We start from the raw sequence: 57671 nt of genomic DNA on the forward strand, positions 1-57671 counted from the left end.
ATAAGCTTCACAACTTTGTCTATCCAATGCATGCTTGTGAACGTGCATATGCTTTATGCCGCTTTCTGTCTTGATTTCATCAATTATCTTGATTCCATCATGGGAATGTGAATGCTCGCCATCATTGTGGAAATGATAATGGCTGTGTTCCACATTTTCAGTATCTATCTTCTTTATTGAATCGTCGAATTTTCTGTCATAGAGCAATGCAGCATTCAATACGACAAGACATGAACCTGCATTATGAACAATAGCACCGGTTACCGGATTCAAGAGCCCCAATACGGAACAGACAATGGCCGCTGCATTGATTGCCATTGAAATTATGATGTTTGCCTTGATTGTAAACAAGGTTGAATTTGAAAGTTTCTTAAGATATGGAATCTTGCCTATGTCATCCCCTAAAAGTGCAATGTCCGCCGCTTCTATTGCAACATCACTTCCAACTGAACCCATTGCAACGCTTACATCAGCAGTCTTAAGTGCAGGAGCATCGTTTACCCCATCTCCAATCATACAGACTTTCTTGCCTTCCGCTTTAAGCCTTTCAATCCAATCAAGCTTTTCTTGAGGGAGCAGATTACCATATACCTTTCCGATTCCAACCTGAGAAGCGAAATAATTAGCAGTTTCAGTATTATCTCCAGTGAGTAATATAGTCTCAGTTCCTAAATCATGCAAGTTTTTAATCATATCTTTAGAATCTTCACGTATTACATCAGATAATCCGATTAAACCTATTACTTCATCATTTAATGCGACAACAATTGAAGCTTTTCCTTCATGTTTCAACTGATTCAATATGGAATCAACATTTACATCAATATTGTTTTCTGATAGAAATTTGGAGTTTCCTGCATATACCTGACCATAAGAATTTTTACAGCTTACCCCTTTTCCAGGATACATATTAAAGTCTTGTGGTTCTTCAATATCAATTTTAGCTTCTTTTGCCTTTTCAACAATAGCCTTAGCCAATGGATGCTCGCTTAATTTCTCACAGGAGGCAACTATGTTCAAAACATCCATTTCATCCAAATCATCTTTTAGGGATATAATATCTGAAACCGCTAAATTACCGTAAGTCAAAGTACCTGTCTTATCGAAGACCAGGGTATTCAATCCGCCTAATGTTTCAAGGGCCTCACCAGACTTAATCAATACTCCATATTTTGTTGCCTGGCCGATGGCTGCCATAATCGCTGTTGGAGTTGCAAGTATCAATGCGCATGGACAGAATACAACAAGCACTGTAACTCCCCTTTCAACATTTCCGGTTATTAGCCATGCGGCAATTGCAATGAACAATGCTACAGGAACAAGCCAAGTTGCCCATTTGTCTGCAATCCTTTGGGTTGGAGCCTGCTTCTCATCAGCGGCCTTCACAAGGTCAATCAGTTTTTGGAGTGAGGAATTTTCTCCTAAACTGGTAGCCTTAATGTCGATTGCACCATACATATTCATGGTACCGCAGAAGACTTCGTCCCCCACTTCCTTATCAATCGGCAAGGATTCACCAGTCATGATTGACTGATCAAGAGAGGTGGTACCATTTATAATTTCTCCATCAACAGGTACGCTTTCACCAGGAAGAATTCTTAAGATATCTCCGATTTTAATGTCATCAACAGAAATCATCTCTTCCTTGCCGTCTACAATTCTTCTACCTGTCTCTGGAGTTAGATTAATAAGATTTCTCAATCCTTTTTTTGCCCTTTCAACTGTCCAGTCTTCCAAAAGGGCACCTAAAGCCATAATCCATGCGACTTCTCCTGCAGCGAATATCTCACCAATGAGTAGTGATGCAACCATGGCTATTGCAATGAGGAGTGCAGATGAAACCCATTTTTCACGAATCAATCTGGTCATAGCCAAGAGGAGCATTGGAATACCGCTTATTATCACAGCACCCCATGCAGGGTTCAGGTAAATTGGAACATCAATTCCAAATATCATGAATATGATAGCAATCAAGAGAAAAATACCTGAAATTATGGTCATCTTCAAACCAAACAGGTAATCGGTTATTTCATCAATCATAAAGACACCTTCTTTGAAAATAATTTTTTAGAATTTTAATTGCAAATTTTACCTTTACCAAAATTTATTAAAAATTAAAAAGTATTACTTTTTTATAGTTTTTTATACTTTTAGTATTACTAATTATAATTTTATGCAATTAAATATATAAAAGTTATTACTTTTTTTAGGTTTATTTATATACTAAGTATTACTTTTTGAAAAATCAGTGAAAAATTTAATCAAAAATAGCTTAAAAAAAATAGAGAAAATAAAAGTAAAAAAATTTAAAAAATTATGAGAATTATGAAAAATATAAAAAATTAATAAAAAATATAAGAATTATAAAAAATTTAAAAAAAATTAAAAAAGAGAAGTAAGAATTAAAATTAATTAATTCCATTTAAACAATTTTTCTAATTAGAACAGAAGTATTGTTTGTTTTTCCTCTTGGGAGCAACATGACTTCCTGATGGAATCCTCTTGTGTCCTTATCAGTTACCGGAGAGTAAAGAATGGCTCTCATACCAGTATAGGTCCTGTAAAGAACAGGAGTCTTTTCATCAACAACATCCCAAACATTGGCAAACACTCTGTCTTTAGGTTCAGCAAAGGCTGCAATCATCAGGATATCATAATCCAAATCTGCAATGGTCTTTTCAGTGCCAGTTACAATTTCAATACCCTCATCAAGTTCTAAGCGTTTTAAAACTTTTCTTGACAATTCTGCAACCTCTGGGTCTTGTTCAATGCCTATGCATTTGCACCCAGTCACCATATTGAACATAATTATGGTTAATGGCAATGGTCCACTGCCTAGGAATACAAATGTCTTGTTTTCATTGAAATTAGCCAATTGCCTTTCATTATCTATAAGGCCAATGTACCTGTCATAGAAATGGAAGGAATCCAAAGCTTCCTTAGGATTTTCAGACTCCAATATTGTCAAAGCGTTTTCCCTTTCCAATCTTGCACCGATATAGACATAAAACTTACGGATCAATTGCAACGCCTTGCTCATCTTCTCATCATCAAGAATGTGCTTTGCTGAGTCAAAGTCTATCTCCTTATCGTGAGCAATCACTTCAATCTCATCTAATACCTTTTTAATCTCTTCAATGTCAGTTCCATCCAAAGCGGATATGCCTTCATTATCCAGATCACCGAAACTGGAAAGTTTATTGGCAATTTCTTCAATTTTGCCCCAGTATTTATAACAACTCATTTAATCACAACACAAAAATTTAGAATAAAGCTCTTAAATCTATCTGAAATTTCTAAATTTAATACTTTATATTTAATAATTATTAATATAATGCATAAAAATATTTCTAAAAAAAGTAATACTAAATTGCTTATTTTAAGTTAAAAAGTATTAATTATTATAAAAATCAGTTTTTATTTTAATACGAATGAAGAATAATTGATTTTAAAAAGTAATGCTATTTGCATTAAAAAATAAAGAAAAATTATAAAAATAATAAGAATAATGGAAAAAAAGAAAAAAGAAAATAGCTAAAATAACTATTATAATTAAAGTACTAAGAATAAATACTAAATTTATTCAATACCAAAGGATTTCTTAAGCAAGTCAGCGTTAACGAATCCTTCTTTGTATAATTTGCCGGTGGTCAAGTCGTTGATGACAACTTCAGCTGGTGCAAACATTCCTTTGTCGATTTGGTAGAAGTCAAATCCTGCGTCTTTAAATACGTCAAAGAATGGTTTACCGTATCCGTCAGCTGCGGAAGATGGTAATTGTGCTGCAACTGCTGCAATGTCGTCTCCTTCTTCAGATTTGACATAGTAGTAGGTTCTTCCACCGAATAAAACTGCATCGTTGGTCTTGCCCATAGCTTTTAATCCATCTGGGTCGATAGGAGCGATTGGTGCAATACCTGCTGCATGTACAACTTTCTTAACATCGAACTTTAAGAATTCCAACATCTTGTAGGTACCGTTTTCTACAACTCTTCCTGCAATTTGGATGGATCCAACCAATGAAGCGGTAGGAGCTACAAGCAAGAATACGTTTGCTACATCTACACCACATTCATCTGCAATATATTGTGCTACATCTTCACCAGGCAATACGTCAGCTTCTAAAGTTAAGATTGCGAGGTCAGCTTCATCTTTATAATCGATTTCTTCATAGGTTTCAGCTGGTTTTAAGGACAATGCTCTAGCTGGACCGGAACCTAATGCAAAGAACTCACCTACAGAAACGGACCAACCTGCTTTTTGAGCACCTAAAGTGGAAATAGCTGGGAAATCGGTTTTTATTTTTACAGAAGGCAAAGCGAATTTTTCAGATAAGTCTCCAGGAATTGAAATGCCTACGTCAGCTAATCCTCCAAGACATACTTTAGTATATAATTCACCTGCTTTAAAACTACCAGCAACATTCACACCGCAGTCAATGACAGTTGCACCATTTCCTAATTTGGAAACAGCAATGTTAAGGTCGTCAGCTTTTTCAATCATTACATCTACAGTTTTTTTAGCTTCTAAATTGACACTAACCATAGTTTAACCTCAATTAAAATATATTTTAATTTATAATTAGTTTATTCAAATAAAAATAATTAAATTGATTTAAAAATATTGATTTAAATTGAATTTACTTATTGATAATGAATAAAATATTATAATGATATCTTTAATTAACTAACTATTTAAAATTTTATAAAATTATTCCAGTTTAAAATGTTTCATTACACCTTATATTTAAGCCAGCTCCCACTTCAAAACTAACTAAAAAGATCAATCATCCTTAAGGTCTTTTATCAGATTTTCAAGATTCTCGAATTTTTCATCATAACGATTTAGTTTACGATTGAAGTGAGCGATTAGAATTGCAGCACTTAAAGTGGCTGTAGCTGCTCCGGATATGATATAACCGCTCCATACCAGAAAAATACTGATGATTTTTCCTACGACACTTTCACCTGTAATCGCATACCCATTACTGGTAAATGCATTAGACACCATGACCAAAGCGTTTAACGGATCCTCATTCTCGACAAAGAGAGTTAGGATAAAAGTGATAAAGATTATTGAAAAGAGCAGAAATATTGATTTTCCAAGATTATGTTTTGTTGTGAATGTCTTGAATTTATCATATAACATTTTCATAATGTATAATAATGCAGGAATACGTATAAAATCCCAGTATTCAATTACGGACTCTCCAAACAGTAAAAATGCAATTGATGCAAGAGGGATTAAAAACACGATTAATATTTTGCTTTTTTTAGAGCCATCATAAATGTTTATTCCAATATACATTGAACATATTATATCTATCACTGAATTAAACACATAAAACTCAGGACTGTTATGCATGATTATATCATTATCAAAAAAGAAGTTTACGATTGTTACAAACAGAATCAGAATTAAAAGCAGATAATAAAACTGCTTTAATGTTTTTATTTGTTCATCCGGCAGATACTCGTGAGGATTTAAAAAGAAATTTACCTTATGAAGGATTCTGTCCTTTAAAGTATATCCCATCAGAAAAATGATTCCAAAAATTAATAATGAAACTATTATCTGAAAAACTAAATAATTATTATTCATATGACCACAGTTTTTATTTTCTTTTTTTATTTTGTTTTTTATTCTCTTATTTTTACTTTCTTATTTTTATTTTAAATAGTTATTTATGATTTAGAATTTAGTATTAAGAAATGTGGAATTAAAAATAACAATAGTTAAATTAAATAAACAATAAAAAAATAACACAACTAATGAATTTTTTTTTACAAATTTTAAAAGGAGATGAAATGGTTAAAAAAATAATAGCTGTTAATGCAGGACCAAGAAAAGGATGGAACACTGACACATTAATCGATGAGGCAATAAGAGGGGCGGAATCTGCAGGAGCAGAAGTTCAAAAGTTCAACTTGTTCCGTTTGGAAAAATACACAGGTTGCGTTTCATGCTTCGGATGCAAGAAAGAGAAATATAAAGGAAAATGCATACGCAAAGACGGCTTGACAGAAGTATTGGATGCTATTCGTGAAGCTGACGGCTTGATTATCGGATCTCCAAACTATTTAAGTGAAATGACCGCATCATTTAGAGCACTTTATGAAAGATTGGTATTCCAGAACCTGACATACAATGCTGAAACTCCATGCTGCAATGAAAATCCAATTCCAACATTGCTCATCATGACAAGCAATGCCCCTGATACAATGTATGTGGAATTGCTTGAGAAATATCAAAACATATTCAACGGCTTTGTAGGGCCTACTGAAGTCTTTGTATCTGGAGAAACACTTCAGCTTAAGGATTACAGCAAAACAGATTGGCCATGGTTCTTCAATGCTGAAGAAAGATATGAAAGACATGAAAAGATTTTCCCAAAAGAAAGAGAAGCTGCTTTCGAAAAAGGAAAAGAATTAGTTAAATAATTGATGAAATCGAAGAAGCTTTCAAGCTTATGGATGAAAAACCAAAAGACTTAATCAAACATATCACTTACACAGATGACTTATAGATTGGTCTTTTATATTTTCTTTTTTTATTTTTAATTTCTTTATTTTTATTTTTTTCTATTTTTTATTTAAACTACTATTTTCTTATTTTAAAATAAATTAATATTCTCTTATTTTAAAATAAAATTAATATTTTCTTAAAATTCCAATTGTTCTGCAATGCACATTTTACAGACTGCATTAGGAGAATCAGCATTTGCCTCCTTTACAGGGCAATAATACTTCCCATCTATTTCCTCTACATACAATGAACCTGGAAATGGAGTTCCCACAGGATGTATTGGCTCTTCAAGAATAAAAGTAGTGTATAGTGATATGATAGCATAAACCAAAGGAAATTTTGTTTTATGGCTTAATGACTCAGAATCCTCATAGGATTGCAATGTAGCCACTGCATCTATAAACTCATCCTTATCGATTTTATGAGTATAATGATTATTATTGGCCCTTACTTCATTTAAGCGAGCTAAAAAGTATTTTGCATATATTCCATGACTTTTCTTTTTATAGCTGTCTTGAACATACTTGCTTTCCTCAATCAGTTCTGCATTGATTTCCATCAAGTCAAAGACAGATACTGTTCCTGCATAATCCTTTAATACCTGTAAAAGAGCATCATTGGATATGCTATCCTCTCCGATAACAACATTTGAAAACTCCTTATACATTTCCTCATTTATAGTCATGAAATCACTCCAATCAATTTAAAATAAATACGTCATCCCCAGTGTCAATCAAATAGTTTTGAAGGCTAGCGCGATATTTGACTGATGGATCAAAACTTTCCATTCCTTCTTCGCCACCAAATGCAAAAGGCTGTAGCATAAATCCGTTTTCGTATGTTTTTATAGCAATGATTTAATGTTAAAACCTCCTTGTTTTTTAATTTTATTTAAGGAGTATTTAATTATATGCTTGGTTTTGGTCGTTAATTAATAACTGTGTCAAGTAATTCTGTTTGCCAATCATCTTGCATAATTATCATTAATCTATTTTTTATAGTATATGTTGTTTTTTCATTTCCATAAAACTTTATGGCTAATTTTCTTCCAATGCATTTTTTGTAATTCTAACTGCCCCTTTGGAGTGAATTCTAACCACTGGATGCTCATCATTTTCGCCAATCCATTCCAATTTATCCAAATAAGGTTCAACATAATGATGTTTCCTTTTTCCTATCACCCTAAACATTTCAGGAACTTCCATTCGAACCTTTTCATTTGAATCGCTGATCATTTCATAAAAGATGTCCAATTTTTCACAAAACAATTCAGGAGCATTTGTCCCTATATTCTCACATGCCCAGATGAATGAAAGTCTAACTGCAGCATCTTCATCTTCCCTTGCTTTCATAAGCTTATCCAAATATGGAATTGCAAGCTCTTTATCCGCTCTGCCGATTCTTCCCAATGCATTTATAGACCTTTCCCTAAACTTTGGATTCTCATTTTCCAAGTATCCTGAAATCTCCTCAATGTGGATTTTAACTAAATCCGGATATTGAAGTCCCATCTCCCCAAGCATCCATAATGCCTTTGCCCTGACATTATCTGAATAATTATCATTCAACTTAAGAGCAATTTCATCAATGTGACCTTTCCAATTTTCCTTATCCTTTTGAATGTCTCTTAATTCCTTCAATATCTCTTTTTCATCTTTTTTAAGCATTATTTAACCCTATATTCTTTGTAAATAAAGATTGAAAGAACAGTTAACTCAACTCTTTCTTCTATTTAAACTATTTAAAAATACTAATATATGCTTTTTATCAAAGCTTCTGAATATAATTTCTGAATAAAAATTCTAAAAATAATTATGATAAAAATCTAATAATAATAAAAATTTTAAAAAAAGTATTACTAAAAATGGAAAAATATGCAAAAACTTAATAATCAATGATTATAAAAATAACTTTACTAAAAAAAGCTCTTTAAAAAATCAATTTTATTAAATGACATATTTAATAAAATTCACTTTTTCAATTAAAATTAATAATTAAATCTAAAAAATGAATAAATTCAAATTATAGATTTAATTATGAGCTAAATTAATTTTAATTGAGATATAAGAAGATTTGGCATATTTAAATTAAATTTGATAAATATTACTGGGGAGTAATACTAAATTGATTTGATTTGTAAATTAATTTAAATATTATTGATTTGATTGTCAAATCTTCTTTTTTTTCGTCTGAATTTCGAGAATAAAAACTTTTTTTGTTTTGTTGTTTTGGAATTAGAAAAAAACAATATGGTTTTTACTTTTTTTACACTAAACTTCTTTTAAAGTATATGAAGTTTTTTTAATTCTTGAAATAACTATCCATTATTTCAAACAGGATTTACAATTAAAAAAATCTTTTTTTAAAATTCAAATAATTGTTTTATTATTGTTCAACAGTCTAAATTACTTATTTCTTGGTCCAAGTTGACTAACCGTATTATAGAACTCTTTCATGGTCCTTTGGAATTTTTCACCTTCAGAAGCTGAAATCCATTCAAATCTGAATCGCTCCTTGTCAATTCCAAATTCCTCTATGATGTCTTTAGTCATCAATGCCCTTCTATTCCATTTGTAATTACCTGCATCATAGTGACAATCACCTATATGGCAACCGCCTACGAATACTCCATCGGCACCTTCTTTAAATGCCTTAAAGATCATAGAAGGATTGATTCTTCCAGAACACATAACTCTTATAATACGCACATTAGGAGGATATTGCATACGTGCAGTACCTGCAGTATCAGCACCGCCATAACAACACCAATTACAACAAAAACCTACTATTTTAACATCTTCTGCCATAATATTCAACTCCTATTAAAAGTCTTCTTTCATTGGACTGTATAATGGAGGCTTTTCATCCCCAATACCTGCAAGATATCCAGTTTGGCTTTCGTATTTCTTTTGCAATTTATGGAATAGCTTAGATACTGGAATTTCCATTGGACATACGTCATCACATTGACCGCAATTTATGCAGCTTGGACTCATATGAGATAATCTTACACCATGGAATCCTAATGGATCAGGAGGTGATTGCGGGTCATCCTTAAAGTAAGGCTTTTCAAGTTCACATTCATGACACCAGCAGATAGGACAAACGTCACGGCAAGCAAAGCATTTTATGCATTTGTTCCATTGGGCTTCCCATTCCTCAAGGGATAGGCCATCATCCAATTGTTTGCCAACATTTCTATTACCCATCTTAATCATGATGTTTTCAACTTTGTCCCTCATTTCTAAAGCCTTTTCAGAAGGTGCCTTGGTTTCAATGAATCCTTCTGCAATAGCTCCATCAATTATTTCCTGACCTTTTTCAGTGTTGATTTCAACAAATGTCCAACCAGGTTCGCTACCCCAGTTACCACATGCAATGTCAGCATTACGAGGAACTTTAAGTTCACATCTTTGACAGTTGTCACGACGTCCGTAACCTTCCTCTTCCAAGTCATCAATCTTGATTCCGATTTCTTCACCATCATCAAGCTCAATGATGAATTTACCTTTGTCAATTTCTTCCTTAACGACTTTAGAAGGGTCAACCTTATAGAATTTTTCGATCATTTCCTGTGCCATTTCTGGCCTTACTGTACCACCACAGTTCAAACCGACAGTGATGATCTTATCACCATCAATTCTGTGTCTTTTAACCAATTCATTAATAGCCTTTGCATCACATGGCTTAACTGCAACAGCTATTCTTTCATCAGCTAAAAAATCAGAAATCAAGTCACTTACCATTGTAGGTGCACAATGCAAGGAACCGCATGTTTCAATGACTTCTTCTGCACTGGTTAAAAGTCTTGGAACACCATCATAGACATCAATGCCCTTATTAAGAGTCAATACTCCATCAACCAGTTCATTAGCTAATAAATATTGAAAAATAGAACTTACTGCTCCTCCACATGCTCCACTATCAGTTATTTCATTAGCCTTACTTTTAGCAAGAATTAATTTTTCACTCATTTTATCACCGATATCAAGCAAGCTCATTGAATATTTCCATTTCGCTTATATTATCATTTTCACATTCAACAGATATGTCAAAGCATTGTTCCAGACCTTCACAGTTAGTGAAAGTACCACATTTTTCCGCCCAGGATTTTCCAGGGAGAATGACATCTGAGAGTTGAGCAAAACGATTGTTTTCACTGGAAATATTTACAATGAAACCTTTTCCTTTAATGTCATCTTCAGATATGTAATCCAATGGATTATCTTTAACGACAATAAGTACTTTAGAGTCATCAATAATGTTCTTTATCTCTCCTTCGTCCCATGAATCCAATCTGTTCATTGCACCTTTCATGTTAGGTGCATTGAAAACAGGCAATAGCTTTGCACCGGTATCGGCAGACAATGATTCCAATAATGCAAAGTCATCCTTGCAACAGATCTTGTTTGCAATGATTATTGAATTTTCATCCAAATTGCCTTTTACAGCATCTATCTTATCTTCAAGATGACCGTCAAATTGAATGAATTCATCTGCATTCAAAGAAGTGATGGATTTTTCCACATCATCTAAATTAACGAGGCATGCGCCATTTTCTTTAGATATGACTATTCTTCTAGCCAATAAAGGATTTTCCCTATAAATGTCCCCAATAGCCAATATGGTGTTTGCACTTGCTATATCATCATAGCTTGCTACATCAGCTGAGAAATTAGGGAAGTTATATCCATAAAATCCTATTTTTTCACAACCAAAGCCATCAGCAAATTCTTTAATCTTATCAAGCTCTTCATTAGTGCTGTTACCGGAACAGATAATGGCTAACTCACTTTTATCTATGGAAGCTAACTGGTCTTTAACAAGGTTTAAGACAGTTTCACAGTCAGATCCCTCAAGTTCGCCATTTTTCACTATTGAAGGTTCCTCAATTTGATTATCAAATTGCAGGATGGAATTTCGACCGTTTAAACAATTTTTTCCTTCATTGATAGGATGTCTCTTATATGGATAGGTTCCAACTACTGCTCCATCTTTTGAAACAATATTCAAACCGCATCCTACAGAACATGAAGGACATATTGTATGTTTTATGTCTAACATAAAATTCTATCTCCAAAATTTTATCAACCAGATATAAAAATATATCTTAATTAAAAATTATTCTCTTATTACTTAATTATCAAAATAATACGTTTTAGTAATACAATTTTCAAAAAAAGGAATGTAAAACCTTTTAAAATGAATATTATACCATAAACACTTAAATTTTAATAAATAAGCGAGTGTGATTAAAATAAAAAAATCACACTTTTTATATATTTAGTAATACTTATTTAAACATTTTGAAAAAATAGCTAAAATTTAAATCGATTAAAACGGATATTTTTAAAAAATAATTCCATATTTAAGTTAAAATTAGAATAAAAGATAAAATTGACAATAAAAGTTAATTTAATCCTTTAAAAATTCTCAATTTTAAAAAAGTAATAATTTTATTAAAAATAATTTTTCATTATATAAAATTTAATCACTAAAAATAAATTTAAAGACTTTATTTATTAAAATTAAGATTAAATTAATCTATTTTAAGGAAATAATAAATTTTTAATTGTTTTTTTAGAAATAAAGCCAATTTTATTGGATATAAAAATTAGTAATACTTTTTTTAAAATTTGTATTAAGTAATACTTTTTTTACAATTCGTATTATTGAAATAAGTGTGAAAAATAAGTGTAAAAATAAGTGTAAAAAATTAAAAAAAATGAAAAACTAAAAGGAGAAAATAGAATAAAAAAGTGAAAAGTGAAAAATAATCTAAAAAGAGTTAATTAAACTCTTTAGCCAAATCAGAAATTATTTTTAGCTTTTCTTTTGCAATTGGAATATCCACTTTTCTAAGTCCACAATCAGGATCAAGAAGCATATTTTCCTTGCCAACTGCTGCAATTCCCCTTTCGACCAAAGCTTTAACTTCCTCTTTGTCATCAACAGCATTTACAGCAGAATCAACACAACCAAATCCTAATTTCTTGCCTTTAAGCAAATCAGCATTTCCTTCTAGAATGCCAATATTCACATTGTTTCCTGCAAATTCACAATCTAAAATATCAATAGGAAACTTAGCAATATCCTTAAAGCATCCATCAAGATTACCGCAAACGTGCATTCCCATAGGCATTTCAATGCCATCGGTAAGGATTCCTATCGCTTCTTTTGCAACCTTCAAATCAACCATACCAGTAGATAAGAATGGCTCATCTATTTGAACATATTTTGCTCCAGCCTTCTCTGCTGACTCCACTTCACGTCTTAATGCATAAGCGCAATCAATGATAGCAGGATTTCGCTCCTTGTAAAATGATTCAACTCTTGAAGAGTGGACAATTGTGGAAGGTCCTGTCAACATAAGCTTGACTCCCTTTTTGCTTGCCTCATCCTCACTCATGTTCCTATCCTTAATCTCTTTTTTAAGGACATTTAGAGCAAATTTCAAGTCCTTGATCATTATATCAACTTGAGGGGCCCTTATCTTGGATACAATGACAGAGGAATTCATTTCATATGAGAATCCTGGAATATGCTTTACAAAGGAACCTACCATATCCCCTCTTGGCTGACCGTCCCCTATAATGTCTATTCCACAGTCCAATTGCAGTTTGACTGCCTCTTCAATAGCTATCTTATATGGATCATACAATCCAATTGAAGACTTTATCTTTTCACCAAGAGTTTCAGGTTCCTTCAAATCAATCCCAAAACTACCTACAACAGTTGTAATCAAATAATCACCATCAATAAACTAAAATAATTAATTTAAATCGTTAATATTAATTAAACACCAATATCCATTGCTCTGACATCTGCAATTTCTTCTGGACTAATTGGAATTTTAATAGCTGCAGTTCCATGGCAAGGCTTGGTATAGGTAATCAATATTGTTCCTTCATCCTCATTGATTCCCACAGGTATTGGAGGAAGACCTATCAATCTTGCGCCTAAGACCTTATCACCCGGATTTACATGAATGATTTCCTTTGCATTCTCTTCAATGAGCTTATAGCATTGCTTGACTCCTGAACGTTGAACGAGTATTTCATAATCATCATTTTGTTGCAAATAAGTTTCTAAACAGAAAGACATCTAATCACCATCCTTTCTTTAATAAATAGTTAAGTATAATTTATCTCCAATTAAAATTTTTCCTTATTCCTCTAAAGTTTTTAAATATTTGTCAAATCTTACCTTAATTGGATTTGGATTATGGAAAGCTCTTACAGCAATGATATCTGCATCAGTAGAGGATTCAACCATATCTGCAAATTCAGCCACTTCTTCTGCATCCCTTGAGAATACAAGAGCCAATGACTTGCATTTCAATATATGGTAATATGTTATGAAGAAAGTAGCTGCTGCATCCTTGTGAACGCAACCCACCAATAAGTCATAATCTCCTTCCTCAATCTCATCCAAACATTTTTCAATATCAACTCTTTTTTTAACGTAAACCCCTTCAGGATCTGAAATATCCAATATCTTTCCTGCTGCTGGATTGCTTGATACAGTAACATCATAGCCCATCTGATTTAATTTATATGAAGCATACAATCCAATAGGAGTTTGTGAAGGAGCTTCAGGACATCCAAGTAAAACTAATGCTTTCATTTTATCACTTTAATAATTTTTAATTTTAATATTATTTCTTAAAATAATTAATCACTTTATATTTCTGTCAATAGTTATAAATAAAATTAATTAATATAAACAGCCAATATAATTTTATAAAAATAGAAAAATGGAATCTTAAAAAAGAAAAATCTATAAAAATAACGATTAATATGACAACTAAAAAATTTAAAAGAAATGACTTATGCTTATCCTTATGCGGATTGAACTGCAGTTTATGCCCTATGCTTATTAGAGGCGGATGCACCGGTTGCCGTGAAGGCAGTTCATGTTATAAGATTTGCGGTTTTGCACCTTGCAGCATTGAACATGGGAATATTGATTACTGCTTTGAATGTGAAGAGTACCCTTGTGAAAAGTATGATGGAGTTGACTTGCATGATTCTCTAATTTCACATAGAAATCAAAAGAAGGATATGGAAAAAGCAAAAAGGATAGGAATAGAGAATTACAGAAAAGAACAGATGCTAAAAAAAGAAATTCTTAATAAACTTTTAGCAGAGTATGATACAGGCCGTAGAGATGTATTCTTTTGCTTAGCAGTTAATTTGCTTGAATTGGATGATTTAGAAATCATACTAAAAGAAGCAGATGAAAAGACTGTAAACATGAACTTAAATGATAAATCTGACTTTATGAAAAAAGCTTTAAATGAGTGTGGTGAAAAACGAAACATTGAACTGAAATTACGTAGATAATTAAATAAAAATAGAAATAAAGTAAAAATAAACTAAAAATGAAATAAAAATAAAGTGAGAATAGAAATAAAATAAATTGTTAATTAGTCATCACTACTGCCACCATTATAAACAGAACCTGGTGCAAAAGGATCCAATGGATGAGTTCTCATCCAATATCCACAGTTCCAGCAACGACCATCACTATCCAATGGATAACCGCAAATCGGACAAATAAGCATAATAATCACCTAAATAAATGAGCCTCTTCAAGGCAAGTATTCATCATTAAAATCATCATAGTCATAATCATCTCCACTGCCAAAATGAGCCATATATCCACATACCCAGCAGTTTCCTTCGTCGTCTAATTCACTTCCGCAAGCAGGACATAAACCATACATAAAATTCCCCCTATTTTATAACTTGAATATTTTATTTAATAATTATAATGATTATAGTTACATTTAAAGTTTTCTATATTTGTTTAAGAGGAAATAATACAAGAGACAATGAGATATAATAATCCATTAATCAATACTTGCGAATAGAATAAAGCTCATCCCTATAGAACACATGATTATAATCCAATTCACAGTCAAGATTAGACAATTTATAAGGCATATCCCCCCTCTGATAAATCAACAGATCAGTAGCGCTGAAATCGCTTAACTCATAAATGACACCGTCGATAATCATCTGTTCTTCTTTAGTAAAATTAAACAATGGAATCTCTCTTAAGTAATATCTTTTGATTAGGTAATAATAGTAGGCCTCTTGCCTATAATACAAATTATGAGACCTTATCAGCTGATTCATAGTGTCATTGAAATGCTTTGGGACTATCCCGATCCTTGATTTTAAATAAACTTCATTAGTCAATGATTCGCCGTATAATTCATAATAATTGAAGTCAATGAAATAGAGCAAAATTGAAATGATCGTTTTTCCAAGATTTTCCTTATGTGTGCAACGTGATATAATGTATAGTATAATTTTTATGTACTTTTCTTTTTTAAAATCCATATTAAACACCAATCATTAATTCAATAATCAAATAAACCAAATAAAATGATTCAAATTTAATATTGTAAATTAAAAAAGAGTAACCATATGAACACTATAATATTAGTTTCAACTTGCTATTAAAAGAAAAGAAAGAGCATATGAAAATTAATGGAAAACAATTAAAAATATTTATATAATATAAAATTAAAAGGTACCTATAGAAAAATAATTTAAAGGTACCTTTAAAAAAAATTATGGAAATAAAATTATGGATTTTAAAAAAACACTGAAAACTATAGGAAAGCTTCTTAGCCCTTTAAAAAAGAGCATAATTCCACTTATTCTTATCGTTGCATTCCTACTCATTGATGTTTACTGTAACCTTACTCTACCTAAATACACTGCAGACATTGTAGATGTGGGTATACAGAACACAGATTTCAATTATATAATAAGCGTAGGAACAATGATGCTGGCTATGGTCTTGATAGGAGTATTTGCTACAATAGGCCTTTCATACTTCTCAAGCAAGGTATCAGCAGCATATGGAAGAGACTTAAGAAAGCTAAGCTATGAGAAGATTCTGAAATTCTCAAATTTTGAATTGAACCAGATATCAAGAGCATCACTCATCACACGTAATACAAACGATGTATACCAAATACAGATCTTTTTAGGACTGTTCTTTACAACAATACTGTTCTCACCGATATTAGGTATAGGAAGCATACTCAAGGCAATGGAACTTGGAACCAACCTTTTATGGATCATTGCAGTGACATTCGCTGCGGCAATGATTCCTTTCATCCTAATATTCATAAAAACCGTTCCTTACTTTAAGGTAATGCAGGAACTGACTGATAAGATCAATCAGATATCAAGGGAGATATTGATAGGAATACCAGTAATCAAGGCATTCGTAAGACAGGATTATGAAGAGGAAAGATTCAACCAAACCAATGAGGAATTCAAAGCAGTAAACTTAAGCGTATTCAGAATCCTCCTGGTCCTATTGCCTGCAATGAATCTGTTATTAAACCTAATGATAGTTCTCATTTTATACTTCGGAGCATATGATGCAATCCAAGGAGAGATATTGACCGGAACAATCATAGCCTTCATCCAATATGCCACACAGATTGTAATGGCATTCTTAATGATGGGCGGATTCCTTGTCATGATTCCAAGAATCTTAGTCTCAGGAAGACGTGTAGCTGAAGTCATAAATACGGAAATATCAATCAGTGATGGGCCGATTGATGAAATTGATGATAATCCTACTATTGAATTCAAGAATGTAAGCTACGCATATCCTGGAAGCGAGAAGGAAACATTGAAAAACATTAGTTTCAAATTGGAAAAGGGAAAGACAACTGCAATAATCGGAGGTACAGGAAGCGGAAAATCCACAATCCTAAACCTTATTCCACGTCTTCAGGATGTTACTGGTGGAGAAATATTGGTCAATGACAAGAACATCAAGGACTATAAATTGACAACACTAAGAGAAAGAATCTCCTACGCTCCTCAAAAGGCAATTCTCTTCGAAGGAACTATAAGGTCAAACATGCTGATAGGAAAGGAAGAAGCAAGTGATGCTGAAATCTGGAAAGCATTGGAAATGGCAGAAGTGGACTTCATAGACAGTTTGGATGATGGAGTTTCACAGGGCGCCTCCAATTACTCAGGAGGACAGAAGCAACGTCTCCAATTGGCAAGGTCCATCCTATCCAATCGTGACTTCTACCTCTTTGATGACTGCTTCTCAGCACTTGACATGAATACTGAAGCTAAAGTGAAGGAAAACCTGAAAGGATTGAAGGAAAACTCATCAATGCTCATCATCTCACAAAGGATTTCAACAATCATGGATGCCGATGAGATAATCGTGATCGATGAAGGAGAGATAATCGACAAGGGCACTCACGATTACCTGAATGAGAACTGCAATATCTATAGGGAAATCGTATCCTCACAAATAGAACGTTCCAAAGAGCTATTGTATGATGATGAGGAATCCTCTAAGTTCCTCATAGATACAAGCTACATTAAAAAGACAGCAGGAGGTAAATGATATGGCAAGAAAACCAAGAAGACAGCCCCCTGAAAAACCTGCAGATGCAAAGCAATCCATCAAGAACATATTCTCACTCCTGATAGGATATAAACTGAAATTAGGATTGACAGTCATTTGCGGAATCATATCTACAGTATTCTCAGTTATAAGTCCTCTTTTAATAGGATTTGCCACAACAGCAATTTTCGATGGGATAAACTCCGGCAAGATGAATATGGAATACATAATAAACCTGCTCATAATAATAGTGGTCTTATATGTTGTAAGTGCGGTCTTCTCATATCTTCAAAGCTATCTCCTGCTTGACATAACAGCAGACATAAGCTACAAGCTAAGAAAGGACCTGGTTGAAAAGATCACCCATCTCTCAATGGGAGACTTGGACAAGAATACAAGAGGGGATATCCTATCAAGAATCACCAACGATGTGGACTCCCTGCAAACAGGAATCGTTCAGACATTCAACCAATTGCTCACTGGTGTAATCACAATAGTCGGCGTTACAGTGATGATGCTCTCCATCAACCTATGGCTGACACTCACTACAATAGTCTTGGTTCCGGTTGCCTTCCTGATCATAACCTATGTGACCAAATACTCACAGGACTACTATCTAAAGCAATTGAGATACAGAGGTAACCTGAACGGACAGATTGAAGAGTCATTCACAGGCCATGAGATCATCCGCTCATTCAACCAGGAAGAGGAATCCATGAGAATCTTTGATGAGGAAAATGAAAGATGGTATGAACAGGAATGGAAATCCAAGTTCTTCTCAAGCCTCTCCGGTCCTTTGGTGCATTTCATCTCCAACCTGCAATATGTGATCATATCAGTTCTCGGAGCGGTCCTTGTGCTTCAAAGGGCAATAAGCGTCGGGGACATTTTGGCATTCATCCAATACTCCAAAAACTTCACAACCCCAATCGAACAGATCACAAGAATCATGAACATGATACAGACTGCAATGGCAGCAAGCGAAAGGATATTCGAATTCCTGGAAATAGACGTTGAGGAAAACCCATCTCAAGAGCAAATAACTGGAATGAATGATGAAATCAGCTTTGAAAATGTCTGCTTCGGTTACAGCGAAGACGAAATGGTCATAAAAGACTTGTCATTCAAGGTTAAGAAAGGAGAGAAGATAGCCATTGTAGGTGAAACTGGAGCAGGAAAGACCACAATAGTGAAACTGCTCATGAGATTCTATGACCTAAATAGTGGCGAGATAAAGATCGATGGTGTAAACATCAATCAATATGACAAGCACAGCATCAGATCCCTTGTGGGAATGGTGCTTCAGGACACTTGGCTCTTCAATGACACAATATACAACAACATCCGCTACGGCAAATTGGATGCGACAAGGGAGGAAGTGATAAACGCTTCTAAAGAGGCACATGCAGACAATTTCATCATGCAAATACCTGAAGGATACGAAAGGGAATTGAACGAGGATGCAGACAACATCTCACATGGACAGAAACAATTATTGACAATTGCAAGGACAATCCTTTCAAACAAGCAGATACTGATTCTGGATGAGGCGACATCTTCAGTCGATACAAGAACCGAAAAGATAATTCAGGAAGCAATGGATAAGCTGATGAAAGACAGGACAAGCTTCATCATTGCCCACAGGCTTTCAACAGTCAGAAATGCAGACAAGATAATTGTGATTGATGATGGGCATATAATAGAGCAAGGGTCACATGAAGAGCTATTGGAGCAAAAAGGATACTATTACAATACCTTGAATGCACAAAGAAGGGAGGATGCCATATGAACAAGGAAAATATCATTGAAGAGAGGATCAATGGATTTGATCAGTTAGACAATCGATTATTGTTCCATAAGTTCATCATGATAAATGAGATTCTGGATAAAAGAAACAAAAAGCAGAATCCGGCAATGAAAAGCGTTACAAAAGGACAAGGCAGACTGATCATTTTCTTAAAGAGAAAGGACAAGCTATCCACTAAAGCATTGTCTGAAATATTGAATGTCAGTGTCACTTCCCTTAATGAAACCTTAAACAAACTGGAGCAGCAGAATTTCATTAGAAAGGTTCCATCAGAGCAAGACAAAAGAGTTTTGCTTGTTGAATTGACAGAAGAGGGAAGAGCCCTTGAATTCAAGAACCATGAGGACATCGACATCTTTGACTCCCTAAGTGAAAAGGAAAAGGAAAATCTCAATGAATACTTGAATCGATTAACTGCATCCCTTCATAATAAATTCAAGGAAGAGAATCCTGAAAGATATGAGAAAATTATTAAAAACAGAAATGAAATCTTTGAAAAGTACTTTAAGGACAACAATCATAATGAATGGTTGGAACTGATTGATTGTAAAAAATAGATAAAACTGATAAAAATAGCAAAAAATAAAAATTTAAAAAAATAATGGAAAAAAAGAAAAATAGTAAATGAAACTATTTTTTAGAATTTCCCAATTCATAAGTCTTTTTTATGATCAATTCAAACAGATTATCTGTTTTGAGTTCAATAGGTTCATGTGGATTAACAATGAAATTCAAAGCCTGTTGAGTGATTTCATCCAAGTCAGTGGTCCTATACATCAATCCATTGTTTACATAGAACTGATCTACAGATAATGTGTCTCCAGGATAACATGAGATTACAGGAGTCTGTAGAATTGCCGCTTCCCTGTTCATTGTACCACCAGCACCGATTACAAGATCACATGCCTTGATAATGCTTGAAGTGTCAACAGGAGGCTTAAGTATTGTCACATTCTTGATTCCTTCAAAGATATCCGCCTGTTCCTTGAATCTAGGAAGAATGAGAATGTTCGCATACTCCTTCAATACATCAACAACAGGAGACAAGACTGATTTTCTGCAATCTGTATTCAAATAGGAAGCAAGGGATGGTTCAGGCCTCATGAGTATAGTCCTTTGAAGTGGCAAGTCAAGTCCCAAATCATCAAAGATATTTTCATTGAACACAAAGTTGTTGAAGTGCATAAGCTCTGAAGTTCCATTATATTTTATGATGTCATTTGGATTTGCACCATATTGCATCAGTTTCCACTCATCGATAATGCTTGGAACAATGATCTTGCTGCATAATGGAAGTGTCAACTTATTTGCAGCCATCGCATGCTCATTATCCAAAACAAAGAGGCTTGGAATTCCAAGGCCAAATGCCACTCTTGGAAGTTCGATTGAATGCTTTGAAAGGGCTACATCAAAGTTCTCACCAGCAACCAAATCCGCCAAATCCACTACACGCTGTGCACTTTCCTTAAGCTTTTCCTCTAATGTGACTCCATGCTTGCCTACTGATATGAAATCTATGTCATACATATCCATCAATTTATGAATGTCACCGAATCTGCGAGCTGTGACTAGAACATCTTCTCCCTCATCTTCAAAATACTTGATGACATCCTTGAAAAATCTTACATGGGGCGCATTTGATATATCAATCCAAATCTTCATGAAATCACCTCTTAATCTCAATTTTAGTACAATTAATAATTAATATTATAGTAATACTTAATAAATTTTAGTAAAATAGAGATAAAAAAATAAGATTCGGGGAAAATAAAACTCAAAAAAGATTAATTGAAAATAAAATATGAAAAAAAAGATTGATTAAAAAAATATTAAAAAAAAGATTGATTAAAAAAATATTAAAAAAAAGAAATAAAAAAGAAAAAGATTAGTGAGAATGCTCATGACTGTGTCCATGTCCATGGTCATGTTCATGACTGTGTTCGTGGTCATGGTCATGGTCGTGGTCATGATGATGGTGATGATGTTCAGCTCCGTGAGCCTTAGCCTCTTTAATGGCTTCAATCACTTCATCCAATCCTTTGCCTTCTTTCAAGCTGGTAGTAATGACCTTGACATCCGGATTGAGTTTTTTGGCATCAGCCACCATCTTGTCAGTGCTTGCACCGACAGCATCAGCCAAATCAATCTTATTGATGATGATCAAGTCAGAATCCTTGAAAATGTAAGGGTGTTTCTCTACAGTGTCGTCACCTTCGGTAACGCTTACAACAACAACTCTCATATGGGAACCTAATTGGAAGTCAACAGGACAAATCAAGTTTCCAACATTTTCAATGAATAAGTAATCGATATCATCAAGTGGAAGGTCGCCTAAACCATGGCTTACCAAGTGAGCATCCAAGTGACATTCGGTACCTGTGTTCAATCCTACAACAGGTGCATTGTGGGATTTGATCCTTTCAGCATCGAAATCACTGATTATATCACCTGCAAGCACACCTACCTTTTCATCAAGGTTATCTATCAAATCTTCAATAAGAGCGGTTTTACCAGACCCGATTGCTCCTACAAAGTCTACACAAAATATATCGTGGTCTTCCAATAAATGTAAGTTCTTATGTGCTAATTTGTCATTAGCAGCCATAATATTTTTAGCTATTTCTACATCTGCAATCTTATGCATGTATATGATCCTCCGTATAAATATATGATTTCATAATAAGTTTAATAATTTTAAAAATTTGGACAATATTATCAATGACCTATGAAAAAACTATCAAAATGATAAAAAGAAATTTTAATTATATTAATAGAATTTCTTGTTGAGAATTTTGACTAATTTTCATCATCATCTTTTTCAATGCTGATGCTTCTGACAGTAATTTCTTTACCATTTGTCACTTCGACCCTATGGCTTTCACATTTAGGGCATAAGACCATAGGTGCATAATGGTCACTGTCGTCAACATTACCTTCACCTTCAAAGCCACAATTGTGACATTTGATTTCAACATCAATAGTATTAATGATCATCTCGACGTTTTTTGTCAGTTCTTCTCCTTCACACATAACGCCAAGCATAAACTTCAATTGTTCCGGATTCAACATAGCCAATCTTCCAATTTCAATAACCATTTCAGTTACTTCAATCGCATCATTAGCTTCTGCAGTGTCCATAACTGTGCTGAAAATACCTTGAGCCATAGCAAATTCGTGCATTCTACATCTCCAAATATAAATTAATTAAATTACAATAATATAATATTTTAATTAATATAATATAAAACTATTGTTATTAATAAAAACAATTATTATTGCAATGAATTACCAGTAATACTTTTTTAAAAAATTTTAAAATAATGATGATAGAATAAATGAAAAAATAAACTAATCAAAAATAGAAAAATAAGAAAAAATAAAAAATGAAAAATATTTTTTAAAATAAAGTTTATCTTAATGCATCTGCAATCAATTTTGCTACAGAAATGCTGCTTACATCGGATTTCAAGGTATCTGTACTTGACAAGTCACGAGCTCCAGCAGCCATAATCTTCAAGACAGCATCGTTTACAAGCACTGGGTGAACACAGCATACGTCAACTGACTTTGCGCCATGTTCCTTTAAGATGCCTATTGCATTAACGATTGTTCCACCTGTAGCTATGATGTCATCAATGATGATTGCTTCCTTTCCTTCCACAGAGTCAATGTTGACCTTGGAACCCTTTTTGACCTTATCAAGATCTTCGCTGTCAAAATCACATTGAACATCGACGATTCTGGTTTCCACCTTATCAGGACCTAATCTGACTTTGCTCATATATGTGCAGTTGCAGCCAAGGATTTCAGCTATTTCCTCTGCAAAGTCCATTGCCCCCTTATCCGGAGCTATGATGATAGGGTTTTCCACTTTGTCTGCAAGGTATTCTGCAATTGGAGGCATGGCGGAAAGGTTCGCAGTTGGAATATTGAAGAAGTCCCTGACACTGTCTTCGTGCAGGTTGATTGAAATGAATTCGTCTGCGCCGGATTCTTCAATCAAGTTAGCTACCAATTGTGCAGAGATGGCTTCACCATCCTTAAATCTTAATTCCTGTCTTCCATAACCTAAATATGGGACAACCACTTTAATGTGCTCTGCACCTAAGTCCTTGAGGGTTCTGAGTATGAAGAGTAATTCAATTAGATTTTCATCTTGAGGAAATCCGGTTGATTGAATGACTGTTGCGTTCTTTTCAACTTCCCCTTTGATCCTCACATATCTTTCACCATCTGGGAACTTTTTAGTTTCAAGAGGACATAAGGTTTCTCCTAATTCCTTTGCAACATTTGCTGCCAATTTTTGTGATGCTGAACCACCAATTATCAAAATAATCACCAAAAATATTGTCGTTAATCTTAAAGTTTCAATTAATTAAATAAATTAATTTTTATGATAATATCTTTATTGATATTTATAATTAAATATTACTATTTTTAAAAAAATTGGGAAAAATGAAAAATAAATTTAATGAAAAACAATCAAAAAAAATATGAAATATCTTAAAATAAAAAAGTAAAGAATAAGTAAAAAAATTAGTAAAAAAAGTAAAAAATAATTAAAAAGTTTCAAAATGAAACTTAATAATAACTATCTGCTCACAGCCTCATTGCTGTCTCTTCTAATGGTAACCGTATGGGCCAATACCAAAGATCCCAAGAAGAGGAAAGTCAATAAAGCCATACCGTTTACAGTCCTGTTGAATAGGAAAAGACCGATAATCGCTTGAGAGACAAAACCGGTAAGGGAACCTATTAAAAGAACCTCTTTACCTAAGTACTTTCTGTTCTTGCTTTCTCTCTTATGTCTATATTCTCTTAAGATTACCAATCCTACAATGATGGTTCCTAAAACTATCAAGAGCAATACAAGGAATGTAAGATATCCGAAGTCATAGGCATAACCGAAAATACCTGGAAGCATATAGTCGATTGTATCCTTTCTGGTTACCAAAAGACCGAAGAAAAGAGGGAACGGCAAACCAAACAATAGAATGAATTGCATTGGCAAGCTAATGTAACCATCTGCAAATCCGGAACTGTTGGACCAGTAAGAGGATGAAGGGTCATGCCCAATCAACCAAGTATTTCCAACTACAAGCTTTAGACTTGACAATGAATTTGTTGCAAGCCTTGAAATCCTAAGTACAGGTGAGAAAATCTCCATACCACTGATTCTTGCAACTATTTCCAATATTCCAAAAGCGACCAATGCCGCTCCGATAAACATTCCAATTCTTCTGACTGTGAGAATGGATTTTTGTCTGAATGATTTTGAAATAATGGTGTATCCTATAAATAAACCTACAAACCATAATAATAAGAAAGATCTGTGCATTGCTCCCCCAAAGACAGTGATACATCCAAGAAGTATATAGACTATCCTTTTCAGCCTTGCCACATTAACTCCCGACTCTTCCATCACCTTCAGCGAAGCTAATGCAGTTATAATAGCTAAAAGAGCAATCGGACCGAACGGGTGAGTATACTCATGCTGACCAAATGACAATACCAAGAATATCAAATCTGTTCCGAATAGAATTGCAAATCCTGCAGATAAAAACAATGACAGGAAAGTCACTACACTTAATGATAGCGGAACGAGATTCAAAATGAATATCATGGTAGCAAGTAAGATCAAACCCACTTCGACTATAAGTTGAAAATGATTTTGAGCTATTAATAACATGAAATCACACAATAAATAATTTTAATATTTTAAATTTTTTTAATTAATAAATTGAATCATAAATAATCTTTAAAATGTCTATAATTATCTTTTAAGATTAGATATACATCATTATTTTTATTTAATTAAGTATTTAAATATTAGTAAAATTAGGATAAATTAATGAAAAATAGAAAAAATAAAAAAAAGAAAATGGTTAATTCTAACCATTGAAAAGATTTTGGTCAAGGTTTTTAAGGTCGAAGACCTTAAAAAACTGGGTTAAACTATAAAGAATTTAATATTACCTAACAGGATATCCGGAATGATAGGCAATGGATTCACATGAGTAATACTCATAGCAACAGCATCTCCACGGGAGTTCCCTTCACCCCAGTCATGCTGACGGATTGTGTCTAATATATTGTCACCGAAAATATGTGCCGCAGCCTGATCGTTTATAAGAATTATGAAATGAGGGCTAACACCATAAGTATATTCCATTATCTCCTTAGCATCCTGATAAGGGTTATCGATCATGTAGATATTGTGAAGGGTATGACCGTTTGCATTATGTGAACTTCCCGGATAGATCCAAGTAAAGCCGCCATGTATACTCCATAAGGCAGCCATATCCACTCCAGGAATTCCTCCTTCAGTATCATCTTCAGCTAAAATCAATACTCCGGTAAATGCTGAAAACACTAAGAAAAAAACTATAACAGCCACCAGAATACCTAAAGCTCTTTTTAATGTAGTTGCCATTTTATCACCACCATACACTAATCAATAATTGATTAAAATGAATAATTAATAACAAGATGTTTTTTTACATCTAATTATTATTATAATTCATTTTAGATATATAAACTTTTTGTATATAGAGTAGTAAAAATTAGTTAAAATGGCAATTTAAAGAAGAAAATAATGATAAAAAAAGTTAAAAAATAATAGAAAATCAATTCTAAAATTAAAAATTAATAAAAATAAAAAAAGTTAAAAAATAATAGAAAATCAATTCTAAAATTAAAAATTAATAAAAATAAAAAAAGTTAAAAAAAAGAAAAAGAATAAAAAATAAAGAATTAAGAGATTAGTTATGACTTGGTTGGGATAAAGTCATTGAATCAGTGGATACCTTACTGGTTACTGCACCACTTATCTCTCTCATTTTCTTAATTAGTCTTTCCTTTTTGCTTCCGTTAATCAAGATATTCTGCAAGACATCTTCAATTGTTTCAATAGGAACAATCTCAATCATGTCTTCATACTTCTTCTCAAGCATTACATCATCCATGTTGGATTTTGGCAAGAGAACTTTCTTAATACCTGCTTCCGCTGCCGCTTCGATTTTGGCGGTAGCTCCACCAATAGGCATTACATCTCCACGAACGCTTAATGAACCGGTGAGTGCAACTGATTGATCGATAGGAATTCCTTCAACAGCAGAAATTACAGCTGCAGTTATTGAAACGCTTGCACTGTCACCTTCCACTCCATCATAGCTTTGGAGGAACTGGACGTGAATGTCATGATTGGAAATGTCAACTTGAGTGTATTTCTTAATGATTGCACTTACATTCTGAACAGAGTCCAATGCAATTTCACCAAGCTTACCGGTTACGATGATCTTACCTTCGTTTTTGCTGTTTGCAGGAGCCATTTCAGCAGCAATTGGCATTACGATACCGCTTCTGTCACCCATGACCGCCAAACCATTGACCATACCGATTTTTCCACCAGAGGAATGGAATACACTATATTCCTTTCTTTGGATGATTGACCTATCAACGATTTGCTGTTCCAAGGTTCTTGCGAATTTTTTGGCAGTTACAACATGCTCTGCAGTTACCAAATCGGCACCCTCTTCAATGGCTACATCTCCAGATGAACGTACCAATCCACCTAACTCTCTTAGTCTAAGGGTTAAAGCATTCTTTCTGCCTGCTCTACGTTTAGCTTCCAAGATGATCTCATCAAGGGCATCGGTTGCAAAGTGTGGGATTCTTCCATCATTCTTGACTTCCTGAGCCACAAACTGAACGAGCTTTCTTCTGTTCTCTTCGGTATCTTCCATATAGTCTTTCATAAAGACTTCATAACCATAACCTCTAATTCTTGAACGCATAGCAATGTGCATTCCTTCAAGAACTTGAATGTTTCCGGAAGCTACAAGAACAAAATCACAAGGAACAGCTTGAGAGCGAACCATTGCACCACTGCTGTTTTCACTTTGACCAGTGATAGCATACTTCTTCTCTTGCATAGCGGATAAGAGTTCCTGTTGAGTCTTCATGCTCATGGTACCGATTTCGTCAATGTATAAAACTCCCTTATGGGCCTTATGGATCATACCGCTTTCAACACGTTCGTGTGCAGGAGTTCCAAGACCACCTGATTGGTAAGGGTCATGTCTTACATCACCGAGCAATGCACCTGCATGAGCTCCGGTAGCATCCATAAATGGTGCAAATCTTTTGTCTCCATTGTTGACCAATAGTTTTGGAGCGCTGTTTGATACTTTAGGCTTGATTTGCATTGAAATAAAAATCACAAGCAATGCAGCGATAATGGCTTCAAAGATTCTTTGATACATCAATCCAAGAACGAAAATGGCTGCAGTGACAAACATGGTGATCATCATCTTCTTCTCGTCACCGCTTTTGGCATTTGCCTTGTTTGCCTTGACTATCTTCTTACCTTGACCAGCAGGAACGGTTCTAATCAAAGGATAATTGCTGTCTTCAGGATTCGGATAGACCAATACGTCTTGAAGCACTTCTGGAGGCAACAATTCAGCCATACCTTTAGCCAACATTGATTTACCTACACCAGGATCTCCAATAAGAAGAACGTTTCTTCTTTGTTTTGCTGCTTTCTTGATGGTTTCAACAGATTCCTCATGACCAATGACCTGGTCAATAAGCAAAGGAGGCACTTCTATATCAGCAGTATTTGAAATTGATTCATAGTCAAGCATAGGTTTGATTCTGCGATTGCCTTCTTCATCTTCAACAAATTCGACTTCCAAGGAATCCTTTTCTTCAGCTACAGAATCTTCACTTTCCAATGCTTCTTCTTCATCAATTATATTTTCTTCTACAGAGGAGTCTACGATTTCTTCTTTAGACTCTAATTCCTCTACTTCTGCAGTTACTACTTTGTCTTCTTCCATTTAAAACCTCCTAAAGTTTTTATAATTTAACATTTTTCTAGTTTTCTTCATAGTTTTCATAGTTTTATATTATATAAATATTCATTATAGTAATATATATTAAACTAATCGCTTAATAACTTTATGATTTTAGTCATATAAAAAGGTTTGTATTTTAGTAACCTTAGTTAACTAAAATATCTATTGAAAAATCATAGATTAAAAAGGACATGCCAAAAATTTTAAAACAAACTTTATTATTTATAAAAGATAAATGAATAATCATAATAAAAATCATATCAATTATAAGGTAAAATTATGACAAAATGTTTAATGATTCAAGGAACCGCTTCCAATGCAGGAAAAAGTTTAATTGTTGCAGCCCTCTGCAGAATATATACAAAAAGAGGATATAAGGTTGCACCATTCAAGTCACAGAATATGTCTTTAAATTCATATACCACTAAAGAGAATAAGGAAATAGCCATTGCACAGGTATTACAGGCAAAGGCAGCAAACATAGATCCTACAGTGGATATGAACCCTATACTCTTAAAGCCAAAAGGTGAATCCTGTTCACAAGTTATCATTCAAGGTGAAGCTGTAGGGAATAAGGACTTCTTTAGAAAGTATGACAAGACCAAAGCAACTCAAAAGGACATAGACAACAATCTGATGGATGATGAAGACTATAGAATCATTGCAAAGGAAGCCGTAATAGACTCATTGAACAAGTTGAAGAAGGAATACGACATAATCATTATGGAAGGTGCAGGATCTCCTGCTGAAATCAACTTGAGAGAAGGAGACCTTGCAAATATGGGAGCTGCAGAAATAGCCGATGCAAATGTCCTTCTTGTTGGAGACATTGACAAGGGAGGGGTATTTGCATCAATAGCAGGAACTTTCCTATTGCTTGACGATGCAGACAGGTCAAGATTCAAGGGAGTCATTATAAACAAATTCAGAGGAAAACAGGAATTGCTATGCTCTGGAATTGAAAGGCTTGAAGAAATCATTGAAGTTCCAGTTCTTGGAATAGTTCCCTATGCAGAAAACTTGCAGCTTCCTGAAGAGGATTCCGCATCACTTAAAGAGCATGATTGGACAAAGGAATTCAAAGAAGGTGACAATCATATAATAATCGGAGTTGTAAAGCTTCCGAAAATAGCCAATTTCACAGATATCGACCCATTTGACACAGAAGATGATGTTGAAGTGAGGATGATTGAAGTCTACAACTATGAAGAGAAGATTAAGGATGTTGATGCTTTAATATTGCCTGGAACAAGAAACTCCACTGAAGACATTTCAGAGCTTGAAAAGTCAGGATTGGCAGACAGGATAAGGGAATTGTCCAAAGAAAGAAAGATACCAATCATAGGAATCTGTGGAGGATACCAAATCTTGGGAAACAGGATTTATGATAAGGACCATAAGGAATCCAAACTTGATGAAGTGGAAGGATTAGGTCTTTTGGACATTGAAAGCGAATTCATTCGTGAAGGAAAGATTGTAAAGCAAAGCATTGCTAAAGTAGAAATAGACACTGATAATTACTCTAATCAAGATAATAAAGAAAATATGTTCCACGAAATCTTTTCCAAAATCAATGGCGAAGAGGTCACAGGCTATGAATTGCATGAAGGAACCACAAACCTGATAGGTGCAAAGCCATTGTTTAGAATAGAAAAGGGAATTGGAAACAATGACAATGACCAATTTGACGGAGCATATGATGGAAATGTATTTGGAACCTATTTCCATGGAATATTCAACAATTACAATATAAGAAGGGAATTCTTAAACCATATCAGAAAAAGCAAAGGCTTGGAAGAAAGAACAGGTGAAGATCCATATGAAACCAGTGTTGAAAATTCCCTTGAAAAATTAGCGAATATTGTAGAGGAAGCATTGGATATGGATTATATTGATAAACTAATTTTTGAAGAATGAAAATTCGTTAAAAATAATTAGAATAGATAAAATTAACTATTAAAAATAGTGAAAAGTAAAATTATAAAAAATAATAAAAAAAGAAAAGAAAGATTTTAGTCCAAATAGGCTAAAATCAACTTATTTTTAATTTAAATCTCTACCGAAGATGTGAACAGCACAAGTACCACCAGTACCACCTACATTATGGGTCATACCGATTTCAGCACCATCCACTTGACGTTTGCCTGCTTCTCCTCTTAATTGCCATACGATTTCAGCAGCTTGAGCGATACCAGTAGCTCCAAGAGGGTGTCCTCTTGCCTTTAAACCGCCGGATGGGTTAATTGGACAGTCACCATCAATATTGGTCTGTCCTTCCTCAAGAACAATTCCACCTTCACCCTTTTTAGCAAATCCAAGGTCTTCAATTGCAAGCAATCCATTGATTGAGAAACAGTCGTGAACTTCTGTAGCGTCAATGTCCTTTACGGTTACACCTGCCATATCATAAGCTTTTCTGGAAGCGGCAATGGTTGCATCCAAGGTAGTGATGTCCTTTCTGCTGTGTAATGCAATGGTTCCAGAAGATTGTGCAGATGCCCTTACATAAACAGGAGTGTCTGTGAATTCCTTAGCCCTTTCCGCTGCACAGATAACGATAGCTGCTGCACCGTCAGAAACAGGTGAACAGTCCAATAAGGTTAATGGGTCTGCAACAGGAGAGGATGCCAATACCTTGTCTACAGTCACTTCAAATGGGAATTGAGCATTAGGGTTGTTTGAAGCGTTCTTATGGTTTACTACAGACATCATAGCCAATTGCTCTCTTGTGGTTCCATATTCATACATATGCCTTTGAGCGATCATAGCATACAATGATGGGAAAGTAGCTCCTTGCTGTGCTTCCCATTCTTGGTCGGAAGCGGTAGCAATAGCTGGTGTTGCATCCACAACATCAGTCATCTTTTCCACACCTGCAGCTACAACAATGTCATGATATCCTGAAGCAACAGCCATAATACCTTGCCTTAGTGCCAATCCACCGGATGCACAAGCAGCTTCAACTCTTGTACATGGAATAGGGTTCATACCCATACTGTCGGAAATAAGTGCTGCTATATGTTCTTGGCCTACGAAAAGACCTGCAGACATGTTTCCTACAAACATGGCTTCCAAGTCTGCACCGCTAAGGTTTGCATCTTCCATAGCTCCAAGACCAGCTTGTGAAATTAATTCTCTAAATGAACTGTCCCATAATTCTCCGAATTTTGTTTGGGAAGCTCCGATAATTGCAACATCTCTCATTTTTTCACCTTCATGTCATAAAATAATTATAATTAATTCCTCAACTCATCCTTCTATGCCATTCTAAGTTTTCCTTTAAATTTAGCATAAACTGCATAATCAACATAAATCTTCTTAGAAAGGATCTCTTCAGTTGTAGGAGCTAAATTCTTAACTTCTTCAATTCTATCGTTTACAGTCAATGTAAATCCGTCACTACCTGCACCGGAACCATATGATACTATGAAAATCTTGTCTCCAGGTTCCGCTTTGTCCAATACATTGGAAAGCGCTAAAGGAACAGCACCGGAATAGGTATTACCTACATTAGGAGTTAAAAGACCATCCTTATATTGTTCAGGAGTGAATCCTAATTTAGTGGCTGCCCTTAAGTAAAATTTACCGTTAGGTTGATGGAAAATAGCATAATCATAATCTTCCACTTTTGTATCTGTTTTTTCCAGCAATCCTTTTGCTGCTCCGAATACATGTTTGAAGTAAGCTGGATCCCCGGTGAATCTTCCACCGTGACTTGGATAAGGTTGACCTTCTCTTCTGTAAAAATCAGGAGTGTCAGTAGTGTAACTGTAAGTGGTTCCAAAGTCAGCAATGGTGTTCTTATCACCAATGATATAAGCTGCACCACCAGCAGATGCAGTGTATTCCAATGCATCTCCAGGAGCTCCTTGAGAAGTATCTGCACCAATGGCCAAACCATATTTGATCATTCCTGAGTCTACAAGACCCATAGTGGCTTGAATACCTGCAGTACCTGCCTTACAAGCAAATTCCAAGTCTGCTGCAGTCATATCAGGAGTAGCGCCAATAGCTTCTGCAACAATGGTAGCAGTTGGTTTTACTGCATAAGGATGAGATTCTGAACCAACATAAACTGCTCCAATGTCTTGAGGATCAATCTGTGCTCTAGCCAATGCATATCTTGCAGCGGTAACTGCAATGGTTGCAGTATCTTCATCAGAAGAAGGCACTGATTTTTCATTAACGATTAAACCGTTTGAGATTGAATCAGGGTTATCTCCCCATACTTTTGCGATTTCTTCTACTTTTATTCTATATGAAGGCACATTCGCCCCATATCCAACAATTCCTGCCATTAAATCACAACCATAATTTAGTTTTAATTAGAATAGCCAATAATTGCTATTAATTTTAATTTAATTTAAACAAATAAACATAATTTTAAATTTCAACAATAATTTTTGCTTTAATATTAAAATATAAACTTAAAATAACTAAACGAGATTAATATAATCATTATAAATTTATATTAATATAATATTATTTTTTAATACATATAAACTTATTTAATAAAATAAAGAAAAAATCGATTTTAACTCATAAATTAAGGAATACTAAATCAAGTTAATGAGAAAATAGTTGAAAAAATGGATAAAAATGAAAAAATTGTCTAAAAAATAATATTAAAAAAATAGATAAAAAAAGATAAAATTGCCTAAAAAAATATATTGAAAAAATAGATAAAAAAAAGATTTTGATCAAACTTTTTCTAAAAGTTTGGGTATGCAGCTGCCGGGATTCGAACCCGGGTTGTAGGCTTGGAAGGCCCAAGTAATAACCAGACTATACCACAGCTGCAATAAAAAAAAGTGCGGCGTCCGGGATTTGAACCCGGGTCTCTAACGTGGCAGGCTAGAGTCTTAACCAGGCTGGACTAACACCGCAATATACAACATATCTATGTTAGTTTACATAATATATAAATCTTTCTATAATTAAGATTTTTAATATAAAACATGAGAAAATGGACGATAATTGAAATTCAAACTAGGAAAATACCTAGAATTTTAAAGCAAATGATAAATCAATGGAAGCATTGATTGAATTCCTAAAACAAAAATCGCAAATCCGCCAATGAATTCAATGTGTCTGGAGTATTTCATAGCTGCCTTTGTACCGAAAACACCAATGAATTGCCAAGTGATTACCAAACAGATACTTGCTGCAATGACAACAAATGGATTTGCTCCTTCGAGCACACCTTGAGCAGCCAAGACTAAGTTTTCTATGTTACCAAAGATCAATAATCCTAAAAAAGGCTTATATTCTTCAATGAAAGGTTTATATTTATCAAAAACAGACATCTTTTCACCTAACCCTTAACTGCCTCTATCATTGATTGAATTCCTAAAACAAAAATCGCAAATCCGCCAATGAATTCAATATATATGCCATAAGCTTCTAATTGTTGAGTGCATACAGTACCTATAATCAACCATGCCAGTACAACTATTAAACTGAAAATAGCAAGTTTTAAAGGATTTGCAGCTTTAACAACACCTTGAGAAGCCAAAATTAAGTTTTCTATATTTCCAAAAACTATTAAGGAAATCAAGCCAATAGATAATCCATAAAACATTTCATCACCATTTTCATCTTCATTGAATGATTATAAAAAATTAATCATAAACATATTTTATTATTACTTTCTAATATTTAAAATTTACTTAAGATTTTTAATTGTTCTTAAAAATTCGAATAAATGTATAAAATTATTTGAAAATAAGAAAAAATAAGAAAAAAAGAAAAATTAAAAGAATAAGGGGAAATGGAAGAAGTTAAATTAAAAAAAGAATTTTTATTTTCTGGCAATTACACAAAGCCATCCTGTGACCAATTCCCTATTGACACTGTCGGGACCATCCTTAGAGAAGCATATTATATCTGAGAATCCTGCCTCTCTCAAATATTCATCAAATTCATCCTCTGAGAATATTTTCATATCCAAAAGGTCAATGAGCTCCTTTTGACGTTCGTCATCTTCATTTGGAATTGCCTCATTGCAGATGAACATTATTCCATCATCTTTAAGAACCCTTCTGACTTCCTTTGAATCATTGACAAAATCAGGCCAGAAGTAAACGGTTTCAAATCCAGTGATGATATCAAAGCTGTTATCTTCAAAAGGAAGTTCGGATACGGATCCCTGAATGATCTCACATCTTCCTTCATCAATGGCTGCCTGGTTTAACTTTGCAGACTTTTCTACTGCAATCTCAGAGTAATCAAGACCATAAACCTTATTATCAGTCATCTTAAGGAATCTTTCCACATTGACTCCTCCGCCACAGCCAATATCCAAAATTACATCATCCTTTGAGATGTCCAAATGGCTTACACCCCACTGTGCAAGGCTTTCATGACTTTCATTCATGCGGTCCAATAACTGGTCTCCCAATTCACCTTCAGGTTTTCGTGCATTGATTATCAATTCCTTCTCTTCCTGACTCCTTATGCTCTTTTCATTTTCAGTCATTTTATGGCTCCTAAAATAATCATTTTCAATATCATTTTATCGATATTTTCTTATCAATTATAATATTAATTGCATGATTAATAAATTTTAGTATCTGACAATGAAATGACTAAATAATAAAAGGAAGATTGAAGAATTTTAATCCTCAAAATAAACTTCCCTAATAAAGTCATGGATGCCTATATCAATCAAATCAAAAATATCAAAAAGACTTAATAATTCAAATTCATCCAAGTCATTACCCTCAAGTTCATCAAGATCTTGAACATCATTTTCCCCATCATGTTCATATTGGATTTCAATTTTATTTTCACTACTTATTTCTCCATTGCTTTCTTTGTGTTCATTGTTTTCCTTGTTTTTTTCTAAATACATTTTACCAAATCCTTTACATATTTTTTTAAAAAGATGCTTGAATAAAAGTTGTTTTTAAAAGAATATAAATCTAAACAGAGAGCATTTGAAAAGTAATATCAAAAATAAGCAAGTTTTTGTTGGTAAAATTAAGAATGAAACATAAATAGTAAACTATATTAAAAAATAAGCGTTATTATTAGAAATAATTTGATATATTAAACCATAATAGGAAAATCTAAAATTGAAAAAGTGAAAATAATGAAATAAATAAAAAAGTAAAAAAAAGAAAAGAAAATAATTAAGAGTTAAACACTCCTAACTATTAAAATATTTTAATCAAACTTTTTCTCAAAGTTTGGAAAATATTTTGGTCAAGGTTTTGACCGAAGGTCAAAAGCTTGTCTACATCATTGGAGGCATGCCACCCATACCTGGGTCCATTGGCATGTCGCCTGCACTGGTTCCGCTGGAAGCAATTACGTCATCGATTCTTAAGATCATTTCAGCAGCTTCGGAAGCAGATTGGATAGCTTGTTTTTTGACACGTTTAGGTTCTACAACACCTTCTTCTTTCATGTCAGTAACATCACCAGTGAATACGTTTAATCCCATGTAAGGGGATTTTTCATGAGCAGCTCTTAAGTCTACTAAAGAGTCAATGCTGTCTAAACCAGCGTTTTCAGCTAAGGTCTTAGGAACAATTTCTAAGGATTCTGCAAATGCGGTTACTGCTAATTGTTCTCTTCCGCTGATTGATTGAGCATATTCTTTAAGTTTTTTAGCCATAGCGATTTCAGGAGCTCCTCCACCAGCTACAACTTGACCGTCTTCTACGGTAGCAGCCACTACACCGATTGCGTCATCTACAGCTCTGTCGATTTCAGCTACGATGTGTTTGGTACTTCCTCTGACTAATAAGGTTACTGCTTTAGGTTCTTGACATTCTTCTACGAAGATCATGTCGTCACCGGAAATTTTCTTCTCGATTACGGAACCTGCGTGACCTAAGTCATCTTCAGTTAAGTCATCTAAGTTGGATACAACGGTAGCGCCGGTTGCTTTAGCTAATTTTTCTATGTCGGATTTCTTGACTCTTCTTACAGCCATGATTCCTGCTTTAGCTAAGTAGTGTTGTGCTAAGTCGTCGATACCTTTTTGTGCGAATAATACGTTTGCACCGACATCTGCGATTTTGTTGACCATATCTCTGACCATTTGTTCTTCCTGTTCGATGAATGCTTGCATTTGAGCAGGGTCAGTGATTCTGATTTCAGCATCAACTTCAGTTTCCTTAACTTCTAAAGGAGAGTTGATCAAGACAACTTTTGCATCTTTAAGTTCAGATGGCATACCTGGGTGTACTTTTTCCTTGTCTACGATTACACCTTGGATTAAGGTGGATTCTTCCACTACTGCACCATCTTTCTTCTCAATCTTAATGTGATCAGTGTCAACTTCACCATCATCAGCTACTTGTTGTACAGCGTCTACGATTAAGTTTGCTAAAGGTTCACGAGCTTTTTCAGTTCCTTTACCGGTCATAGCGGTCATAGCCACTTTGACTAACATGTCACGGGAAATGTCTTCGATTGCGATGTCATCTAAGATTTCTTGTGCCTTTTCAGCAGCTTGTCTGTATCCCATAGCGATAATGGTTGGGTGAATGTCCATGTCTAATAAAGTTTCGGATTTTTTGAGTAATTCTCCAGCAATGATTACTGCAGTGGTGGTTCCGTCCCCAACTTCATCTTCTTGGGTTTTTGCAACTTCCACGAGCATTTTTGCTGCAGGGTGTTCAATATCCATTTCTTTTAAGATAGTAACTCCGTCGTTGGTTACTACAATGTCTCCGAGTCCGTCCACTAACATTTTGTCCATACCTTTTGGACCTAAAGTGGTTCTTACAGTTTCTGCTAATACTTTACCTGCTAAGATGTTGGTTCTTTGTGCATCTCTGCCTAACAATCTGTTAGTTCCTTCAGGTAAAATGAAAATAGGTTGACCTTGTGCCATTCTATACACCTCAATTTTTTTTAAAATAAATAATTTTTTTGATAGATTAAAAATATATAATTTAATTTAAATCAATAGATTTAACTAATATTAAAATATTTAGTCTATAATAACAATGGGTTTAAAGTAATATATAAAGTTTTTGTTTTTATTATGATTTTTTTGAAAATTATTATTTTGAATAAAAATTTATAAAAGTTGATAAATTATGAAGAAAATTATAATAAATTAAAAAAATACTGAACAAATTTACATTTATTTAATTTAGTTACAAAAATATATTAAAATTGAAAGTTCCTTTAAGGTTTACACTAGTTCCTTTGCGGTTAACACATCGAAACCATAGGTGAACTTAAGGGTTTATTCAAAAAATTATTATAATAAGATTAATACAAATTTAAATATGAACATATCCTAAAAAGGTGATTTTATGATGGATGAAAAAAGTAGATTATCCTCCAGTGAAGAAAATGACGGTGAAGAGACAAAAGAAAAGATGGGCAGTCACATTAGCTCCCATAAAGGGTTCTTAGAAGCCTTTTCACAACCGTTGGATATAGACCCTGGAAGAATAATGGGATTGACAGATGGGATATTTGGAATGGTAATGACCTTATTGATCTTTGGTATGGCTCTGCCAGAGGCAAAGATAGTAAATGATATTGGATTCATAAGTTTCGCATCTTCCCTTGCCCCTACAGTGGGAATAACCATCGTAAGTTTCATACTAATCGCATCATTTTGGATCTACCACCATGAATTCATTAGAATAAAAAGCCTGAACATGCCATATCTATGGTTGAATATCTTCTTTTTGGCTTGTATATCCTTCATTCCATTTACAACATCAATCGTTGGAAACTACTCACACTTCTTCTTTGCAAATGTAATCTTTGGAGCCAACATATTCCTAACAATACTGTTCTTTTTATTGATGTTCCATTATGCACATAAAATGGGATTCCTTGAGGAGTATTCAGGAGAGGAAGATAAGAAATATGTTTACCACACCCTTTATATAATCATGGGAGTTACAGTTATTGTAAATCTGCTTGACTTTAATGTGAATCATCACTTCATCTATTTGTTCCTATTGGTCCCTATCATTTCAACAATAAGGGACATCCTTTATAAGATAAATCATGAATAAGATAAATCATGAATCAGCCGAATCATCTTATGACAATAAAGAAGGTACTAAAAATTATAAAAAAAGGATTTCATGAAAAAAATCATCAATTACATGAAATGAAAAAATAGTTTAAAAATGTTAAAAATAGAAAAAAAGTAAAAATTATATGTAAAAAAAGAAAATAAGAAAGATTAATTATTCTTCAGGTAAAGGAAGCTTTCTCCAGAAGAATATGTCATTCTCTTTTTTAGCCACTTCAACATAGCCTTTCCTTTCCAAACTTTTAAGAATGTTCTTTGTATTTCCAAAGGAAAGGTTCTTGAATGCAATGTCATTAAGGTACTCCTTAACTGACAAGGTATCCATAGCTTCATCCTCAGGAAGCAAGTGATAGATTTGAGACTGGATGGAATTTAAGTTCTTCAGTTGAGGTGCAGTTAACTTATCATAAACGAATTTGTACTTTTCCAATTCCTCAACAGTTGACTTATAACCTTCAAGTTCAAGTTCCAATCTCTTCAATTCCTCTACATTATTCTGATTGAGGACATCAAGGGAAGCATCCACATCAGTGGAATCAATTAGATTAGCCATTTTTTCCAAGTCTTCGTCTTCAACAGCCCTGATTTTAAGATTATTCTCTTTAGCCAATTCCAATTCCCTTTTGATTTCATTCAATTCCATAAGTTCCCTATCTCCAACAGAAGTTTTATTAATAACCCCATCCTGAGATTGGTTGTCCAGGAAACTGTTGTCAGAGAGTTCAAAGAATAAGTCTTTAACTTCATTCAATCTTTGGATTTGGAGATCCTTTTTGGACAATTCGTTTTGAACCTTGGCATATTCCTCACGGGAAACTGACTTGTCCTTCAATAGCTGGATTTGAACATCCTTTTCGCGAATGGCAACATCACGGGAATCAAGTTCCCTTTGCAATGCAACAAGATTGTCCTTATTTACAAGATTGTTCTTCAAGTCAAGGATTTCCTCGTTTTGGGAAGAGATTTGGGCATTGAGGGATTGGATTTCCATATTCTTTTCATCAACAGTGCTTAATGTATTTGCCAATTTAAGGTTTGCTTCATTTTCCTTGATTCTGGCCTCTTCCAATTGGCGCTGAACATCAGTCAATTTGTTTTCAGCAATCTTCAGGTCATTGGAAATTGATTGAATTTCATTTTCCTTGGAACTGACATCATTTAAAGCCTCCTTTAGCTTAAGATTTGCTTGGCCTAATTCCAAAGTCTTGAAACTGTTGAATTCCTCATCAAAGGATTCCTTCATTTTAGAAAGAGAGTCGTTCATGTCAGAAAGCTCATTGACCTTATCTGACAGGCTTTTGATGGTTTCATCCTTTGAATTCAATAGATCCTTGGATCTGTTCAATACCTCAATATTGGTATTTAAAGAATGAGTCAAGTTTTCGATTTCATATTTTTTATTGTTCAAGTCAGCTTCATATTTAGCCTTCATATCGATGATTTCATCATCCTTGGCCTTTATGTCCTTATCGAATTTGGCTAAAAAGTCGCTGAGCTCAAGACTTTTGCTTTTTAAATCTTCGTCATATTTAAGTTTTAAATCTGAAACTTCATTTACATGTTTACTTTTTAAATCAGAGATTTCCACTTCATGTTTTGCTTTTAAATCAGAAATTTCATCTTCCTTCTGTTTCAATGATTCTTCAGATTCGTATTTCAATGTTTCATATTCATCATTTGGCATCAGTGAATTCTGCTCCTCTTTCAATTGAACAATTTCCATCTTAAGCTTGTTGATTTCTAAAAGAGAAGATTTCACCAATTTTTGTAACTTATACATATCGCTTGAACTTTCAAAACTCATTTTATCACTTAAATATAACTTAATTTAATGTTAATCAAGATAGATTAATCTATAATTAAAACTATTAATTAAAAATATGTCTAAACTCTTATTTAAACTTAATTAATTAACATTATTAAATTTGCATAAATATTCAAGTTTTGATTAAAAAAACAGTTAATTTTAAGAAAAATATTAGAAAAATAAGAATAAATAAGAAAAAATTATCTAAAAAAAGAAAAATAGGAAAAAATTAATTTTCCTAAATATTAAGTTTTTATATAGCGTCGGCGATTGGTTCCAGATTGTTGTTTTCATTGAATTTCATCAATTCATCATAACATGCTTTCCAATCATCAGGAGTTGTATTTTCAATATATGTATAAATGACATATTCCTTGCCTTCAAATTCCACTTCTTCCAAGACTCCATAAGTCAAACCGGCTTTTCCACTAGTCAGATATGAAAGGGCATTGCCTATTTCACTTTCAGTGTTTTCGGTAATGTTATATGTATTGTTGTCTCCTTCGACTATGCTGTAATCAGTTCCGTTCTGCAAATAATATTCCTGAACGTATTCATCATTTTCCCAAGTGCATATGGTCATGCCTGTCTCATCATTGACAGAGAAATACTCAGTCACATCTTCAAAGCCATCATTGATCTTAAAGTCTGAAGCGCTTGCCGCTCCAATGACTAAAAAGCTTAATATCAATAATGCAAACAATTTTTTGTACATCTTTGCACCTCATAATTTTTTAGTTTCTATTAACTTTAGTCTTTATATGAATTCTGATTTACCTTTCAGTGCGTATGAACTTAATGATAATGTATACTCCAAGAATTGCGCTGATTAGGAATCCGAAGAATCCGATGGCTGAAATGTCCCATACCCTTGGTCCCTTGTCCGCTAAAATAGCAATAGATGAACCGACAAGCAACGCGGAAATGATCAGTGATATGGACAATTGGTCCTTCAACTCATCCAAACCGGTGTGGTTCATATTGAGTTCGATTTCCCCTGCCTCAAGCTTATTGAGAGTGCTGTTGAGTCTGTCAGGCAAGTCTTTCAATAAGTGCTCGATTTCTACAATATAGTTGAATCCGCCACCTACAAGGTTTCCTGGTGCGAATTTTGATTTTATCATATCCTTAGCGAATTTTTCAAGCTCGCTTGTGAGATTGAAGTGTGGATCCAATTTGTCTCCAGCTTCCTCAATGAGGATTATTCCCCTTCCGATCATTACGAATTCCCTTGGAAGAATGATATTGTGGTTGATCATTACATTCATCAGGTCATCGAATATTCCATCCATTTGGTCCATGTCAACGCCGATGTATGAATTCAAAAGATCATCGACATCTTCCTGGAATTCCTCAGTGTTCTGTTCCGGACTTATGATGTTCATGTAAAGCATTTGATTGATCAAATGATGTGAGTTTCCATCCAATAGGAGAAGAATCAATTGAGCGAAGTTTGATCTGAAAGTGTCATTGACCACTCCCATCATTCCAAAGTCAATGTAACAGAGTCTGTTGTCACGAGTTACAAATAGGTTACCTGGGTGTGGGTCTGCATGGAAGAATCCGTCAATCAATACCTGTTTCAAATAGGATTGGCATCCGTATTGTGCGATTTCCGCATTGTTGATGCCTTCAACTTCAGTGTCATAGAGGTCAGGCAATTCGTATCCGTCAATGAGCTCCATGGTTATGACTTTGGAGGAACAGTATTCAGGATATACTTCAGGTATCTTGATATAGTCAATCTCTTCAAAGTTCTTTGTTATCTTATTGATGTTCTTAACCTCTTCCATGTAGTTAAGTTCCTTGAAGATTGACCTTTCGAATTCCTTAGCCATTGCAGGCAGGTTATATGTTCTGGAACCTGAAACATGCTTGTCTACGGTTCCGGCAACCTTATTCAATATCTTTACATCAGGTACGATGACATCATAGATGCCTGGCTTTTGAACCTTTACGGCAACTTCCATGTCACGGTCTTTCAGTCTTGCCTTATATACCTGTCCGATTGAAGCGGAACCGAGAGGCTCTTCATTGAATTCTGAGTATATCTCTTCCAATGGCTGTCCGAGTTCATCTTCAATGACCTTTCTCATCTCATCAAAAGGAGTCACCGGAGTGTTGTCCCTAAGCAGCTTCAAGTCATCTGCTATGTCATTACCGACCATATCCGGCCTTGTAGCCAATAGCTGACCTAATTTGATGAATGCAGGACCGCACTCTTCCATTGCATATCTTAAGTCTGAAACTTCAAAGTCCTCATCGTCTTGGTTGTCCTTCAATAATTTTGCCAAGTGGTGTTTCTTTGCAACACCCATAATCTCATCAAAACGTTGTCTTGATGCTTTCTTATCTTCTTTCGCCATTTAATCCCTCATTCTTAAGAATTTAATATTTAAATTTATTAAGTATACAATCTTATTTTTGAATTAATATATATTTAAGATTTTTTATTAAATGAAAATTGTATAATGAATTAGTAAAAAATTAAAATATTATTCAAATATGGAATAAGATATTGGTTACGGATTAAAAAAATATCAGTTTTTTGCAAAAAAAGAAAAACAATCAATGAAAACAAATAGATTAAATAGCAATTAAAATCAAAATAATAGTATTGAAAGATTGCAAGGGGATTGTATGATTGATGTAGCGGGAATCTTTTACAATAATGAGAAAATAATATTCATATTTTTAGGAATAGTGATCTTTATGTTAATTAAATTCATTAAACATAGTTTTCGAACTAAAATAAGTTTCTAAAATGAAAAAAAGTTAAAAATAAATGAAAAAGAAAGAAAAGTAGTAAAATTTTATTAATTAGAGCGTATAGCAATTTTAAAAAGAGGAGATTAAGGTAGATAATTCCCAACAATCCCTAAAAATACTGCTTGCCATCAATGATTGGTTCAATTGAAATTAGAGCCTTCAATCGTCATCATCATCTTCATCGTCTTTATCGTTGTCTTCCTTATCATTCTTGTCGTCTTTATCATCACTGCCAGAATCACTATGATCTACGGAATCACTTGAATCATCTGAATCTCCAGATGCATCACTGGCAGAATCATCAGAAGATCCTCCAATGCATCCACTTACAGCAACTACAGCTAAAAGAACGATTGTTAATAAGAGTAAAGCAAATACATTCTGTTTATTCATTAAAAACAACTCCTTTCCTGTAAAGATAAGTATGTATATTTTAATATTTATATATTGATACTTTAAACTGTTTAATAGTGAAAAAATTAAACATAATAAATAATTATATAGAAAAAAAATGAGAATTTGCAAAAATAACAATATTTTTTAAAAATTATCAAAAGTTTAATTTATTTCATTAAACCTTAGTTTTACGAAACCACTAAGATGAATTAGTTAAAATAATTTTGGCTTCACATCGGCCGTCTGCTCAACTAGAATTAAAGGGGAATTCAGGTCCTATTCAACATCAAAACCCTTTTCTATCATACTGTTTTTAAGAATCTCCATGGCTTTTATCGTATCAGGTCCTGAAACCCTCTTAATCATGCGATTGTTTTCATTGAACCTTCCGATGAAATAATCCTGCTGCTCCTTGCTTACAAGGTCAAGTCGAGTATAGTTTGTAAGGCATTCCAGAAGTGCGAATACTCCCCTGTTTAAAGCCTTTGCACATGGATTGTTCTTGACGATTTCCACAACATCACTGCTTATGATATAAGCTTCTCCATTTGATGTTACATGGTCTTTAATCGGGTCCATTTTTCTAATGTCTGTGACATCACAAATGATATATGCCTCTGCATTCTTCAATATTGCAATGTCCTCATCATCTGTAAACTCTTCAATATCCAAGTTTCCGATGGTTGAATTTACAAAATTTATAGGATCAAAGGTTATATTTACAACATATTTCCGGGTTTCCATAATGTTTTTGAGGGTTTTGGTACCGACAAATAATCTGCATCCAAGTTTGTCCTTGCCTTTGCATACAATTCCTATTGGCGCTGCATTTTTTACACCATCCTTGCTCATGGTAGTGTAAATCCCTTCATATTTCTGTCCTTCTTCAATTCCGATATCTGTCAAATCAATAGCCATTTCATCACCCATAATAATTTAGATTTTCAATATTAATATCTATTCTTTAATCTAAATAAAAATTATTATAAAATTTTAGGCATAAATGAAGTTTAATTTAGTTCATTGAACCATAACTTACGAAACCAATGAGAAAATAATCATAAAACGAAAAAAGAAATATAAAAATAGAATTAAAAAAATAAAAAAAGAAATATAAAAATAGAATTAAACAAAAGAATGAATGGGGGAAAATTCATGATAGGCGACGATGACTTTTTCATGCAGAATGCAGACTATCACTATGGAGCAAGCGATACAGAAAAGATGTATGGAAGAAACTATGATGATTCTGATCTTGGAGGATACTATCCAAGAACTTATGGAGGAACTGGATCAATCGGCCAAAATGCTAGCTCTGAAAATGACAATAGCGGAAAATATTGCCTTGCAGGGATTCTGATTGTTCTTGGGATAATAGTTATAGCAACAGTTGTTGTACCTGCAGTCACTAATTCCATGGCTAGCTCAGTCATCGTAGATGATTTGAAAATCACCAGATACATTCATTCAAGCCAGTATAATTCAAAAGTTTCTACAGAAGAAGGATACGAGATTACATACAATCAGAGAAGCTTTGGAACTCATGCAATAAATGTTATCTTCTACTCAAAAAATGGAAAAGTGTTGTATAATGACAGCAACTATGTTGGAACTTGCTATCTTGGAGATGTGCCATACCAAGTGCATTTAGATGAAAAAGCGGATTATGCAATATTTGAAGTATACAGGACCCATTTGGATTATGGCAAGTGCATATATCGTGAAAGAGTGGATGTTGACAATGTTAATGTAAAAAAAGAGTTTATTAATTATGATACATTGTATGATTATTAAATATTTAATTAAAAAACTTTTAATTATGCTTAATTTACCTCTTTAAATAGGGGTTTTACAAAACTTAAAAAAAAAGATTTTTCCTAATTGAATAATCATCTATTTTGAGAGTTTTCTGAGATTTCTCCAAACCAATTGGTTTTATTGCCAACATAATACATTATGATGAATAATATAATTAAGAAAACAATTGATGCCACAACTTCCCATAATTGTGGAGAGGAAGTTGATGCTTTAAGTCCAAGCATAACAAATAAGCCAACTGCAAAATTATTCGCAGTATGAAGGGCAGAGCTTATTTCCAAACCATTTGTTTTCCAAGCCAAAAATCCAAAACCAAGACCTGTAACTAATGTTTCAAAGAGTCCTAAGATGTTATATTGATGGCATACTGTAAATAATATGGCTTGAAGGACTATCGCCAAAACTGGCATCTTAAACCAAGCCCCAAATGTCTGCATAATAAACCCTCTGAACATATATTCTTCTGCAATGCATTGGAGAGGTACAGAAATAAAAAGTAAAAGGAGAAATGCTATTGAGAAATTAGATGTGCCTTCCGGTCCTTTAATGGCAGTTTCTGCAATCATATATACTATGAACAGTATCATCGGAATTATCAATGCCTTGAAATAGAGCTTGAAATTCCATCCTCCACGTGAAGAGGAATAAGATGAAAATGGCCTATCCTTAACAACTTTTGATGCAATATATAATGAAGGGATAAACATAATGATAATTAAATCCATAAAGAACATCGCCATTGGAGATACAAGTATTTCATATCCTCCATAAAGAACAGCCCTTAAAAAATCAGGACCCGCCATTTTGTAAAAAGCCGCTATTGTTAGTCCTGAGAGTATGGACATTATAATTATAGTCAGTACAAAAACAAGTATCGGTTTGTACCATCTATATTTCTCAAAAGTTTTTGGAAAGGTAATATAATCAGCTATTTTATCATTCATTGCCATAACTATAATTTTCCAATTAGTCATATAAATAATTATTATTTAAATTAATTGTTAATGCATTTAACTTAGCATTTTTAAATGAAAAAACGGATTTCTAGTATGAAGTTTTAAAAAAAAGTAAAAAAATAGTAAATTGAAGTAAAAAAATAAAAAATGAAAATCTTAAAAGTTATATTTAAGATTTGAACCATTCTTCTAATTCAGGTCTTAGATTAACTACTCTAAATTCATAGATTGTGTAATCTACAATGTTTTTTGCTACAAATGGATCATTTGCCATAAGCTCTTCAGCTTCTTCTTTTGAATTAGTTTTCAATACCATGACTCCGCCTCCACCATAGGAGCCATCTTCTTGAGCATGGGGACCTGCAATAAGGACTTTGCCTTCTTCACTACATTTTGCGAAATATTTCAAGTGTTCTTTTAATATTGCCATTACTTCTTTTTGTTCTGGTATGTCTTCTCTAAAATGAGATACGACTGCATATGCATTCATTATATCACCTAATCAAATTTTTCATAATATTATGAAATTTAGTTCAATTTTAAAAAGTTTTGTTATACTTATGTTTACTTATATGACAATATATGTTTCATAATATATAACATTTCATTATTTTTTTGTAAGTGTCAACTTATATGATTTTTTAATTATGAGTATTTGAACATGTCTATCGATAATTTCTAACATCATAGTTAAATAATTTCAAAAATCATTTCTAGTGGTTGTTCTTGAAAAATTAACAAACTTGTTTCTTAGAATTTTTACAATGCCGTCAATTTTAGAATTTCATAATTTTTACCTTTCGATTTTTTTCACGTTTTTTCATGTTAATCTGTAGTTCATATTGAATTTTCTTGCAGGTGTGGATTTATGGAAGATTTTCTATTTTTTCTAATTTTCAGGGTGATTTGGAGTTTAATTTAATTATTTTTTTTTGAATATTTTCGTATAATTTTGACTGTTGGATCGATAATCATTTTTGGTAGGTATTTTTTTAGTTTTTAATTTATTCCATTGTTTTTAATTCCTTTTATTAATTCTAGTTTTTTAATTATTTTATTCAATCTAATTTAATAATTTTTAATTAATTTTTAAATTAACTCTTAATTTTATTTAAAAATATTTAATTTGTTAACCTAGAACTATTTTATTTTTTTAAATTTTTTTAATTTCAATTAGTTTTTATATGCTCTCTTAATATTTTTAAATATGATAAAATACATAGTAATATTAGAGAAAAATAATACATTAGGAATATATTAGACATTAATATTATTTTTTTACGAATTATATGGACTCTGGAATAATTATTTTGAATGAATGAGAAGTGAAACTCTAAATTAATAAAGATATTAAGTATATCAGCCTATGTAAGATTTATAATGTTCTTAAAACTGATATAGTGAAATTGTCGAATATATCCCACTAATGATAAGGAGGAAGACAATGAATAAAAAACCAGAGACAAGTGAACCAGTTGTTATACCATTTGATTATATTTCAAACAATGATTGCATAGAAGGGATGAAGGATCTTCCTGATAATTGTGTGGACTTGATTATTGCGGACCCCCCTTATAACCTTTCAAAAAGTGGAGATTGGAAATGGGATAATAGTGTTTCTTTAGCTGGAATGGGTGGAAACTGGAATATTACGAATGAAAACTGGGACAATATGTCCCTTAATGATTATTTGAGCTTTTCTATAGCTTGGCTTTCTGAGGCCAAGAGAATACTAAAACCCACAGGGTCAATGTGGATTTTTGGAACGTATCATAACATAGGAATCATTAATATTGTATGCCAAATGCTAAATATTGAGATTATAAATGAGGTTATCTGGTACAAGAAGAATGCATTTCCAAATCTTTCTGGTAGACGCATGACAGCAAGTCATGAGACTATACTCTGGGTTCATTCCGGAAACAAAAAAAGGGAATATTACTTTGACTATGAATATTCAAAAAATGGAGAATTTCCTGGTGATGAGCTAAAATCACCTGGCAAGCAGATGAGAACTGTATGGGATCTCTCTAATAATAAGAAACGAGAAGAACTTAAATATGGAAAACATCCTACTCAGAAACCTATTAAAGTATTAACAAGAATGATTAAGCTGTCTTCTAAACCTGGGGATATTATGCTGACTCCATTCGCAGGTGCAGGAAGCGAATGTGTTGCAGCAAAGATGACAGGACGTCATTATATAGGTTTTGAAGTTGAAAAAGAGTATTGCGATATTTCAGAGGAAAGACTATCACATACAGAAAAGGAAAGTGAGCAAATGACTTTATTCCAAGTATTGAAAGGAGAAAAAGAAAATGATAAAACCAGTGATTAAGTGGAGTGGAAGTAAACGCTCTCAGTCTGAAAAGATTAAATCTTTTCTTCCAAAAACTTATAATACATATTATGAACCATTTATTGGTGGTGGATCAATGCTATATGCAATTAGTCCTGAAAAGAGCGTATGTGGGGATATTTGTGAACCTCTGATTGATTTGTGGAAAGAGATACGTGATAATCCCCAGAAGCTTTCAGAAGAATACCGTGATAGATGGACAAGACTTCAGGAGGAAGGATATACTGCTTACTATGAGATTCGTGATGATTTCAATCGCGATAAGTCCCCTTATGATTTAATGTTCCTATCTAGAACATGTGTAAATGGCCTTATTAGATTTAATAACAAAGGAGAATTTAACAACTCTCTGCATTATTCTCGTAAGGGTATAAATCCCAATACATTAGACAAGATAATTATGGATTGGTCTCAGCATATACAAAATACAGAATTTTATGCGGAAGATTATAATATAACAACAGCAACAGCAAAGGCCGGTGATATTGTTTATTTGGATCCACCATATTTTCACACTAAAGGCAGATATTTTGGAACTATCGATTTTGATAGGTTCGTGGAATACTTAGAAGATCTCAATCAAAGGGGGATAAAGTGGATTTTATCATTTGATGGAAAAAGGGGAAAAGAAGATTACACAGTTGATATTCCAAGAGAATTGTACAAGAGACACGAGTTTATTACTTCAGGAAATTCAACTTTTAAGAAAGTAATAGATAAAGAGACCGAGAAGGTCCTCGAGTCTCTTTACCTAAACTATTAATTAATGAATAAAAAACTGATCATCACCAGAAGCGTTATATTTATCAATGATGAATTGTTTGACTATTGAAGCGCGATCTGTGGATGGGATAATTTCAATCGTCCACCCAATTTTTTTATCCGGCATAATAGGATCCATAACAAATAGAATTTCACAATTCTTTTTAAATACTTCATCAGATGGCTCTGCATAATCTTTTAAGTAAGCTGCAGCAGATATTGTCTCAAAATTGTTGAAATTAATTTGTTCATCCCCCCATGACCATTCACCAATTGAAGGTTTAACATGTCTTTTAGCACTTGGAACAAAATCCATTAATTTTTTGATGTATGTGACTAGTTTTGTTCCCACATCCTCCTCTAGGCCAATAGATCGTTCCTTTGACTCAATCGATAAAAGTAAAGGTTTATCAAATACACCAAATAGCTCAAGAATATGATCAGGGCGTTTACCCTTAATATCATCACTTACACGCGGTAAAGATAGCCAGCGATTTTCCATGGTGCCATCAAGAACAGAAAAACCACTCCAATCACCGCCAGGAGGATTACACAATCCTTCAAAACAATATTTACCTAGAATGTGTCCAAATAAGTAATGGATTGCAGTATCGACATCGTCTTCACCAAAGGTCATAGGAATACTTGAGAAAACAGGCTTATTCTTTAACTGTTGCTCTGTTCCACGAGCAGTATAAAAATCCTTTATTTTTGATGTATCATAAACTCGTTCGGCATCGTATTTTTTTGTTGCACGAACAGGTACATCAAGGATGAGGTAATTACTCAGGGCTAGGATAGAGCGCCATAAACCGTTCTTATCTGCAAGTTTAATAGGGTCTGAGTCAAGAAGATTTAGATTTGCTTCTATCAGAGGACCATAAAGATAAGTTAGCACATCTACATCTGTAGAGGATAACATAATAACAAGAGGGAGAAGTCCTCTATCTGGCCGGTTGTCATCACCACGGGGTTTGAAGCCTTTGAATATAGCTACAATCAGATGTTTATCATTGCAAGCAAGATTATTGATAATATCCTCGTTTGCCATAGGATACAATTGGGATAATCGATTAGCAAATTCTTCCCTTTTATCAGCTGAAATAATTCCAAAAGGCAGATTTCGGGATGCAAGACCGATACTAAGTTCATCAACGAGTTTTATTACATCCGCAGATACTCCATGATGGCTTTTGGCTGAAATGGTTTTGTGGAAATTGAAACGATTTTTCTTTACTGCATAGTCGACAATATCATCATGCTTTAAAGAGTATATGTCCTCCCATTCATCTGGAGTAAAATTGATGTTGCTATCTAAGTGTGCTGCAAGAAATTGAACAACATTCATATTCTTTTTTAAGATGGTTTCTTTTTCTTGAGAGATATCCATTCCAAGCATCAATTTTACTATATAGATTCCAAGAATGTCATCCCCGAAATCAGATTCATCGAAGTCTGCGATATGATCATCACGTGTTTTATCAAATTCTTCAGATTTCATATATAACTGAGCAACAAAATTTCCGGTTGTCTTAGAATAATTAACATAACTATAAGGAACAGCTGCGTTTGGAAAACGAAGGCTCTTTCGCTGCCGAGTTGTGTTATCCAGCTCATATTTGACAAAATCAACTATATATAAATAAGGACACCCGGTACGGCCTGTTGAGAAAGCTCTAGCACTTCTTTGCCAAGCTTGATTTCCTGCTTGTAAAGCTGAGCAAAATTCTATTCCAACAATGATTTGTTCTTCTCCATCTCTTATGTGTGAGATTATGGCATCAGGAGTTTCATCAAAGAAACTTCCCGCTTCTTTAAGAGCATCAAAAATATTCTCTTCCCATCTTTTTTTGGTGTTCTTATTGAAACCTGGAAGAAGTTCTAATCTCCAGTGAATAGGATTACCTGAAAATGTGCATTTCATTTCAATAGTTAATGTCGATGGGGAGATGAGAAAGGTACGTATATTATCATCATCTGGATTTAATGTTGATACAATTATATCTGCTATACGTTCACATTCAACAATATTATCTCCATGTATCCTAAATGTGTTCATTAGTAATCCTCCGTAGATTCCATTTATATCGCATTCATCAATATTTACCACGATTTAATTGTATCTTCATTTACCAATATGCGACTAATCCCTTTCTTGTTTAATTTCTTCCATATAACAGTTTTAGGAAACTAAGAAAAAAGAATAATAATTTTAAAAAAATGAAAATTAAAAAAATAAAAAAAGAAAAGAAAAAATTAATAAAATTATAAAATTTGTTTATTAATCAATTCAGCATTCAATATAGAAGCACCAGCAGCACCTCTAATAGTATTATGCCCTACAAGAACATATTTGAAACTGTTATCAAATGCTTGATCTTTTCTGACTCTGCCTACTGTAGCAGCCATACCGCCATATGCCATTCTGTCCATTCTTGGTTGAGGTCTGTCATCTTCCTCTTTGACTATGACAGGTTGTTTTGGAGCAGAATGAAGATCTAATTCTTGTGGAAGACCTCTGAAGTCAGCCATTGTCTTTTTAATCTTGTCAATGTCTGCCTCTTCATCCAACTCTACGAATACCGCTTCAGTGTGACCGTCAATGACAGGCACTCTGTGACAGGAAGCGCTTAATGAAAAGTTTGCAGGAACAACTTCATCCCCGTCAAGGGAACCTAATAAGTGCAATGTTTCACTTTCCATCTTCTCTTCTTCTCCACCGATGTATGGAACCAAGTTGTCCAAGATAGCCATTGAAGGAACACCGTTGTAACCTGCTCCTGAAACGGCTTGCATGGTTGAAACATAAATTCTGTTTATGTTGAAATTGTCATAAATCGGTTTTAAAGTTAAAGTCAATGCAATTGTGGAACAGTTAGGGTTTGTTACAATGAATCCGTCCCAGTTGTTGTTTTTCTGTTGTGCTTCAATCATATCCAGGAATTGTGGGTTTACCTCTGGAATTACTAAAGGAATGTCCTTTTTCATACGCATAGCACTTGCATTTGAAGCCACTACAAAATCCTTTGCATATTCCGGTTCGACTTTAGCTGCAAAATCAGCAGGAAGTGAGGAGAATACGATTTCAACATCCTTGTCCATTTGTGCAGGATCGGTTTCAATTACAGTAATGTCCCTTACGGATTCAGGCATTTCACTATTCATATACCAAGTGGTAGCGTCTTCATACTTTTTGCCTGCGGATCTTCCTGATGCTGCAAGTGCAGCGATTTCAAAATCAGGGTGATCTGCCAACAGTTGGATGAATCTTTGACCTACCATTCCAGTTGCACCAAGTACACCTACTTTTACCATTTAAATCATCTCAATAATTATCATATATTAGTTATTAAAAGAATTAAAGGAATGAAATTAATTTAAATTAATTAGATTCCTAAAACATCAGCCATATCATTTACTTTTCCAGGCTCTGCTGAACCTACGAATCTTAAGGCTCTGATAACACCGGCAATGAATACCTCTCTGGTATGTGCCATGTGTTTCACTTCAAGTCTTTCACCATCTCCAACATACAATACTGTGTGGTCACCTACAATGTCTCCACCACGTACTGCATGCATACCGATTTCCTCTTTGGTTCTTTTGCCCACTTGACCTTGTCTGCCATAGATTCCCACTTCTTCCGGATTTCTTCCTAAAGCACCTGCAACTACTTCAAATGCAGTCATTGCAGTTCCGGAAGGAGCATCTGCCTTTTGATTGTGGTGAGCTTCAATGATTTCAATGTCAAAATCATTCAATATTGGAGTCAAGTCTTTCAATACCTTAAAGAACACATTTACTCCAATGGAGAAGTTGGAGGAAATTACAGCCTTGATGTTATTTTCCTTGATTACATCTGCATTTCCTTGAGCCATTTCTTCGGTAAATCCTGTGGTTCCTACAACAAGGTTCACTCCACAAGCAGCAGCTCTTTTAATAGTTTCAACAGCAGCAGGAGCAATGGTGAAATCAACCAAAACTTCAGCTCCAGATTCTTTCAATGCCTTTTCCAAGTCTTCTGAACCGACAATAGGAACTCCAATATTACCGATTCCAGCTTTTTCACCAGCATCTACGCCAGCTAAAGGAGTGTTTGGCATTTCAATAGCTGCCACTACTTCCATATCATCCTGTTCAGAGATTTTTCTTATAATACCGGAGCCCATTCTTCCAGCAGCTCCAGTTACAGCAACTTTTATCATAATATCATCTAATAATTAATTCGGTTAATAATAAAATTTTTCAAAAAATAATAATTAGAAAAATGAGATAAAATCCCAATTATCTAATAATCAAATACTCTTATTTTATAAGATTCCAGCATCTTCCAATGCTTTTCTTAAGATTGCTCTGTTTTCTTCCAACATAGGAACTAAAGGTAATCTTAATGGTCCTGCAGGCATTCCCATCATAGCCAATGCCTCTTTTGCAGGTGCTGGGCTGGTTTCAATGAACAATGCTTTGATCAAGTCATATTGTTTGTAATGGTATTCCAATGCTTTGTCATAGTCACCATCCAAAAGGCAGTTTACCATTTGAACCATGGTCCTTGGATCGATGTTTGCGGATGCGCTCACTACCCCTCTTGCACCAACGGACATTAAAGGAAGGGTCAATTCATCACTACCGGACAATATGACGATGTCATCTTCCAATCCTGCATCCCTTAAGAGTTTCATGGTTTTGGACACTTTGTCCACATTGGAGGAAGCCTCTTTCAAAGCGGTAATGTTGTCCACTTTTGCAAGCTCCACAATGGTTTCAGGAGCCATATCCAAACTGGTACGGGATGGAACATTGTAAGTGATCAAGTCAATGTCAACTGCATTTGCAATTTGAGTATAATGTTCAATTACACCATGTTGTTGCGGTTTGTTGTAATATGGAGTGATTAAAAGAGCCATGTCAGCTCCTGCATCATCTGCATATTTGGTCAAGTCCAATGCTTCGGTAGTTGCATTACTTCCGGTTCCAGCAATGGTGGTAACCCTGCCGTCAACCTCATCAATCATGATGTCAAGAACCCTTCTGTGTTCTTCATGGGTCAATGTAGCGGATTCACCAGTGGTGCCTACAGCAACCAAACCATCTACATCTTGGTCAATCAACCAGTTAATATTTTGTCTGTATCCTTCTTCGTCTATGGTTCCATCTTCGTGGAATGGAGTGACCATAGCAACAGCAGTTCCTTCAAAACGCATAATAACACCTTTTTACTATATAATTATTTATTTTTTAATATTTGTTAATATAATGAATTTAATTCATTTAATGAATTTTAAACATTTATTTGAATTTTTAATTTTTAGAAAATCAAAATATTAATTTCAAATACTTAACATGTTAAAGTTCGTATCAATAAAAACCAAATATTTTTACGAGACTTTACGAGTATATTAAAATTAATATACAAAAAACGAACAGAAGCTTTTACTTCGCTTTAATGAAAATAAAAGTAATCACTTCTTTATTGGGTTAAAAAGATAAAAGCGGAAGTTATAAAACTTCCTTTATTAAGTCGTATGCTACCTTACCATCTTCCCAGTTGATGAATAAGACGATAGCAGTTTGAGAAGATGAGATTTCGACAATGTTTATGTGGTTTTCCTTAAGCGGATTGGTGATTTCAGTGATTACACCTGGAGTTTCAATGAAGTCCGGATTGACCATGGTCAACATTGCAATGTCCCTTCCTAAGGAAATTGAGCTTAAACTGTCTTCAGCAATGACTAGATTGTGCAATAAATGGTATGCATCATCTGCATCGCATTTGTCCAAGAATAAAGTGATTGAATTCTGACCTGCGGAAATACCATAAATGTTGATGTTTGCATCCGCTAAAGTAGTGGTCATTTTTGCAAGAAGTCCTATTTGGTTAAGCAAATCCTCTCCAACAAGAGCCACCACTGAAATAGGTTCGTGGTGCAAGGTCACTGATTTGCTCATTGAATCCTCAAAAGGACCTACAATTTCAGTTCCAGGGTCGGATAAGTCCCCTTTTTCAAAACTGATAATTTTTGCATTTATTTCTGGGTCTTTGAATCTTAAGGCATGAGGGTGCAAGACTTGAGCTCCATGTGTAGCGAGATCCCTCATCTCTTCAACTGAAATGTAATCCAATTTTTTTGCTTCAGTGATTTTTCTTGGGTCTGTGGACATGACTCCATCCACATCAGTTACAATGATCACGTCATCTGCATCCAGGCAATGACCTAATAGGAATGCAGTTACATCACTGCCTCCTCTGCCTAGAGTGGTCACTTCCCCATCTTCAGTTCTTCCAAGGAAGCCACAGATGACCGGAATGATACCTTCATCCAAAAGACTTAACAAGCCTTGAGATTGCTCTTCGGTTCTTTCAAAGTCTATTTTGGCTTTTCCGTAGTTGTTGTCAGTAATGACAGGCCATAGTTCATGGCCAGGATCGATGTATTCTGATTTTACACCCAATGATTCCAAGACTGATGAAAATACTCTGATGCTGGTTCTCTCACCCATGGATAAAATTTCCGCCAATTGCTTCTCGGTTACTTCTTTTCCAATGGATTCATCAGCAATGGCTACTAAGTCATCAGTAGTCTTATTGATAGCTGATACAACGACCACAACCTTCTTTCCGCTCATGTACTCATTAACGACAGATTGTGCAGCTTTCCTAATTCTTTGTCCATTTCCTATCGAAGTACCGCCAAATTTGGCTACAATTAATTCCATTTGTTTACACACCTTTTTCTTTAAATTAAAAATTAAAATAATAAATTTTTGATAAAATTATATTTTATAGACTATTATCCATTTATTAATTTTATAAAAGGGTATTAATATATTTATTTATTAATTTTACAATTTTTTAATGAAAATTGGTGATCTGTTAATAAGAAATACTGAATAGTTAATAAGATTTTAGATAAAAAGTATTCCTTTTAAAATAAAATTGTATAAAAAATAGTTAAATATATTAAAAAAAGTGGTAGATTAAAATAAATTAATCTCAAAATTAGTTAAAAATATTAAAAAAAGTGGTAGATTAAAATTATTTAATCTCAAAGTTGAGATCAAAATTAATTAATCATAAAAAAAGCAAAAAAATAAAATTATGCTTGGTTAGCTTGTTGTCTTACCAATCTGGTAATGTAACCTGCAATCTTATTTCTTAAGTGTTTAGTGCTTACAGTAGAGTACTCAGACACTAATTTTTTGTTTTCTTCAAAATCAGTTGTAAATTTACCAGGGTGAGTTTCAATTAATTCTTTTGATATACGTTTTACGAATGAAGTTCTAATATTTCCCATAATCATTCCTCCAATAATTCTCTCTGTTTATTTTTACTTAAAATTGTTAGCATGTTCATAATATCGCTAAGAATATCATCATCAATGTTTTTTTCTTGAGCCAATTTGCTTGCTTTGGCATGGACAGCATCTTCTCTTGACTTGTCATAAATCTCCATGCCTAAAAACACTTTAGCTGAGACTATATCCTTAGCAAGTGAAGTTCTTTCACTTATTAAGTTAACTAAATCATTATCAATTTCATCGATTCTTTTTCTAGACTCTTTAAGAACATTCTGAGCCTCTTCCTCATTTTCATACAAGCTCATTATCTCTTTCAGATCCACAAAAATAACTCCATAGTTTTGATAATAAATATACTTTATATCTCATACTATTTAAATATAGTTACTGAAATTAAGATTTGAAAATAAGTTAAATATTTTCACTTTCTTCCAATGCCTTTTTTGTGATTCGAACCGCACCTGCACAGTGAATGCGAACAACAGGATGAGTATCATTTTCTGAAATGAATTCCAGTTTTTTCAAATAAGGCTTTACGCAATCAGGCTTTCTCTTTCCAATCACCCGAAACATTTCTGGAGACTCAATCCGAACCTTCTCATTTTCATCAGATATCATTTCATAAAAGAGATCAAGCTTTTCACAGAACAATTCAGGAGCATTTGTTCCTATATTCTCACATGCCCAAACGAATGCAAGGCGAACATTTGCTGATTTGTCCTCTCTCATTTCCATCAATTTATCCAAATAAGGCAGAATAAGATTCTTATCAGCTCTGCCGATTCTTCCCATTGCATTGGTAGCCCTTTCCCGCAGTTTGGAATCATCATCTTCTAAATAAAAAATAATATTTTCAATATATGCTTCCACTTCCAATGGATATCTC

The 57671-nt window shown here is 33.8% G+C and carries 54 protein-coding genes, 2 tRNA genes and 1 pseudogene (1 of these 57 running past the window's edge); 10 read left to right on the plus strand and 47 right to left on the minus strand.

Annotation, left to right across the window (positions count from 1 at the left end; genetic code table 11):
* The 4 genes from IJE13_RS02215 to IJE13_RS02230 all read right to left on the minus strand — a co-directional run.
* Nucleotides 1-2040: cation-translocating P-type ATPase (locus IJE13_RS02215; RefSeq protein ID WP_292776538.1), on the minus strand; the 2040-nt coding region annotated here is incomplete at its 3' end.
* Nucleotides 2041-2422: 382 nt separating this feature from the next.
* On the minus strand, nt 2423-3244 hold the full coding sequence (locus tag IJE13_RS02220; RefSeq protein WP_292776540.1) for a nicotianamine synthase family protein: 822 nt from the start codon (nt 3242-3244) through the stop codon (nt 2423-2425).
* A gap of 335 nt (nt 3245-3579) precedes the next feature.
* Nucleotides 3580-4545 (minus strand): methenyltetrahydromethanopterin cyclohydrolase, encoded by a 966-nt coding sequence (gene mch, locus IJE13_RS02225; RefSeq protein ID WP_292776542.1) that lies wholly within the window; start codon nt 4543-4545, stop codon nt 3580-3582.
* Nucleotides 4546-4782: 237 nt separating this feature from the next.
* Nucleotides 4783-5535 (minus strand): hypothetical protein, encoded by a 753-nt coding sequence (locus IJE13_RS02230; RefSeq protein ID WP_292776544.1) that lies wholly within the window; start codon nt 5533-5535, stop codon nt 4783-4785.
* A gap of 272 nt (nt 5536-5807) precedes the next feature.
* On the opposite strand from IJE13_RS02230, the gene IJE13_RS02235 reads away from it, so the two are divergent.
* Nucleotides 5808-6440: a flavodoxin family protein gene (locus tag IJE13_RS02235; protein WP_292776546.1), complete on the plus strand. Its 633-nt coding sequence runs from the start codon at nt 5808-5810 to the stop codon at nt 6438-6440.
* A gap of 221 nt (nt 6441-6661) precedes the next feature.
* On the opposite strand, the gene IJE13_RS02240 is transcribed toward IJE13_RS02235, so the two are convergent.
* The 9 genes from IJE13_RS02240 to IJE13_RS02280 form a co-directional block, all read right to left on the minus strand.
* Entirely contained in the window at nt 6662-7210 is a 549-nt protein-coding gene (locus IJE13_RS02240) for a DUF2115 domain-containing protein (protein ID WP_292776548.1), read from the minus strand.
* A gap of 13 nt (nt 7211-7223) precedes the next feature.
* Complete coding sequence (locus IJE13_RS02245; protein WP_292776550.1) at nt 7224-7349, minus strand: hypothetical protein; 126 nt, start codon at nt 7347-7349, stop codon at nt 7224-7226.
* A 213-nt stretch (nt 7350-7562) separates the two neighbouring features.
* Complete coding sequence (locus IJE13_RS02250) at nt 7563-8192, minus strand: sister chromatid cohesion protein PDS5 (RefSeq protein WP_292776553.1); 630 nt, start codon at nt 8190-8192, stop codon at nt 7563-7565.
* 738 nt (nt 8193-8930) lie between these two features.
* Complete coding sequence (locus IJE13_RS02255; protein ID WP_292776556.1) at nt 8931-9332, minus strand: hydrogenase iron-sulfur subunit; 402 nt, start codon at nt 9330-9332, stop codon at nt 8931-8933.
* A 15-nt stretch (nt 9333-9347) separates the two neighbouring features.
* Nucleotides 9348-10499 (minus strand): Coenzyme F420 hydrogenase/dehydrogenase, beta subunit C-terminal domain, encoded by a 1152-nt coding sequence (locus IJE13_RS02260; protein WP_292776557.1) that lies wholly within the window; start codon nt 10497-10499, stop codon nt 9348-9350.
* A gap of 13 nt (nt 10500-10512) precedes the next feature.
* Nucleotides 10513-11589, minus strand: a complete 1077-nt coding sequence (locus tag IJE13_RS02265; RefSeq protein ID WP_292776559.1) for a molybdopterin-dependent oxidoreductase — start codon at nt 11587-11589, stop codon at nt 10513-10515.
* Between the two features lie 724 nt (nt 11590-12313).
* Nucleotides 12314-13270, minus strand: coding sequence for a methionine synthase (locus IJE13_RS02270; protein WP_292776561.1), 957 nt, complete (start codon nt 13268-13270; stop codon nt 12314-12316).
* Nucleotides 13271-13320: 50 nt separating this feature from the next.
* On the minus strand, nt 13321-13629 hold the full coding sequence (locus IJE13_RS02275) for a DUF1894 domain-containing protein (RefSeq protein ID WP_292776563.1): 309 nt from the start codon (nt 13627-13629) through the stop codon (nt 13321-13323).
* A gap of 63 nt (nt 13630-13692) precedes the next feature.
* Nucleotides 13693-14151 (minus strand): DUF1890 domain-containing protein, encoded by a 459-nt coding sequence (locus IJE13_RS02280; RefSeq protein ID WP_292776565.1) that lies wholly within the window; start codon nt 14149-14151, stop codon nt 13693-13695.
* Nucleotides 14152-14324: 173 nt separating this feature from the next.
* Here IJE13_RS02280 and IJE13_RS02285 point away from each other — a divergent pair, with 173 nt between their 5' ends.
* The gene (locus IJE13_RS02285) at nt 14325-14870 is read left to right on the plus strand and encodes a DUF3795 domain-containing protein (RefSeq protein ID WP_292776567.1); all 546 of its coding nucleotides are present in this window, start codon (nt 14325-14327) and stop codon (nt 14868-14870) included.
* An 83-nt stretch (nt 14871-14953) separates the two neighbouring features.
* Here IJE13_RS02285 and IJE13_RS02290 read toward each other — a convergent pair whose 3' ends face one another.
* The 3 genes from IJE13_RS02290 to IJE13_RS02300 all read right to left on the minus strand — a co-directional run bounded on the left by IJE13_RS02290 (nt 14954) and on the right by IJE13_RS02300 (nt 15875).
* Complete coding sequence (locus IJE13_RS02290; protein ID WP_292776569.1) at nt 14954-15091, minus strand: hypothetical protein; 138 nt, start codon at nt 15089-15091, stop codon at nt 14954-14956.
* A 27-nt stretch (nt 15092-15118) separates the two neighbouring features.
* Nucleotides 15119-15253, minus strand: coding sequence for a hypothetical protein (locus tag IJE13_RS02295; protein ID WP_292776571.1), 135 nt, complete (start codon nt 15251-15253; stop codon nt 15119-15121).
* Between the two features lie 130 nt (nt 15254-15383).
* Nucleotides 15384-15875 (minus strand): type II toxin-antitoxin system antitoxin SocA domain-containing protein, encoded by a 492-nt coding sequence (locus IJE13_RS02300; protein WP_292776573.1) that lies wholly within the window; start codon nt 15873-15875, stop codon nt 15384-15386.
* Nucleotides 15876-16125: 250 nt separating this feature from the next.
* On the opposite strand from IJE13_RS02300, the gene IJE13_RS02305 reads away from it, so the two are divergent.
* The 3 genes from IJE13_RS02305 to IJE13_RS02315 are packed head-to-tail and all read left to right on the plus strand — an operon-like array spanning nt 16126 to nt 20295.
* Nucleotides 16126-17931: an ABC transporter ATP-binding protein gene (locus tag IJE13_RS02305; RefSeq protein ID WP_292776576.1), complete on the plus strand. Its 1806-nt coding sequence runs from the start codon at nt 16126-16128 to the stop codon at nt 17929-17931.
* 1 nt (nt 17932) lies between these two features.
* On the plus strand, nt 17933-19720 hold the full coding sequence (locus IJE13_RS02310) for an ABC transporter ATP-binding protein (protein ID WP_292776579.1): 1788 nt from the start codon (nt 17933-17935) through the stop codon (nt 19718-19720).
* Nucleotides 19717-20295 (plus strand): MarR family transcriptional regulator, encoded by a 579-nt coding sequence (locus tag IJE13_RS02315; protein ID WP_292776581.1) that lies wholly within the window; start codon nt 19717-19719, stop codon nt 20293-20295. The genes IJE13_RS02310 and IJE13_RS02315 overlap by 4 nt, the downstream gene beginning before the upstream one ends.
* A 73-nt stretch (nt 20296-20368) precedes the next feature.
* Here the strand turns inward: IJE13_RS02315 and IJE13_RS02320 are convergent, their stop codons facing one another.
* The 7 genes and pseudogenes from IJE13_RS02320 to lonB form a co-directional block, all read right to left on the minus strand.
* Entirely contained in the window at nt 20369-21400 is a 1032-nt protein-coding gene (locus IJE13_RS02320) for a DUF354 domain-containing protein (RefSeq protein WP_292776583.1), read from the minus strand.
* Nucleotides 21401-21722: 322 nt separating this feature from the next.
* A pseudogene (gene hypB, locus IJE13_RS02325) lies at nt 21723-22382 on the minus strand (hydrogenase nickel incorporation protein HypB); the annotation flags it as partial.
* Nucleotides 22383-22534: 152 nt separating this feature from the next.
* Nucleotides 22535-22918: a hydrogenase maturation nickel metallochaperone HypA gene (gene hypA, locus IJE13_RS02330; protein ID WP_292776585.1), complete on the minus strand. Its 384-nt coding sequence runs from the start codon at nt 22916-22918 to the stop codon at nt 22535-22537.
* A 229-nt stretch (nt 22919-23147) separates the two neighbouring features.
* Nucleotides 23148-24068 (minus strand): ribose-phosphate diphosphokinase, encoded by a 921-nt coding sequence (locus tag IJE13_RS02335; protein WP_292776588.1) that lies wholly within the window; start codon nt 24066-24068, stop codon nt 23148-23150.
* 261 nt (nt 24069-24329) lie between these two features.
* On the minus strand, nt 24330-25427 hold the full coding sequence (locus IJE13_RS02340; RefSeq protein WP_292776590.1) for a hypothetical protein: 1098 nt from the start codon (nt 25425-25427) through the stop codon (nt 24330-24332).
* 261 nt (nt 25428-25688) lie between these two features.
* Nucleotides 25689-26171 (minus strand): hypothetical protein, encoded by a 483-nt coding sequence (locus tag IJE13_RS02345; protein WP_292776593.1) that lies wholly within the window; start codon nt 26169-26171, stop codon nt 25689-25691.
* A 328-nt stretch (nt 26172-26499) separates the two neighbouring features.
* Nucleotides 26500-28386 carry an ATP-dependent protease LonB gene (lonB, locus tag IJE13_RS02350; RefSeq protein ID WP_292776797.1) on the minus strand — a complete coding sequence of 629 codons (1887 nt, stop codon included), beginning with the start codon at nt 28384-28386 and terminating at the stop codon, nt 26500-26502.
* A gap of 492 nt (nt 28387-28878) precedes the next feature.
* On the opposite strand from lonB, the gene cobQ reads away from it, so the two are divergent.
* Nucleotides 28879-30516 (plus strand): cobyric acid synthase CobQ, encoded by a 1638-nt coding sequence (gene cobQ / locus IJE13_RS02355; protein WP_292776595.1) that lies wholly within the window; start codon nt 28879-28881, stop codon nt 30514-30516.
* Between the two features lie 126 nt (nt 30517-30642).
* Here cobQ and IJE13_RS02360 read toward each other — a convergent pair whose 3' ends face one another.
* The 9 genes from IJE13_RS02360 to thsA form a co-directional block, all read right to left on the minus strand.
* Nucleotides 30643-31803 carry a thiolase domain-containing protein gene (locus IJE13_RS02360; RefSeq protein WP_292776598.1) on the minus strand — a complete coding sequence of 387 codons (1161 nt, stop codon included), beginning with the start codon at nt 31801-31803 and terminating at the stop codon, nt 30643-30645.
* 53 nt (nt 31804-31856) lie between these two features.
* On the minus strand, nt 31857-32897 hold the full coding sequence (locus tag IJE13_RS02365; protein WP_292776600.1) for a hydroxymethylglutaryl-CoA synthase: 1041 nt from the start codon (nt 32895-32897) through the stop codon (nt 31857-31859).
* 428 nt (nt 32898-33325) lie between these two features.
* Nucleotides 33326-33399: transfer RNA gene (locus tag IJE13_RS02370), tRNA-Gly, on the minus strand.
* A gap of 12 nt (nt 33400-33411) precedes the next feature.
* Nucleotides 33412-33485 (minus strand) — tRNA-Gly (locus IJE13_RS02375).
* Between the two features lie 123 nt (nt 33486-33608).
* Entirely contained in the window at nt 33609-33905 is a 297-nt protein-coding gene (locus tag IJE13_RS02380; RefSeq protein WP_292776603.1) for a hypothetical protein, read from the minus strand.
* Nucleotides 33906-33913: 8 nt separating this feature from the next.
* Nucleotides 33914-34180 (minus strand): hypothetical protein, encoded by a 267-nt coding sequence (locus IJE13_RS02385; protein ID WP_292776605.1) that lies wholly within the window; start codon nt 34178-34180, stop codon nt 33914-33916.
* A gap of 219 nt (nt 34181-34399) precedes the next feature.
* Nucleotides 34400-35077 (minus strand): class I SAM-dependent methyltransferase, encoded by a 678-nt coding sequence (locus tag IJE13_RS02390; protein WP_292776607.1) that lies wholly within the window; start codon nt 35075-35077, stop codon nt 34400-34402.
* A gap of 138 nt (nt 35078-35215) precedes the next feature.
* The gene (locus tag IJE13_RS02395; protein WP_292776609.1) at nt 35216-35452 is read right to left on the minus strand and encodes a hypothetical protein; all 237 of its coding nucleotides are present in this window, start codon (nt 35450-35452) and stop codon (nt 35216-35218) included.
* Between the two features lie 384 nt (nt 35453-35836).
* Entirely contained in the window at nt 35837-37447 is a 1611-nt protein-coding gene (gene thsA / locus IJE13_RS02400) for a thermosome subunit alpha (protein ID WP_292776613.1), read from the minus strand.
* Nucleotides 37448-37877: 430 nt separating this feature from the next.
* Between thsA and IJE13_RS02405 the strand changes: the two genes are divergently transcribed.
* Nucleotides 37878-38597 (plus strand): TMEM175 family protein, encoded by a 720-nt coding sequence (locus tag IJE13_RS02405; protein ID WP_292776616.1) that lies wholly within the window; start codon nt 37878-37880, stop codon nt 38595-38597.
* A 177-nt stretch (nt 38598-38774) separates the two neighbouring features.
* On the opposite strand, the gene IJE13_RS02410 is transcribed toward IJE13_RS02405, so the two are convergent.
* The 5 genes from IJE13_RS02410 to IJE13_RS02430 all read right to left on the minus strand — a co-directional run bounded on the left by IJE13_RS02410 (nt 38775) and on the right by IJE13_RS02430 (nt 44510).
* On the minus strand, nt 38775-40424 hold the full coding sequence (locus IJE13_RS02410; RefSeq protein ID WP_292776618.1) for a hypothetical protein: 1650 nt from the start codon (nt 40422-40424) through the stop codon (nt 38775-38777).
* A 256-nt stretch (nt 40425-40680) separates the two neighbouring features.
* Nucleotides 40681-41142, minus strand: coding sequence for a hypothetical protein (locus IJE13_RS02415; protein ID WP_292776620.1), 462 nt, complete (start codon nt 41140-41142; stop codon nt 40681-40683).
* A gap of 58 nt (nt 41143-41200) precedes the next feature.
* Nucleotides 41201-42793 (minus strand): AarF/ABC1/UbiB kinase family protein, encoded by a 1593-nt coding sequence (locus tag IJE13_RS02420; protein ID WP_292776625.1) that lies wholly within the window; start codon nt 42791-42793, stop codon nt 41201-41203.
* A 562-nt stretch (nt 42794-43355) separates the two neighbouring features.
* Complete coding sequence (locus tag IJE13_RS02425) at nt 43356-43589, minus strand: hypothetical protein (RefSeq protein ID WP_292776627.1); 234 nt, start codon at nt 43587-43589, stop codon at nt 43356-43358.
* A gap of 279 nt (nt 43590-43868) precedes the next feature.
* A complete protein-coding gene (locus IJE13_RS02430; RefSeq protein ID WP_292776629.1) occupies nt 43869-44510 on the minus strand; it encodes a DUF447 domain-containing protein in 642 nt (213 codons plus the stop codon).
* A 237-nt stretch (nt 44511-44747) separates the two neighbouring features.
* Between IJE13_RS02430 and IJE13_RS02435 the strand changes: the two genes are divergently transcribed.
* Nucleotides 44748-45386: a hypothetical protein gene (locus IJE13_RS02435; RefSeq protein ID WP_292776631.1), complete on the plus strand. Its 639-nt coding sequence runs from the start codon at nt 44748-44750 to the stop codon at nt 45384-45386.
* 95 nt (nt 45387-45481) lie between these two features.
* On the opposite strand, the gene IJE13_RS02440 is transcribed toward IJE13_RS02435, so the two are convergent.
* A complete protein-coding gene (locus IJE13_RS02440; protein ID WP_292776634.1) occupies nt 45482-46213 on the minus strand; it encodes a type II CAAX endopeptidase family protein in 732 nt (243 codons plus the stop codon).
* A gap of 322 nt (nt 46214-46535) precedes the next feature.
* Nucleotides 46536-46856: a YciI family protein gene (locus tag IJE13_RS02445; RefSeq protein WP_292776636.1), complete on the minus strand. Its 321-nt coding sequence runs from the start codon at nt 46854-46856 to the stop codon at nt 46536-46538.
* A gap of 954 nt (nt 46857-47810) precedes the next feature.
* Here IJE13_RS02445 and IJE13_RS02450 point away from each other — a divergent pair.
* Nucleotides 47811-48704 (plus strand): site-specific DNA-methyltransferase, encoded by an 894-nt coding sequence (locus tag IJE13_RS02450; RefSeq protein ID WP_292776639.1) that lies wholly within the window; start codon nt 47811-47813, stop codon nt 48702-48704.
* The gene (locus tag IJE13_RS02455) at nt 48685-49488 is read left to right on the plus strand and encodes a DNA adenine methylase (RefSeq protein WP_292776641.1); all 804 of its coding nucleotides are present in this window, start codon (nt 48685-48687) and stop codon (nt 49486-49488) included. The genes IJE13_RS02450 and IJE13_RS02455 overlap by 20 nt, the downstream gene beginning before the upstream one ends.
* Here IJE13_RS02455 and IJE13_RS02460 read toward each other — a convergent pair whose 3' ends face one another.
* From IJE13_RS02460 to IJE13_RS02495, 8 genes are all read right to left on the minus strand, one after another.
* Entirely contained in the window at nt 49489-51546 is a 2058-nt protein-coding gene (locus IJE13_RS02460; protein WP_292776643.1) for a hypothetical protein, read from the minus strand.
* A gap of 206 nt (nt 51547-51752) precedes the next feature.
* Nucleotides 51753-52802 carry an aspartate-semialdehyde dehydrogenase gene (asd, locus tag IJE13_RS02465; protein ID WP_292776645.1) on the minus strand — a complete coding sequence of 350 codons (1050 nt, stop codon included), beginning with the start codon at nt 52800-52802 and terminating at the stop codon, nt 51753-51755.
* A 71-nt stretch (nt 52803-52873) separates the two neighbouring features.
* Nucleotides 52874-53692 (minus strand): 4-hydroxy-tetrahydrodipicolinate reductase, encoded by an 819-nt coding sequence (dapB, locus tag IJE13_RS02470; protein WP_292776647.1) that lies wholly within the window; start codon nt 53690-53692, stop codon nt 52874-52876.
* A 105-nt stretch (nt 53693-53797) separates the two neighbouring features.
* Nucleotides 53798-54691, minus strand: a complete 894-nt coding sequence (gene dapA / locus IJE13_RS02475; protein WP_292776649.1) for a 4-hydroxy-tetrahydrodipicolinate synthase — start codon at nt 54689-54691, stop codon at nt 53798-53800.
* Between the two features lie 295 nt (nt 54692-54986).
* Nucleotides 54987-56204, minus strand: a complete 1218-nt coding sequence (locus IJE13_RS02480) for an aspartate kinase (RefSeq protein WP_292776652.1) — start codon at nt 56202-56204, stop codon at nt 54987-54989.
* Nucleotides 56205-56584: 380 nt separating this feature from the next.
* Nucleotides 56585-56782: a 30S ribosomal protein S17e gene (locus IJE13_RS02485; RefSeq protein ID WP_292776655.1), complete on the minus strand. Its 198-nt coding sequence runs from the start codon at nt 56780-56782 to the stop codon at nt 56585-56587.
* Nucleotides 56783-56784: 2 nt separating this feature from the next.
* Nucleotides 56785-57108, minus strand: a complete 324-nt coding sequence (locus IJE13_RS02490; protein WP_292776657.1) for a chorismate mutase — start codon at nt 57106-57108, stop codon at nt 56785-56787.
* Nucleotides 57109-57196: 88 nt separating this feature from the next.
* A protein-coding gene (locus IJE13_RS02495) for a sister chromatid cohesion protein PDS5 (RefSeq protein ID WP_292776659.1) crosses the window boundary here: on the minus strand, nt 57197-57671 show its 3' portion. The gene runs 167 nt beyond the window's last position; only the last 475 of its 642 coding nucleotides appear in the window; its start codon lies off the right edge, out of view; the stop codon is at nt 57197-57199.

Source organism: Methanobrevibacter sp. (assembly GCF_017410345.1).
GTDB lineage: Archaea > Methanobacteriota > Methanobacteria > Methanobacteriales > Methanobacteriaceae > Methanobrevibacter.

What these genes read in the sequence shown, in the direction of transcription:
- IJE13_RS02220 (WP_292776540.1), bottom strand. Translation starts at nt 3,244, where the DNA reads ATGAGTTGTTATAAATACTGGGGCAAAATTGAAGAAATTGCCAATAAA.
- mch (WP_292776542.1), bottom strand. Translation starts at nt 4,545, where the DNA reads ATGGTTAGTGTCAATTTAGAAGCTAAAAAAACTGTAGATGTAATGATT.
- IJE13_RS02230 (WP_292776544.1), bottom strand. Translation starts at nt 5,535, where the DNA reads ATGGGATATACTTTAAAGGACAGAATCCTTCATAAGGTAAATTTCTTT.
- IJE13_RS02235 (WP_292776546.1), top strand. Translation starts at nt 5,808, where the DNA reads ATGGTTAAAAAAATAATAGCTGTTAATGCAGGACCAAGAAAAGGATGG.
- IJE13_RS02240 (WP_292776548.1), bottom strand. Translation starts at nt 7,210, where the DNA reads ATGACTATAAATGAGGAAATGTATAAGGAGTTTTCAAATGTTGTTATC.
- IJE13_RS02245 (WP_292776550.1), bottom strand. Translation starts at nt 7,349, where the DNA reads ATGCTACAGCCTTTTGCATTTGGTGGCGAAGAAGGAATGGAAAGTTTT.
- IJE13_RS02250 (WP_292776553.1), bottom strand. Translation starts at nt 8,192, where the DNA reads ATGCTTAAAAAAGATGAAAAAGAGATATTGAAGGAATTAAGAGACATT.
- IJE13_RS02255 (WP_292776556.1), bottom strand. Translation starts at nt 9,332, where the DNA reads ATGGCAGAAGATGTTAAAATAGTAGGTTTTTGTTGTAATTGGTGTTGT.
- IJE13_RS02260 (WP_292776557.1), bottom strand. Translation starts at nt 10,499, where the DNA reads ATGAGTGAAAAATTAATTCTTGCTAAAAGTAAGGCTAATGAAATAACT.
- IJE13_RS02265 (WP_292776559.1), bottom strand. Translation starts at nt 11,589, where the DNA reads ATGTTAGACATAAAACATACAATATGTCCTTCATGTTCTGTAGGATGC.
- IJE13_RS02275 (WP_292776563.1), bottom strand. Translation starts at nt 13,629, where the DNA reads ATGTCTTTCTGTTTAGAAACTTATTTGCAACAAAATGATGATTATGAA.
- IJE13_RS02280 (WP_292776565.1), bottom strand. Translation starts at nt 14,151, where the DNA reads ATGAAAGCATTAGTTTTACTTGGATGTCCTGAAGCTCCTTCACAAACT.
- IJE13_RS02285 (WP_292776567.1), top strand. Translation starts at nt 14,325, where the DNA reads ATGACAACTAAAAAATTTAAAAGAAATGACTTATGCTTATCCTTATGC.
- IJE13_RS02290 (WP_292776569.1), bottom strand. Translation starts at nt 15,091, where the DNA reads ATGCTTATTTGTCCGATTTGCGGTTATCCATTGGATAGTGATGGTCGT.
- IJE13_RS02295 (WP_292776571.1), bottom strand. Translation starts at nt 15,253, where the DNA reads ATGTATGGTTTATGTCCTGCTTGCGGAAGTGAATTAGACGACGAAGGA.
- IJE13_RS02300 (WP_292776573.1), bottom strand. Translation starts at nt 15,875, where the DNA reads ATGGATTTTAAAAAAGAAAAGTACATAAAAATTATACTATACATTATA.
- IJE13_RS02305 (WP_292776576.1), top strand. Translation starts at nt 16,126, where the DNA reads ATGGATTTTAAAAAAACACTGAAAACTATAGGAAAGCTTCTTAGCCCT.
- IJE13_RS02310 (WP_292776579.1), top strand. Translation starts at nt 17,933, where the DNA reads ATGGCAAGAAAACCAAGAAGACAGCCCCCTGAAAAACCTGCAGATGCA.
- IJE13_RS02315 (WP_292776581.1), top strand. Translation starts at nt 19,717, where the DNA reads ATGAACAAGGAAAATATCATTGAAGAGAGGATCAATGGATTTGATCAG.
- IJE13_RS02320 (WP_292776583.1), bottom strand. Translation starts at nt 21,400, where the DNA reads ATGAAGATTTGGATTGATATATCAAATGCGCCCCATGTAAGATTTTTC.
- hypA (WP_292776585.1), bottom strand. Translation starts at nt 22,918, where the DNA reads ATGCACGAATTTGCTATGGCTCAAGGTATTTTCAGCACAGTTATGGAC.
- IJE13_RS02340 (WP_292776590.1), bottom strand. Translation starts at nt 25,427, where the DNA reads ATGTTATTAATAGCTCAAAATCATTTTCAACTTATAGTCGAAGTGGGT.
- IJE13_RS02345 (WP_292776593.1), bottom strand. Translation starts at nt 26,171, where the DNA reads ATGGCAACTACATTAAAAAGAGCTTTAGGTATTCTGGTGGCTGTTATA.
- lonB (WP_292776797.1), bottom strand. Translation starts at nt 28,386, where the DNA reads ATGCTTGACTATGAATCAATTTCAAATACTGCTGATATAGAAGTGCCT.
- cobQ (WP_292776595.1), top strand. Translation starts at nt 28,879, where the DNA reads ATGACAAAATGTTTAATGATTCAAGGAACCGCTTCCAATGCAGGAAAA.
- IJE13_RS02360 (WP_292776598.1), bottom strand. Translation starts at nt 31,803, where the DNA reads ATGAGAGATGTTGCAATTATCGGAGCTTCCCAAACAAAATTCGGAGAA.
- IJE13_RS02365 (WP_292776600.1), bottom strand. Translation starts at nt 32,897, where the DNA reads ATGGCAGGAATTGTTGGATATGGGGCGAATGTGCCTTCATATAGAATA.
- IJE13_RS02380 (WP_292776603.1), bottom strand. Translation starts at nt 33,905, where the DNA reads ATGTCTGTTTTTGATAAATATAAACCTTTCATTGAAGAATATAAGCCT.
- IJE13_RS02385 (WP_292776605.1), bottom strand. Translation starts at nt 34,180, where the DNA reads ATGTTTTATGGATTATCTATTGGCTTGATTTCCTTAATAGTTTTTGGA.
- IJE13_RS02390 (WP_292776607.1), bottom strand. Translation starts at nt 35,077, where the DNA reads ATGACTGAAAATGAAAAGAGCATAAGGAGTCAGGAAGAGAAGGAATTG.
- IJE13_RS02395 (WP_292776609.1), bottom strand. Translation starts at nt 35,452, where the DNA reads ATGTATTTAGAAAAAAACAAGGAAAACAATGAACACAAAGAAAGCAAT.
- thsA (WP_292776613.1), bottom strand. Translation starts at nt 37,447, where the DNA reads ATGGCACAAGGTCAACCTATTTTCATTTTACCTGAAGGAACTAACAGA.
- IJE13_RS02405 (WP_292776616.1), top strand. Translation starts at nt 37,878, where the DNA reads ATGATGGATGAAAAAAGTAGATTATCCTCCAGTGAAGAAAATGACGGT.
- IJE13_RS02410 (WP_292776618.1), bottom strand. Translation starts at nt 40,424, where the DNA reads ATGAGTTTTGAAAGTTCAAGCGATATGTATAAGTTACAAAAATTGGTG.
- IJE13_RS02415 (WP_292776620.1), bottom strand. Translation starts at nt 41,142, where the DNA reads ATGTACAAAAAATTGTTTGCATTATTGATATTAAGCTTTTTAGTCATT.
- IJE13_RS02420 (WP_292776625.1), bottom strand. Translation starts at nt 42,793, where the DNA reads ATGGCGAAAGAAGATAAGAAAGCATCAAGACAACGTTTTGATGAGATT.
- IJE13_RS02425 (WP_292776627.1), bottom strand. Translation starts at nt 43,589, where the DNA reads ATGAATAAACAGAATGTATTTGCTTTACTCTTATTAACAATCGTTCTT.
- IJE13_RS02430 (WP_292776629.1), bottom strand. Translation starts at nt 44,510, where the DNA reads ATGGCTATTGATTTGACAGATATCGGAATTGAAGAAGGACAGAAATAT.
- IJE13_RS02435 (WP_292776631.1), top strand. Translation starts at nt 44,748, where the DNA reads ATGATAGGCGACGATGACTTTTTCATGCAGAATGCAGACTATCACTAT.
- IJE13_RS02440 (WP_292776634.1), bottom strand. Translation starts at nt 46,213, where the DNA reads ATGGCGGGTCCTGATTTTTTAAGGGCTGTTCTTTATGGAGGATATGAA.
- IJE13_RS02445 (WP_292776636.1), bottom strand. Translation starts at nt 46,856, where the DNA reads ATGAATGCATATGCAGTCGTATCTCATTTTAGAGAAGACATACCAGAA.
- IJE13_RS02450 (WP_292776639.1), top strand. Translation starts at nt 47,811, where the DNA reads ATGAATAAAAAACCAGAGACAAGTGAACCAGTTGTTATACCATTTGAT.
- IJE13_RS02455 (WP_292776641.1), top strand. Translation starts at nt 48,685, where the DNA reads ATGATAAAACCAGTGATTAAGTGGAGTGGAAGTAAACGCTCTCAGTCT.
- IJE13_RS02460 (WP_292776643.1), bottom strand. Translation starts at nt 51,546, where the DNA reads ATGAACACATTTAGGATACATGGAGATAATATTGTTGAATGTGAACGT.
- asd (WP_292776645.1), bottom strand. Translation starts at nt 52,802, where the DNA reads ATGGTAAAAGTAGGTGTACTTGGTGCAACTGGAATGGTAGGTCAAAGA.
- dapB (WP_292776647.1), bottom strand. Translation starts at nt 53,692, where the DNA reads ATGATAAAAGTTGCTGTAACTGGAGCTGCTGGAAGAATGGGCTCCGGT.
- dapA (WP_292776649.1), bottom strand. Translation starts at nt 54,691, where the DNA reads ATGCGTTTTGAAGGAACTGCTGTTGCTATGGTCACTCCATTCCACGAA.
- IJE13_RS02480 (WP_292776652.1), bottom strand. Translation starts at nt 56,204, where the DNA reads ATGGAATTAATTGTAGCCAAATTTGGCGGTACTTCGATAGGAAATGGA.
- IJE13_RS02485 (WP_292776655.1), bottom strand. Translation starts at nt 56,782, where the DNA reads ATGGGAAATATTAGAACTTCATTCGTAAAACGTATATCAAAAGAATTA.